We start from the raw sequence: 57,671 nt of genomic DNA, 5'->3' as shown, positions 1-57,671 counted from the left end.
GGTCGTCGAAGGTGTCGTCGTACTCGCCGTCCGCGGCGGAGCGCAGGGAGGCATAGCCGATGGGCAGCCGGGCGAAGCGGGCCGAGAGGCCGGGCAGGAAGGCGACGATGCCGATGGCGACCGGGGCGCAGACGGCGGCGGTGCCGGTGGCCGAGGCCTCCGTAAGGATCATCACGAAGGTCGCGAGGGTGCCGACGGTGGCCAGGAAGGTCGCGGCGACGAAGGGCGCGTCACCGCTCGGGGTGAGGGCGACCAGCGCGACGGACGCGATCAGCACGACGACGCAGCCGAGCAGGAACTGGAGCCGGCCGGGTCCCTGGCCCGCGTCGGGGCCGATGATCCCGGAGCCGCCGATCAGCAGCAGCGGCAGCGCGCCGAGGCCGAGGCCCACGGCGGTGGCGCGGTCCGCGTACACCCGGGCCCGTACTCCCGCGAAGGCCGTCAGCAGCAGTCCGCCCGTGCCCGCGATGATGCCGGGCAGGCTGTGCATGTCATGGCGGACCGGGTCGGCGAACCACAGGACGAAGCCCATGAGGACGAGCAGCAGCACACCGCCGACGAGGCCGGCGCCGCGCAGCAGGTCGTCGCTCCACAGATGACGGTCGCGTTTGACGGCGGAGGCGACGGCGTCCGAGACGTCGTCGAAGACCGCGGGCGGCAGGGACTCGGCGAAGGGGCGCAGGCTGAGCACTTCGCCGTCGAGCACCTGCTGGGCGGAGAGCGTACGGGCGCCTTCGAGGACGGTGCCGTCGCGCCGCACCAGGTGGTAGCCGGTGGGTGTGCCCGCCGACTGGGTCTGGCCGGTGAGCCGCAGGATCTCCGGGTAGACGTCGGCGACGGCGATGTCCTCCGGGAGGGCGACATCGATTCTGCTGTCCGGCGCCACGACGGTGACGCGGCAGAAGCCGGTCGCTGCGGTCGTACTCACGTGTCTGGTCCCCCTGATTCGCGGTTGCGCACGATGCGCGCGTCACCCTACCGGGATGCGTGGAGCAGGGCTGCAAGTAGGATCGCCGTCGCGCGGAGGGAGACCGTCGCCACGGGGGCGTCGGTACGGAATTGCCCGTCCGGCTTGAGGGATTGATGCGCCGGTGAGCCAGATTGTCGTCAAACGCCCACCACGGTCCCTTCCGCCGGAAGTGCCCACGGATGCGCTGACCTTGGAGTCCCCGCCCGAACTGCCCCGCGGGCAGCAGGAGGGCATGCTGATGCAGGTCCTGCCGGTTCTCGGCATGGGCTCGTCGGTGGTCTTCTTCTTCTCGCCGACGGCGCCGCCGATCATGCGGATCATGGGCGTGCTGATGCTGTTCTCAACGCTCGCGATGGTCATCGCGCAGGTCGTCAGGTTCCGTCGCGGTACGCAGGGGCAAATTGCCGATGTGCGGCGGGACTACCTCAAGTACCTGGCTCAGTCGCGGCGTACGGTCCGCAGGACGGCGCGTGCGCAGCGCGACGCCCAGCTGTATCTGCACCCCTCGCCCGAGCAGCTGTGGTCGGTCGTGGCCGAGGGCTCGCGGGTGTGGGAACGGCGCGTCGGTGACAAGGACTTCGGGCAGTTGCGGATCGGGCTGGGCGCGCAGCAGCTGGCGACGCCGCTGGTCGCTCCGGAGACGGCGCCGGTCGATGAGCTGGAGCCGCTGTGCGCCGGGGCGATGCAGCAGTTCCTGGCGGTGCACGGCTCGTTGGACGGGCTGCCGATGGCCGTGTCGATGCGCGCCTTCTACCACGTGACGGTCTCCGGCGAGCAGGACTCCGCGCAGTCCGCGGCGCGTGCGATGGTCGCGCAGCTGGTGACGCTGCACTCCCCCGAGGATCTGATGGTCGCGGTGGTGGCGTCACAGCGCTCGGCCGCGCGCTGGGACTGGACGAAGTGGCTGCCGCACACGCAGTTGCCGGGGCAGGTCGACGGTGCCGGTACGAAGCGGCTGTTCGGGGACGACCTCGGAGAGCTGGAGCTGCTGCTGCACAGCAGGCTGGACGGGCGGCCGCGGTTCGGCCGGGACACCCAGCCGGTGCTGGACCAGCCGCACATCGTCGTCGTACTGGACGGCGGGATGGTGCCGCCGGACTCGCTGTTCGCGGCGGCCGAAGGTTTGCAGGGCGTGACGATCGTGGAGGTCGTGTCCGGGGAGCTGGACGAGCCGCGGGGCGGTCTGTCCGTGGTCGTCCGGCCGGGCAGGCTGTGGCTGGAGTCCGGTGCGGGCCTGGCGTACGAAGGCGTCCCGGACGGGATCTCGCTGCCGGCCGCCGAGGCGCTCGCGCGGCAGCTGGCGCCGCTGCGGACGGGTGGCGGCGACGAGGACGAACCGCTGCTCGCCAACCTCGACTTCACGGATCTGCTGAATCTGGGCGACGCGGCGGCGGTCGACGTGGCCCGTACCTGGCGGCCGCGGTCGACGGCCGAGCGGCTGCGGGTGCCGATCGGTGTCGGCGAGGACGGCCAGCCGGTGATGCTGGACCTCAAGGAGGCCGCGCAGGAGGGCATGGGACCGCACGGGCTGTGTGTCGGCGCGACCGGTTCCGGAAAGTCGGAGCTGCTGCGCACCCTGGTGCTCGGGCTCGCGGTCACCCACTCCTCGGAGACGCTGAACTTCGTCCTCGCGGACTTCAAGGGCGGCGCGACCTTCGCCGGCATGTCGCAGATGCCGCACGTGGCGGCGGTCATCACCAACCTCTCGGACGACCTGACCCTGGTCGACCGCATGGGCGACGCGATCCGCGGTGAGCTCCAGCGCCGCCAGGAGCTGCTGCGCTCGGCGGGCAACTACGCCAATGTGCACGACTACGAGAAGGCGCGGGCGGCCGGCGCCGCGCTGGAGCCGCTCGCCTCGCTCGTTCTCGTGATCGACGAGTTCTCCGAACTGCTCACCGCGAAGCCCGACTTCATCGACATGTTCATCCAGATCGGCCGGATCGGCCGTTCCCTGGGTGTGCATCTGCTGCTCGCCTCGCAGCGTCTGGAGGAGGGCAAGCTGCGCGGGCTCGACACGTACCTCTCGTACCGGGTCGGTCTGCGGACGTTCTCGGCGGCGGAGTCGCGTACGGCGCTGGGGGTGCCGGACGCGTACCACCTGCCGTCGGTGCCCGGTTCCGGCTACCTCAAGTTCGGTACGGAGGAGATGACCCGCTTCAAGGCGGCGTACGTCTCGGGCACGTACCGCACGGGCGGTCCCGACCTGTCGATCGGGGCGCTGAACATCGAGCGGCGGCCCGCGCTGTTCACGGCCGTGCCGGTGCCGGTGGTGTACGCGGCGCCGGACCCGCTGGCCGGGGCCGCGCCCCGCGCCTCGGAGGACGACGCGCTCGCCGACACCGTGCTGGATGTCATCGTGCGCCGGCTCGACGGGCAGGGGGTGCCCGCGCACCAGGTGTGGCTGCCGCCGCTGGACGAGGCGCCGACGCTGGACCAGTTGCTGCCCGGTATCGCGATGACCGCGGACCGCGGGCTGAGCGCGACCGAGTACAGCCGTCCGGGCGGGCTCACCGTGCCGCTCGGCCTGATCGACAAGCCCTTCGAACAGCGCCGTGAGGTGCTCTACCGGGACTTCTCGGGCGCGGCCGGCCATATGCTCGTCGTGGGCGGCCCGCAGTCCGGCAAGTCGACGCTGATGCGGACGCTGATCTCGTCGTTCGCCCTCACCCACACCCCGCACGAAGTGCAGTTCTACGCGCTGGACTTCGGCGGTGGCGGTCTTTCCTCGCTGTCGGACCTGCCGCATGTCGGCGGTGTCGCGTCCCGGCTCGACCCCGAGCGGGTCCGGCGCGCGGTCGCGGAGGTGCTGGGGGTGCTGAACCGGCGCGAGGAGTTCTTCCGCTCGAACGGCATCGACTCGATCAGCACCTACCGGCGCAAGCGCGCGGCCGGTGAACTGCCCGGCGAGGCCTGGGGAGATGTCTTCCTGATCATCGACGGCTGGGGCGGTTTCAAGAACGACTACGACATGCTGGAGCCGGTGATCTCCGACATCGCGGCGCGCGGTCTCGGTTACGGCGTCCATGTCGTGATCACCGCCGCCCGGTACATGGAGGCGCGCGCGGCGCTCAAGGACCAGATGCTCGGCCGGCTCGAACTGCGGCTCGGTGACGTCATGGACTCCGAGTTCGACCGCAAGGTCGCCGCGAACGTCCCGCCGGGGGTGCCGGGCCGTGGCCAGGTGCCCGAGAAGCTGCACTTCATGGGCGCGCTGCCGCGTATCGACTCGGTGAGCCGGGCCGCGGATCTCTCCGACGGTACGGCGTCGTTCGTCGGGGCGGCCAGGGAGAGCTGGACGGGTCCGGCCGCTCCGACCGTACGGCTGCTGCCGCGCAAGCTGCCCGCCGAGCAGCTGCCCAAGGGGTTCGAGTACCCGCAGCACGGCATCGCGATCGGTATCGACGAGACCAACCTGGAGCCGGTGTTCATCGACTTCGAGACCGACCCGTTCTTCATGATCTTCGGCGAGAGCGAGTCGGGGAAGACGGGGCTGCTGCGCCTCATCGCCAAGCAGATCTCCGAGCGTTACACGCCGGAGCAGGCGCGGATCGTGGTCGGTGACTACCGGCGCTCGATGCTGGAGGCCGTACCGTCCTCGCATCTGCTGGAGTACGCGCCGATGGCGTCGGCCATGCAGATGCACATGGACGCCATCGGCACGGTGATGGAGAAGCGGGCGCCCAAGCCGGACATCACTCCGCAGCAGCTGCGCGACCGCAGCTGGTGGAGCGGTCCGCAACTGTTCGTGCTCATCGACGACTACGAGCTGGTCGCGACCAACTCCGCGAACCCGCTGGCCGTTCTGGTGGAGAACCTGCCGTTCGCCCGTGATGTGGGTATCCGCTTCATCGTCGCGCGCAACGCGGCCGGTGCCTCTCGTGCGATGTATGAACCGTTCATGCAGAGGATGAAGGAACTCGGTGCACAAGGTGTGATCTTGTCCGGAGATCCCGGAGAGGGTGACATTCTGGGCAACGTCCGGGCCCGCCCGATGCCCCCGGGACGAGGCACGTTCGTCTCCCGCAAGCGCGGCGCACCCCTGGTGCAGCTGGGCTGGATGCCGGACCGGTAGACGGCGTACGTACCGATGGCCACGTGGACGACCTGCACGAAGGTCCACGTGGCCGACGGCGTACGAGGGACGACATGAACGTCAGTGCCGACGACACGAACGTCAGTGCCACGGCATACACACACCCGCTGGAGTCACTGTGAACGAGGAGAAGGACGGCCGTCCGGTCCCCGCGCTCACCGAGCAACTGCGTGCGCAGGCACGGCGGGCCCCGGGAACCTGGCTCTACTCGATCGACCCCGCGTACGATCCCGCCGGTTCCATACCGCCCCAGGCAGTCATCGGAGCCTGGCAGGTCGATGAGCACGGTGAGCCCGGGGCCTTCAACCACAACCCCGACTACCGTCCCTCACCGGTGACTCTGGGCTTCCCACAGCCCACCGACCGGGCGGACGCGGCGTTGCAGCTGGCGGCCACCGGACACGGACCGGACGACGCGGTGCTCGACGCGCTGGTCGAGGGTGTGCTGTATCTCGTACCGCACGAGGGGACGGACCTCGCGGTGTACACGGACGCGGAGGGTCCGTTCGTACCGGTGCTGACCGATCCGCGGCACGCGCCGCCCACTGTCCCGCGGCTACGGCCGGTGGGCTGTGCGGATCTGCTGCGGGCTCTCCGGGCCGATATGACGGTCAAGATCAACCCGGGCAGCCGGGTCTCCGTACGTATTCCGAGTGCCGACCTCCGGGCCGCACTGGCGCGGCGCGGCTGACGAGCAGGGACGCCGCAGGAACGACAACACGCACAGCTGAACGACAACACGCACGACAACGGGGGAAACATGACCTTCAGCGAGGAGTGGGGCCGGCTGCGCGCCGAAGCCACCGAGCGGATAAGCCGGGGCGGTACACCACCCCCTGCGGGCGCGGGCCGACCGGAGCCCTCGGGCCCACCCGAGCCGGAGATGGACGCGGCAGCCGTTCAGGACGCCCGCGAGGCCGTCCTGGAGCGCCTGGCCCATTTCCGCAGTACGGCGGTGCTGGTGCCACTGGACGCCAAGGGCGGCCTGTGGACGGCCGACTTCGGCGGGATCAGCTGGATCTGCGCCTTCGCCGACGAGACCGCGCTGGCCCGGTTCGCCGAGTCCCAGGGCGATACGGAGCGGGAGTGGCCGTACCGCGCGGTGCTCGGGGCGCGGCTGCTCGACGAGGTGATACCGGCAGTCACGTTCCCCTGTGGAGTGGCGCTGAACGCCGGGAGCTCCGACGGGGCGATGTTCCCGCCGGTCAAGGGGATCGTGCCGGACACGGCGGCGGTCGACAGCGGTACGTACGGAGGCCCGGCGTACCAGGGGAATACGGGGGATGCGGTATGACGGGGCAGGATCCGGACCTCCAGGCGTCCGAGGGCGCGCTGGGGCAGATCGCCAAGGGCATCACCGGCACTCTGGCCGAGCTCAAGGAGCTCGGCATGGTCGGTGAGGCGAGCATGGGCCGGGGGTTCTCCGACCTGGCGCTGAGCGGCATGGAGACCGGACACGAGGGGCTCACGTCCACGCTCAAGAGCTTCTGCGAGCGCTGGGAGTGGGGCGTGCGCTCGCTCGTGCAGGAGGGCAACGTGTTCGCGGCGGACGTCGGCCTGTCGGCGGGTGTCTTCCACGAGCAGGAGCAGTATCTCCAGGGCAGCTTCAAGATCATGACGAACGCGGCGATGGGCAATCCGTACGCGACCGAGGACGAGATCCTGAAGAAGGACTGGGGCGAGGTGCTCTCCGACAACGCGTACACGCAGATACGCGACGCCGACTACAGCGCCGAGTCCTTCCAGGAGGCCCGCGACAACAGCGTCCAGGCGTGGAAGAACACGGCGTGGGACGTCAGTACCGCCACCATGACACCCACCTCCGGCATCGTCGACGCCGCCGGGCTGCGCGATGAAATGAACGACTCGATGCGTGAGACCTTCGGTCCGTCCCCCGAGGAGCAGGAGAAGGCCGCCGAACAACGGGGAGGCCAGGGCTGATGGGCATCGGAGATCTCGTCGACGGCGGCAAGGACCTGCTCAACAAGGGCCTGGGCAAGCTGGAAGAGGGCGTCGACGCCGGAAAGAAGGCGCTCGGCGAGGGCATCGACTGGACCACCGACCGGGTCGGTGACGGGCTGGAGTACGTCGGCGCGGACGACTGGGCGGACAGCGTCGAGGACTGGGGCGACGACGCCGCCTCGGACCTCGGCGCCTCGGTGCGCGAACAGCAGTTGGGGCAGACCGAGGAGGCCAACGAGCTCATCCACGGCAAGCCCGACAAGATCCGCGCGAGCGCGGGCCATATGAAGGACTTCTTCACCGCGCTCGACAGCGTCGGTCAGGGCATGAAGAAGCTCGACTCGGCGCACTGGAAGGGGACATCGGCCGACGCGTTCCGCGAGAAATTCGCGATGCATCCCCCCAAGTGGCTGCATGCGGCGGACGCGTGTGAATCGGCCGGCAAGGCCCTCACCACGTACGCGTCGACGGTCACCTGGGCCCAGGGGCAGGCCAAGGAGGCGATCGCCCTCTACAAGAAGGGCAAGGAGGCCTCCCAGAAGGCGGTTGACGCCTACAACAAGAAGATCGACACGTACAACGCTGACGTCAAGGCCGACCGGGACCCCGGTCCGGTACCGGAGCCGTTCAGCGACCCCGGCAAGAAGGACCGTGACGACGCCCACGACATCCTGAAAGAGGCCCGCAGGCAGCGTGACGAGGCCGCCGGCACGGCGCAGAAGGCCATCGACGCGGCGATGGCGCACGCACCGAAGGAGCCGCCGCCGCTGGACCGGGCGGGCGCCATGTATCTGGACGGCATGGGCGCGTTGTCCGTGGAGACGGCCCATGTGGTGGGCGGCGTCGTCAAAGGCGCGGCCGGCATCGTCAACTTCGCCCGCGGTCTCAATCCGCTGGACATCTACAACATCACGCATCCGGCCCAGTACGCGCAGAACGTCAACATGACACTGGCCGGACTCGTCTCGACGGCGGCGCATCCGGAGCGCATACCGGCGGCGCTGATCGACAGTTTCAAGAAGGACCCGAGCGAAGGGCTCGGCCGGCTTCTTCCGGAGCTGATCGGCACGAAGGGGCTCGGTACCGTACGGTCCGGCGTCCGGGTCGCGGCCAAGGAGGGCGCCGAGTCGGCGGTCCAGAAAGGGGTCACGAACGCGGCGAAGGACGGCGCGAAGGACTGGAGCGATATCGCGCAGACCAGCAAGGGCGTCTCGGAGAAGGCGATCCACGCGGATTCCGTCCCGGCGGGTAAGGCAAGGAAATTCCTTGAGGACCAGTTCCCGTGGCTCAAGGATCTCAACAACACCGGGAAGGCCGGATACACACAGAACTGCACGTACAACGTGGTCACCGTCGAACGTCGACTAGACGGCGTGGAAGTGTCCGCAGCGCCACGGCCTCAAGCGGGCCCGATACCCTTCGAAGAACTCGGTGTGAAGAACTCGGCATTCACACAGGTCCACAGTTATGACGACATCGTCCGCGACCTCAGCGCCCGGGGGGACGGGGCGCGAAGTGTTGTCTACATCGCTCGTGGCGACAACACCGCACATGTCTTCAACGCTGTGAAAACGGATCACGGGGTGGTGTTCCTGGACGGGCAGTCAGGATCACTCGCGAAACTCGAATCCAGCAACATAACCCAAATCGCCCATATCCCCACCCGCTAGCACGACAGGACTCAGGAATGCTCTCCCGAACCGATGCCGTCGAGGCAGCTCGCCCCTTCCTCAGGCAGGCCTTCGCCTACGAGTCGGCATACACGATCGTCCTGCAGCCGGAATTGAGTGAGGAACATCCCATCGCCTGGCTGGTCAGGTTCGACTCGCAGGAACACCTCGACACCGGCGACATCCTGCGCGCACCGATGACGCGCGTCGTGATCGTGCCGAAGGATGGCTCACCTGTGCACTTCCCGCCCACACACCTGCCTGTCGACGAGTACCTCAGGCAGCTCGTATCCGGCGAGTGGCCGCCGACCAAGGACCAGTGAACGATGTCCGACCCCCAACACCTGGCACAGCAATGGCTCGACGCCACCTACCGCGGCCTCGTCGAGCTGGCCTCGCCCGGCCCGGTCGCCCAGGACGCGCACACCTGGCTCTTCGCCTGCCGTACCCGGCCTCAGCCCGGCTACCCCCGTACGCCGATGCTCGCCGCGTCCGTCGCCGTACCGAAGAACGGCATGCCGCCGTTCCATCCAGCCGCGAACGACCCGTGGGGTGACCTGACCGCGTTCGGCCAGGCGCCGTCGCCGCGTGATCCCGCCGAGCAGTCCCGTCGGCTCAACGCGCGCGGCTGTGTGGTGACCGTGTCGGCCGCGCTGAACGGCGGTCCCGCGAGCCCGCTTCCCTGGTCGCCCGCGCACGAGGCACCGGGCTGGTGGGAACTGCTGCTGAAGCACTACTTCCCCGGCGCCGAGCAGCTGTCCTGCACGAGCTGGGACGAGGTGATCGCCGCCGCCCAGGAACCCGGGCCCGGTACCGGGGGTGTGGTGTGGGTACGGCGAGAGATCGCCGGCCAGGAGGTCAGCGGACATCTGCTGTCCGTACACAACAAGGACGGCCAGGTCGTCCTCCTGGACGGCATGACGGGTGGTCTCGCTCGGCTGGACACCGCGGGCGTAAGCTCGCTGACCTTCGCCCGGACTCGGCCTGCCGGCACAGAGCCCGCCCCCGACCCCGTACAGCAGCCCGCCGAAGACCTCCGTACGGCCGTCGAGAAGGCGCAGGCGTGGCTGCTGCGCACCTACGACGAGCCGGTGGAGCTGGTGGATCCCGACCCGGCCGACGAGATGGCACGGGGCTGGCTGTTCGCCTGCGAGACCCGGGAGTTCCGCAACGGGGGCGACTGGTCGCGGGCCATGCTCGACGCGGCGGTGGTCGTGCCCAAGGACCGGGGCGAGCCGTTCTGTCTGCCCAACTCGGCGCCCTGGGCCTGGCTCGACGCGTGGAACAGCGGCGCAGAGCCGGGCGACGGTGCGTTGTCGCTCCCGCCGCGACCCGGCGCCGCGTCCTGGCTGACGCCGACCCTGCGTGAGCTGGGGAAGCCGGTCACTGTCTCGGAACACACCGGCTGGGACACGCTGCTGGACGCACTGTCAGCGATGCCGGTCGGGGCCCGCGCACTGGTCTGGGTGCGCCGGCGGGACGCGCGCGGGCGGGAGTCGGTGGGGCTGCTCCTCACCGGATTCCGCTCGGAGCAGGGAACCGGACTGGTCGACGGCGGGGCGGATCCGATCACCGATCTCCAGGCCGTCGGCGCGCACGGTTTCCGGTTCATCCGTTATCGCTGACACGCCTTCCGGCAGGTCGGCGCCCCAGTACTCTGAGAGCCGTAGCTCGTTCGTAACACCCCCGGGAGGGACTGCGCCGATGGCTGACGCAAGCGAGAAGGAACGTCAGAAGGATGAGTTGTACGCGCTCGACATCAGCGGTGTCGAGTGGCAGGGCGCACCCGGCACGAGCCCGGACGAGGAGCGCGTCGAGATCGCCTATCTGCCGGAGGGGGCCGTCGCGATGCGGTCGTCGATCGACAAGGAAACGGTCCTGCGCTACACGAAGGCGGAGTGGGACGCGTTCGTTCTGGGCGCGCGGGACGGCGAGTTCGACCTGAAGTAGCCGCTGGGTGGTCCGACGACGAAGGGGGTGTCCGCCGTGGCGGACACCCCCTTCGGGCCGTAAGGGATGAGCTCGATCCCCGGATCAGCCCATGTTCATACGGAAGCGGGCGGCGTTGCCCTTGTCGGTGTCCTGGTAGCCGATGACCGACTCGTCGAGCAGGCGCGCGATCCGCTGGAGGTCCTGGTTCATGCCGGCCATCTCGCGGGTGAGCAGGTCCTGGCTCTCCCGGTAGGCGAGCTTGGCCTCACCGTCCCAGCTCTCGGCGACGCGGTTGACCTGCGACATCAAGGTTTCCAGTTCGGTGCTGAGCTGCGAGGCGGTCAGCCGGACGTCACCGGCCGCCTGGGTCACGGTGTCGTAGTTGACGGCAGTGGTCATGTCATGCTCCTCAAGACGGTGTTCAGCGCGAAGTGGTGGGCGGTGGCTCAGGCCATACCGAGGATGGCGCTCTGGCCGCCCGCGGAGTCATCCATCGTCCGGAAGGACTTGATGCGGTCCTGCTCCTGCTGCGTGAAACCGTCGGCACTCATCCGCATGGTCTCCTCAAGCTCGATCAGCTTGACGCGCATGTTCCGCAGACGCGTGTTGAGGCGCTCCTGGACCGCGTCGTACTCCTTGCTGGCCGCGCCCTGCCAGCCCGCCTGGATCCGGTCCACCACACCGTTGAGGGAGGTGATACGGCTCTGGAGCTCGTCGTGGAAAGTCTGGATCTTCCCGGCGAGGCCGACCTGCTCCTCGCTGGTTACATTCAGGTCCTTGTTCGACATCTTGCCCTTCTTCCTGTCGTACTGCCGGTGCGCTCCGAGGAGCGCGATGGACGGGAAGCATCTGGATGCCGCCCCCGTGTGGGACCACTCGCATGGTCCCGCTTGTCACTTTAGCCAGTTGGTACGACAGTTCCAACTGCAAAGTCAGCTGTGGAGACTTGATTCACGAGCCTCCCGCCGGGCCGCCTTGCGACGGTTGTCGCGGATGACCGTCGCCGTACCCGCGACAACCGCGACCAGTACCCCGCCGACACCCAGAGCGTAGGTGGCATAGCGCTCCGAACGCTCCTGTGGGGTCTCGGACATCGCCAGATGCGCGGGCTCGGGAGCCGGCGCCTTGGGCGGGCCCGGGTCGGGGCGCGGGGACTCGGGCGCGGTCGCGTCCTCGGTGAGGGCGCGGACCGGGTCGATCACGCCCCAACCGACGTAGTCGTCACGGCCGTTGATGCTGCGCTCGGCGGTCTGCTCGATCTGGGCGACGATCTGATGTGCTTCCCATGTCGGGTGTTTGGCGCGCAGCAGCGCGGCGACCCCGGCGACGTACGGCGCGGAGAAGCTGGTGCCGTCGTCGGAGCACTGGCCGTTGCCGGGAACGGTGGAGACCATGTCCACGCCCGGGGCCGCGACCCCCACGAACGTCCCGGCCTGGGAGAAGGGCGCGCGTTCGTTGTTGCGATCGGAGGAGGCGACGGCGAGGACGCCGTCGAAGGCAGCCGGATAGGTGTTCTTCAGCTTGCCGTCGATACCGTCGTTGCCGGCGGAGGCGATGACGACGATCTCCCGGTCGAGCGCCCGCCGCACGGCCCGGCCGAGTTCGGAGTCCGGCGCCAGGGGCTTCGTCGTGTCCTGGGAGATGTTGATGACGTTGGCGCGCTCGGCGATCGCGTGGTCGATCCCCTGGGCCATCGTCTTGTCGTTGCCGCTGTTCTTCTCGTCGTTCTGCCGGATCGGGATGATCGTGGACTCGGGCGCGATCCCCACGAATCCGGTGCCCGCGCGGGGGCGCGCCGCGATGATCCCGGCGACCTTGGTTCCGTGGCCGACCCTGTCGTCCGTGCCGTCGGCGGGCTTGCCCTTCTCCATCTTCTTGGCCAGGATCTCGGTCCCCGCGGATGTGTCGACCGCCCCCTTGAGCTGGAGGTTGGCGTTGTCCACTCCGGTGTCGATGACGGCGACACGTACGCCCTTGCCCTTGGTGTCCTGCCACAGCTCGTCGAAGAGCACGCGCTGAAGGGCCCACGGGATGCCCGCTATCTGCTTCTTCATGGGGAAGGAGCACTCGCCGCTCCCGTCGGTCACCAGGGCCGGGAGGGGCGCCCGGCGCGGCTCGTCCGCGTACGCGGCCGGGGGCAGGGCTGTGAGGCCGGCCAGAGCCGTGGCACAGGCCAGCACAGTGGTTTTACGGGTCGCGGACTTGACGCTCGGCATCATCGCGCTCCCCTACGAACCCTGGGGCTGGCGGGCGCCGTTGGTGTCGAGCCGGGGGCCCTTGGACAGGAACTCCGACCAGGCGATCGGGATCACGCGCGGAGTGACCTTCTCGTAGCCCAGCCGTATCTGTGCCTCGCTGGGCTCGGGACGGCCGTCCTGCTGCTTCTGCTGGTCGCCGGTACCGATGTCCGAACGGGCCGCGTCGCTGTCGCCGTTGGCCTGGACCGCGTACCGCAGTCCGGTGTCCGTGACCAGGAAGAGCGATCCGTCGGGGCTGGACTGGTTGCCCTGGACCTGGGTGTACAGCAGTCCGCTGCCGGGCGTGACATATGTGCTCGTACCGCCGGCGGTGATGTCCGCGGGGTAGGTCGTGCCGGCCCAGGTGGACAGGGTCGTACGGCCCTTGTCGTCGACCTTGCGCAGCACGCTGCACACCGTGTCCCGGGCGCCTTCGCCCTGGACGGCGTTGATCTGGAGCGGCTTCTCCTCGGGCCAGTCGGTCGTCCCGTTGAAGGAGTCGGTCTCGGGCGCGAACGACTGCGCGTCCACCGTGGTCGCTTCGCCCCCCATGTTCAGATCGTCGGTCTGCGGGGAGTTGATCAGCAGCCAGGCGGTGAAGTCCGACACCGGCTGGACCTTGCCCCGCAGTACGACGTAGTGCTGCGGCCCCGATCCTGTCTGGGCGCGCAGGACCATGCCGACGCGGTCCTGCTGCGGGGAGAGGCCGCCGCCGACGCCCGCGTCCTCGCCGACCTCGCCGGGGACCACCGGGAAGTCGACGGGGTTGCCGGTGTGCAGAGTGGCCAGCCAGTCGTCGGTGACGGACTGCGGCTCGGTCCTGACGAGCGCCCGGGTCAGGTTGTCGCTCGACGTGTCGGGCAGCTGGTACTTCTTGCCGTCCGCGTCGACCAGGAAACGGTCGCCCTTCTGGCCCTTGACGTACAGCATGTGGCCACCGGTCAGCCGCTGCTTCCCGTCCGTCTTGGCGAAGTCGCGGTCGGCGAGGACGAAGGCGGCCTTCTGGACGCTGCTGCCCTTGCCGCCGCCCGGCTGCTCACAGACGGCCCACCGCTTGAACGTGCCGGCGTCCTTGTCGGCGGGCAGCCGGTCGGGAGCGTACGGAATGCCGAGGATCGGGCCGCGCGGGGGCTTGCCCGCGTCCAGGATCTTGTCCGGGACCTGAATGACCTTGCTCTGCTGCGGAGTCAGCAGCAGGCGGGCGGAGGCGAGGTTCAGCACCGGGTGGAGCAGGGTCTCCTTCGCCTTGCCCTTGCCGGAGGACAGCACGACGTAGCGGGTGGTGGAGTCCTTGGCCACGATGACGTTGGTGCCCGCCTTGGCCCAGTCCTTGGGCGCGGTGGGCTTGAACATGCCCCAGGCCGCGAAGCCGGCCAGCACGAGCGCGCCGACGATCAGACTCGGAACGACCGCGCGCAACGGTCTGGGCGCCCCCTCCTCCGTGCCCGAGGGCGAGGGTTGAAGGAAAGCTGCCACCGTGCGCTTCTTCGCGAAGGTGTACGCGTTGAGCTCATCCCGCCGTGATGCCATGAGTCCCCATCGGTGAAAAAAGGCTCGGTCTCCCCCCAGGGGCAGGGCAGGGTCGTGACGACCCCCGGGCCCCGCCGACTGTCGGACCGGCCCCCTACTATGCCTGTAGGTCGGGTGCGTTTGTGGGGCGGGTAGGGTGATCCAGCTGCCAAAGCCCTGGCCGGCCAGGGTGATCGGGACAAACTGGGGGGTTCTCCATCATGGCATCCGCGACGCAGACGCGGCCCGCCGCGGCCGCGCCGTCCTCCGCTGCCTCCCGGGCTCCGGCGGCACCCGGACTCACGGCGCGCCCAGGGCACTTCGGGCCGTTCCAAATGCAACAACTCGTACTGATCGAGGTCGCCGCGGCTCTGCTGCTGGTGGCGTGGGTGATCGACCCGCTGATGCTCGTCCCGGCGGGGATCCTCGCCGCGCTGCTGGTGCTGCTGGCCGTGCTGCGCAGACACCGGCGCTCGCTGCCCGAGTGGCTCTCCAGCCTCCTCGCGCTGCGCGCACGCGTGCGCAGGGCGGCCTCGCTGACGCTTCCCGCGGGTACGGAACCGGGCCTCGCGCCCGTCGTCGAATGCGACCCGGCGCTGCGTACGTACGCGTACAGCGACCGTGACCGTCGCCCGGTCGGGATGATCGGCGACGGTACGTTCCTGACGGCGGTGCTCCAGGTCGAGTCGGACACCACGGCACTGCGTCCCGACCGCTCCACCCGGCCGCTGCCCCTCACGCTCGTACGGGACGCGCTCGATGTGGACGGCATCCGGCTGGAGTCGGCGCAGATCGTGCAGCACACCCAGCCCGCGCCCGCCCCGCATCTGCCGCAGCAGTCGGTGGCCGCGCGCAACTACGCGCCGCTCCAGGCGCAGACCGGGTCGCCCGCGCTCAGGATCACCTGGATAGCGCTCAAGCTGGATCCGGAGCTCTGTCCGGAGGCGGTGGCCGCGCGGGGCGACGGCCTGCTGGGAGCCCAGAAGTGCGTGGTGCGGGCGGCGGACCAGCTGGCGAGCCGGCTGACCGGTGCCGGTTTCCGTACGACGGTCCTGACCGAGGAAGAGCTGACGGCGGCCGTCGCGATCTCGTCCTGCGCCAACCCGATGGCGATCGCCCAGGCGGGACGGGCGGAGACACAGCACCGGCGCACCAAGGAAACCTCGCGGACCTGGCGCATCGACGACCGCAGGCACACGACGTACTGGGTGGGCCGCTGGCCGCAGTTGGGCGGCGGCGGGGCCTCGATGCCGCAGCTGATAGCGCTGCTGACGTCGATCCCGGCCCTCGCCACCACCTTCAGCCTCACTCTGGGTCGCGGCGACCGGCAGGGGGTGACGGTCAGCGGGCACGTACGGATCACGGGGCGCAGCGACGAGGAGCTGGTGACCGCCCGCCATGAACTGGAGCGCGCGGCCCGCGGGGTGAAGACCGGGCTGGTGCGCCTGGACCGCGAACAGGTGCCCGCGATGCTCGCCACTCTGCCGCTCGGGGGTACCCGCTGATGTCCGTACCGACTTCGCACGCCGCCGCGCCCGGAGCGCCGGTGCCGGGGGGCATGCCGCCGGCCACGGGCACTCCGGTGCCCTCGCGTTCGTCCGCGCCCTCGTCCTCGCCGTCCTCCTCGTCGGCGGCGCCGGTCATGAGCGGCGGCAAGCCGCGGATCGGCTTCGGGCTGCGCGGGCCACGGCGCGAACGTCATTCCCTGTCGGCGGACCAGCTGGAAGCGCTCACGCTGCCGGTCGGTGACGACGGCGTGGTGATCGGTGTCGACGCCGGCAACAAGCCCGCCGTGCTCGGCATCAACCGGCCCACTCCGTACGACATCACACTGATCGGCGGCCTGTGGACGGCCCAGGTGCTGGCGCTGCGCACGGCCGCCACGGGAGCCCGGATCGCCGTCGAGACGGGCCGGGGTCAGACCTGGACCGCCCTCGCGCAGACGGCGGGCGGCGGACAGCCGTGCGTCACCCTGCACGACGTGGGACGGGTGCCGCCGCAGGGCGCCTCGGCCGGCAGTCCGGTGGTCGTGGTGCGGGACTGCGGAATGCGGCCGCCGCGCGGGCGAGTGGTGTCGGCTCCCTGGCAGTCGGTGATGACGCTGCTGCCGTATCTCAGTCCGGTGGCACCGCGGTTGATGGAGAAGTCGGGGCTCGTCGGCATCCAGCGGGTGTCGCCCGACGAGGCCCTGCAGATCGGCCGGATCATGAATCTGCCGCAGGCCGAGACCGAGGCACTGTCCACGCTGTCCGACGGGGTCACCCTGTGGTGCACCGCGCGGGACCGGCAGTTCGTGATGACCCAGGCGACGGACGCCGAGACCGGATTGTTGGGTAGCGCACGCCGGATGGACTGACACCGGGCCGAAGGGGCCGCGCGCGCCCGGCCTGTGTGGATTTCGACAGGATCTCATAGGGAGATATGCGGATTTGACCACTCCGCACCCGCACACTCCGCCCTGCCCCGTGCACGTGGGGGGGGGCGGGATGTGTCCCACCGACAGGCTGTTGACGAACCGTCCCGCCCTGACGTACCCGCGCCGTTGGCGATTAGGGTGGGTGTGGGCGCGGAAGCACAGACCTGTGGGCAAGCTGACCGCGTCGTCAAGGGAAGAGCCGGGCGGACCGGACGTACAGATTCGGTCGCCCCCACCCACCACGGCACAAGGGTGCTCGACCACACCAGGAGGCAAAGTGAACGGCGATCGGGACGAGAACCGCGGAGGCTGGAACCGGCCGCCCGCGGACGATCAGTCCGACGCGGAGCCCGAGATGACGGGTGAGTTCACCATCGACTACACCCCGCCCGCCTGGTACACGCAGAACGCGCCGGGGGACTCGTCCGGTGGTGGTACGCCGGTGCCACCGTCCTTCACGAACGCTCCCCCACCGCCGAACGGCGCGCCTGTCGCCGTGCCGGGGCTGCCCGCGGGCAGTGGTTACGAACCGAGCTGGGCGCCTGCGCAGCCCACTCCCCCGTCCTCGACCCACGCGCCTTCGTCCGCTCAGGCCTACCCGGCCGCTCACGCGCCTCAGGCCGCGCAGACGCCTCATGCACATCAGGCGCCTCAGGCACATCAGGCCGCGCAGATGCCTCAAGCCCCTCAGGCACCTCATCCCGCTCAGGCGCCGGACGCCTATCAGGTGGCGCCGCCGGCCGTTCCGGCCCCTTCCCCCGCTCCGCCGGTCGCCGGGACCTCGGACGCCACGTCCGGAGGGCCGCGGCCGTTCGGTGGCGGCGATGTGGAGAGCGGAGCGACCATGCGGTTCTCCCCGGCCGATCTCAAGCGGGAGATCACGGAGGCCGAGGCGGCGAGGAACAACGGAACGGGGACGCCGCCGGAGACAACCGGCACCGGTGGCTCCGGCGGGACCGAGAGCGGCGACGGCGCGGAGGCGCCCGGCGCGAGCGCCCCGTCCGTGCCGCTGCCCCTGCCGACGGACGACACGGCGGTGGCCGAGCCGTCCGCGTCCGCCGAGCCCGCCCCGTCCACCGCCCCCGTCGCACCCGTCGCACCCATCTCTTCAGCCGACGGTACGGACGGGGACACCGCCACGGGCACAGGTACAGGTACAGGTACAGGAACGGGAACGGGAACGGGAACGGCTGAGGACGAGGCACCCCTCGCGCCGGAGACCGAGGCCGGTCCGGTCGCCGAGACCGGCGCTCCGGCGCGGGCCGAGGACTCCGAAGCCACCCCGGACTCGACCGCGACGGTGGAGGACGACGAAGGCGACGGCGGCGAAGCCGCTGCCGGGGCCCCGGCCGACTCCGTACCCGTACAACCGGCCCCGGACGCCGCGCCCCAGGGCTCCACGCCCCAGGACAGCGGGCCCGCCGAGGAACCCCGGGACGGCGCCCCGGCCCCCGCGCCGGCGCAGCCCTGGTCGCCTCAGCCGCCCGCGCCCCAGGGCCCTGGTACCGGCTCCGGCTCCGCGCTGCCTCCGTTGCCGCCCGCCTACCAGCCGGTCGCGCCGACGCCCGCGCCGCAGTGGCCCGTACAGGCCCAGGGGGACGCCGGACAGCCCGCTCCCCCTCAGCCCCAGCCCGGACCCCAGGCGCAGCCGCCGGCCCAGCACCAGCCGACGCCGCCGAACGCGCCGCAGGCCCCGAACACCTGGCCGCCGCAGGGCGGTTACGGCTTCCCGCAGCAGCAGGGGCCGCCGCACCAGCCGGGTCCCGCGGCGGGTCCCCTGCCGCCTGTCGCCCCCGGGCCGGACGCGTCCGCCACGCCCCCGGGTTACGGCTTCCCGCACCAGCAGCAGGGTCCCGGAGGGCAGCCGCCCGCCCCTCAGAGTGGTTACGGCTTCCCTCAGCAGGCACAGCCCGGTCCGTACACACCCGCGCCGCAGCCGCCCGTCCAGCAAGGCGGTTACGGCTTCCCTCAGCAGCACGGGCTCCAGAACCACCAGGCACAGCAGGGCCAACACGGCCCCAACGCGCCCGCCCCGCTGCCTCCTCAGGCGCCCCACCAGCCCGGTCCCGCCTCCCCCGGTCTCCCCGCGCAGCAAAGCACGCAGGGGCACCAGGGCCCGCAAGCGCATCAGGGGCATCAGCCCCCGCAGGCTCCCCACGCGCCGCAGTCCCCGCAGCAGCCGGGGCCCGCGGGCCCGCCCACGGATCCCCGCACCGGTGCCGCCTGGCCCTCCGCCGTCTCGCACGACCAGCGCGAGCGTTCCGTTCCGGGCGCCCCGCTCGGTTACACGGCCGCCGTGGAGCTGTCCTCCGACCGTCTGCTGCGCAACAAGCAGAAGGCCAAGAGCAGCCGCGAGCCGAAGGGCGGCGCGCGCTTCAAGATCGGCGGAAAGGCCGCGGAGGCCGAGCGCCTGCGCAAGCTCGAACTGATCCGTACGCCGGTGCTCTCCTGCTACCGGATCGCGGTCATCAGCCTCAAGGGCGGTGTCGGCAAGACCACGACGACCACCGCGCTGGGGTCGACCCTGGCCACCGAGCGGCAGGACAAGATCCTCGCGATCGACGCCAACCCGGACGCCGGTACGCTCGGCCGCCGCGTGCGGCGCGAGACCGGGGCGACCATCCGGGACCTGGTCCAGGCGATCCCGTATCTGCACAGCTACATGGACATCCGCCGGTTCACCTCGCAGGCGCCGTCCGGGCTGGAGATCATCGCCAACGATGTGGACCCGGCCGTCTCCACCGCGTTCAACGACGAGGACTACCGGCGGGCGATCGAGGTCCTGGGCAAGCAGTACCCGGTCATCCTCACGGACTCGGGTACCGGCCTGCTCTACAGCGCGATGCGCGGAGTGCTGGACCTCGCCGACCAGCTGATCATCATCTCGACGCCCTCCGTGGACGGCGCGAGCAGTGCGTCGACCACGCTGGACTGGCTGTCCGCGCACGGATACGCCGATCTGGTGCAGCGGTCCCTCACGGTCATTTCCGGGGTCCGCGAGACCGGCAAGATGATCAAGGTGGACGACATCGTGCACCACTTCGAGACCCGCTGCCGCGGAGTGGTCGTCGTACCGTTCGACGAACATCTCGCGGCCGGTGCCGAGGTGGACCTCGACATGATGCGTCCCAAGACGCGCGAGGCGTATTTCAACCTGTCAGCGCTGGTGGCCGAGGACTTCGTACGGGCCCAGCAGGCACAGGGGCTGTGGACCGCGGACGGCCAGCAGCAGCCGCCGCACCTCGCGCCGCCGATGCCCGGCCCGGGCCAGCAGCCGGCGCAGGGTCAGCCGCCGTACGGACAACCGCCGTACGGCCAGCCGGGGCAGGGACAGCCGTACCCGCCCCAGCAGCCCGGACATCCCCAGCAGTACCCGCAGCCCGGACAACCGCAGCAGCCCGGTCCGTACCCCTACCCGCCGCAGCAGGCCGGGCCGGGGTCGCACCCCGGACTGCAGCAGGGCTGGCAGCAGTCGCCGCCGTCCCAGGCGCAGTCCCCCGCGAGCCCGGCCGGCCCGCCTCCGGGACAGACCGGCCAGAGCGCGTACCCGCCGTACGGTCAGCAGCCACCGCCGGGGGCGCAGCCGGAGCAGCCCGATTCGCAAGGTTCTGTCCCACCACCCGGATGGCCGCGGCAGCAGCCCCCACCAGCACCGCCAGCGCCTCAGCAGTAGGGCATCAGAGGTAGAGACCAATGAGGGGCCGCACCGTCTTCACGGTGCGGCCCCTCAGCGCATTCCCGCAGACCACAAGCGGTTTGACAACCGTTGACTCGCCCGGCGCGCGCTGATAAACCTTCGCTTCACCAGTTCGTGAATCAGTGTCAACCTGGCTTCTCCGTGCGAGTGATAACACGAGGTCACCGTCCCATGGTCGAAAGAGTCTTCCCGCGCACTCCGAGCCCCCGCCGGCAGGCCGTCCGGCAACGCCCCCGCCTCCGACTGCTCCTGGCCTCCGGTGCCGCCTCCGCCGCGCTCGTGGCCGGAACCGTGATCCCGCTCGATCCGCTGCTCCCCGCCCCTCAGCAGGCCCAGGCCGCCGTCGGTAAGGCCGCCGACGGCAAGAAGGTCCTCACCGTCGCGGTCAGCCAGAGCATCGACTCCCTCAGCCCGTTCCTGGCGCAGTCATTGGTCAGTACCAGCGTCCACCGGCTGGCGTACGAATACCTGACCAATTACGACCCCAAGGACGCGCACGCGGTCCCCGGGTTCGCCACCGCGTGGAAACCGTCCGAGGACAAGCTCACCTGGACCTTCACCATCCGCGACGACTCCACCTGGTCGGACGGCCGGAAGGCGACCGCCGAGGACGCGGCCTGGACCTTCAACAAGATGCTGACGGACCCGAACGCGGCCACCGCCAACGGCAGCTTCACCGCCAACTTCAAGAAGGCCACCGCGCCCGACCCGCAGACACTGGTCGTCGAGCTGAAGAAGCCTCAGGCCACCATGACCGCCCTCGATGTGCCGATCGTGCCCAAACACATCTGGGAGAAGGTCGGCGACTTCTCCAAGTTCAACAACGACAAGAAGTTCCCGATCGTCGGCAACGGACCGTTCGTCATCACGGACTTCAAGGTCGACCAGTACGTCAAGCTCAAGCCGAACAAGAGCTTCTGGCGGGGGGCGCCCAAGTTCGACGAGCTGGTCCTCAAGTACTACAAGGACGGGGACGCGGCCGTCGCGGCGCTCCAGAAGGGCGAGGTGTCCTTCGCCTCGAACCTCACCCCGGCCCAGGCCGCCGCGCTGAAGAGCGCCCCCGACATCAAGGTCAACGACGCGCCGGGCCGACGCTTCTACGCCCTCGCCACCAATCCGGGTGCCCGGTCGAAGGACGGCAAGAAGTTCGGCAACGGCCATGCCGCGCTGAAGGACCCCGCGGTGCGCAAGGCCCTCTTCCAGGCCGTCGACCGGAAGACCGTCGTCGACAAGGTCTTCCAGGGCCACGCCGTCGAGGGCCAGGGCTACATCCCGCCGCGGTTCGGCTCGTACTTCTGGCAGCCCTCGGACACCCAGCGGATCGCGTACGACCCGACCGCCGCGGCCCGGACGCTCGACCGGGCCGGTTACCGGAAGAACGGCGGCGGTAAACGCCTCGGCAAGGACGGCAAGCCGCTCGGCTTCCGGATCCTCTGCCACGCCACCGACCCGAACGACAAGGCCGTCGGGAAATACCTCCAGGAATGGTGGGGCAAGCTCGGTATCGGGCTGAAGGTCGAGTGCCTCGACAATGTCTCCGACCCCTGGCTCGCGGGCGACTACGACCTGGCCTTCGACGGCTGGTCCGTCAACCCCGACCCCGACTATGTCCTCTCCATTCATACGTGCGATTCGCTGCCCGCGACGCCCAAGGACAGCGGCGCCACCGACAACTTCATCTGTGACAAGAAGTACGACGACCTGTACGCGAAGCAGTCGCAGGAGTACGACACCGGCAAGCGCGCGGCACTCGTCAAACAGATGGAGTCCCGGCTCTACGACACCGGATACATGAATGTCATGGCCTATCCGAACGCGGTCGAGGCGTACCGTACCGACCAGATCAAGTCGATCACGACGATGCCCGAGGCCGCCGGCAACCTCTGGGGCCAGGACGGCTACTGGAGCTGGTGGTCCGCGGTGCCGGCCGAGAGCGACGGCAGCTCCGACAGTTCCTCCTCGACCGGTGTGGTGATCGGGATCGGGGCCGCCGTCGTGGTCGTCGCCGGGATCGGCCTCTTCGTCATGATGCGGCGCCGTTCCACCGCGGAAGACCGTGAATAACCCATGAGCACCGCAGACACCTCCGGTGTGGTGCGGGACGCCGTCGACGGCCCGGCGAAATCCGGGCCGTCCGGCGCCACCACCCGAACCGGATCCGGTAACAGAACCGCCTATCTGGTCTATGTGGCGGGCAAGTTGGGCGGCGCGGCCGTCTCGCTGTTCGCCGTTCTCGTCACCAGCTTCTTCCTCTTCCGGATCATCCCCGGTGACCCGGTCAAGGCCATGACGCATGGCGCACCGACGTCCGCCGAGCAACTGGCCACGCTGCGCAGGCAGTTCGGGCTCGACCTGCCGCTGTGGCAGCAGTTCACCGACTACTGCGGCAAGGCGCTGACCGGTGATCTCGGCACCTCGTACCAGTTCCACGCGCCGGTCGGTGAGCTGATCGCCCAGAAGGTGCCCGCGACGCTGCTGCTCACGGGCGCCGCCGTGGTGATCTACTCGGCGCTCGGCCTCTGGCTCGGCACCCGCTCCGCCTGGCACAACGGCGGGCTCGGCGACCGGCTCAGCACCGGTGTGGCGCTGACGCTCTGGTCGGTGCCCGCCTTCTGGCTCGGGCTGCTGCTGATCATCGTCTTCTCGGTGGGCATCGGCCCGGTCCCCGGCATGTTCCCCACCGGCGGGATGGAGTCCGGCGATTCGTCGGGCTTCGGCTACGTCATCGATGTGGCGCACCACATGGTGCTGCCGGTGCTGACCCTGGTCGCGGTGGGATACGCGCAGACGCTGCTCGTCATGCGGTCCTCACTGCTGGACGAGATGGGCAGCGACTATCTGACGACGGCGCGGGCCAAGGGGCTGCGGGACGACCTCGTACGCCGTCGGCACGCCGTGCCCAACGCGCTGCTGCCCACCGTCACCATGGTCTTCATCAACCTGGGCCATGTGGCGGGCGGTTCGATCCTGGTCGAGACGGTGTTCTCCTGGCCGGGGCTCGGCGGGCTGTTCTACCAGGGGCTGAGCGTGCCCGATCTGCCCCTGGTCCAGGGGCTGTTCCTGGTCTTCGCCGGCACGATGATCGTGATGAACCTGCTGGCCGACCTGATCTATCCGCTGCTCGACCCCCGGGTGGGCCGATGACCTTCGCGAAGACACCGGAATCCCCGCCCGAGAGGCCTGAGGGGTCTGAGGGGCCTGAGGGACCCCTGCCCGAAGAGCCACTGCCCGAGAAGCCGCCGCCGTCCGCGTCCTCGTACGCCTGGGCCCGCCGACGCGGCTCGGTGACCCGCTTCTGGACGAACTACCGCGCGCACCGCGCGGGGCTCTTCGGCCTCGCCGGACTCGCTCTCGTCGCGCTGACGGCCGTCTTCGCGCCGCTGCTCGTCGGCGGCGACGTACAGAGCGTGACCAACGCACCGGGCAAGGCCCTTCAGGCGCCCAGCGGCGCGTTCCCGCTCGGTACGGACCAGTTCGGGCGGTCGCTGCTGGGACTGCTGGTCTGGGGCTCCCGGATCTCACTGACCGTCGGACTGCTGGCCGCCGCGCTGTCGGTGGCCATCGGCACGCTGGTCGGCATCATCGCCGGGCACTACGGCGGCTGGTTCGCCACGGTGGTCATGCGGATCACCGACTGGTTCCTGGTGATGCCGACGCTCGTGCTGGCGATCGTGCTCGCGACGGTCATGTCCCGTTCCATCTGGACGGTGATCCTGGCGATCGGCGTCACCAGCTGGCCGACCACGGCACGGCTGGTCCGCGCGCAGACCATCGCCGTCGAGTCCCGCCCGTACATCGAACGCGCACGGGCGCTCGGCGGCGGCCACCGCCACATCATGAGCCGCCACGTGCTGCCCAATGTGATGCCGCTGGTCCTCGCCCAGACGACGCTCGGCATCTCCAGCGCGATCCTGACGGAAGCGACGCTCGCCTTCCTCGGCCTCGGTGATCCGACCATCGTCTCCTGGGGCGGCATGCTCCAGGACGCGCGTGAGGCGGGCGCGGTCTCCTCCGGGCACTGGTGGTACCTCGCACCGCCCGGCCTCGCGATCGCGTTCGTCGCGCTCGCCTTCACACTCTGCGGCCGTGCGATCGAGGCCGTGCTCAACCCGAAGCTGGGGGTGTCCCGTTGAGCCCGCAACCGACCAGCCTGCTGGAGATCAAGGACCTGCGCGTGACGTACGGCTCCGGGGCGTCCGCCGTCCCCGCCGTACGGGGAGTCAGTCTGGCCGTCGAGTCCGGCCGCAAGCTGGGCATCGCCGGCGAGTCGGGCTGCGGCAAGTCCACACTGGCGCTGGCGCTGCTCCGGCTGCTGCCGTCCTCCGCGAAGCTGACCGGCGAGATCCTGCTCGACGGTGAGGACGTCCTCACCATGAAGTGGGGCCGGCTGCGCGCCGTACGGTGGGCGGGAGCCTCGATCGTCTTCCAGGGCGCGATGCACTCGCTCAACGCGGTGCACCGGATCGGGGACCAGATCGCCGAACCGGTCCTGCTCCACCGGCGCACCACCCCCGCCGCCGCCCGCGAACGGGCCGTGGAGCTCCTCGAACAGGTCGGTCTCCCGGCCGCACGCGCCGACGCCTACCCGCATGAGCTCTCCGGCGGACAGCGCCAACGCGTGATGATCGCGATGGCCCTCGCCTGCGATCCCCGCCTCATCGTCGCGGACGAGCCGACCACCGCGCTCGATGTGATGATCCAGGCGCAGATCCTGCGGCTCATCGAGCGGCTGGTCGCCGATCAGGGCATCAGCCTCCTGATGATCAGCCACGACCTGGCCGTGCTCTCCGACACCTGCGACCGGCTGGCCGTGATGTACGCCGGCCGGATCGTCGAGGAGGGCCCGGCGCGGGAGGTCTACGACGCGGCGGAACATCCGTACGGCCAGGCGCTCTCCGCGGCCTTCCCGCGCATCGGCGACCTCGCCTCGCGCCGCGCCCCACGCGGCCTGCCCGGCGACCCGCCGGACCCCTCCGCACTGCCGCCCGGCTGTACGTTCCACCCCCGCTGCCCGATCGCACTGGACGACTGCTCGCGGGAGGACCAGGAACTACGGGACGCGGGACCCGGCCGTCGCGCGGCCTGCGTACGGGTCGGCCCGACGGTCCTGACGCAGCCGTCGGCGGCGTCCCCGGCCGCGGAGCCGCAGCTGTGACGGCCGCGCGTCATCTCCCCGCCACGGCCGTCGGCCGGCCACGCCCCAGGAGCCACCCATGACGACCACTCCCCCGGCCCCCCTGCTGTCGGCCGCCGAACTCAACGTCACCTTCCCCGGCCGGCGCGGCGCCCCACCCGCCCGTGCCGTCGACGGCGTCGATCTCGACATCGCCGCCGGGGAGATCGTCGCCCTGGTCGGCGAGTCCGGCTGCGGCAAGACCACACTGGCACGGGCGCTGCTCGGACTCGTACCGCCCACGACCGGACGCGTCACCTTCGCCGGTGAACCCCTGGAATACGGCTCCCGCGCCCTCAAGGCGTACCGCAAACGCGTCCAGTTGGTGCTCCAGGACCCCAGCGGCTCCCTCAACCCGCGCCACACCGTGTACGACGCGGTGGCCGAGGGGCTACGGATCCACGGCTACCCGGGCAACGAGCGCGAGGCCGTCGCGGAAGCCCTGTCCCGCGCCGGGCTGCGACCGCCGGAGCGGTTCTTCCTGCGCTACCCGCACGAACTCTCCGGCGGCCAGCGCCAGCGCGTCGTCATCGCGGGCGCGCTCGTCCTCGAACCCGAACTCATCGTCGCCGACGAGCCGGTGGCCTCCCTGGACGCCTCTGTACGGGGAGAGATCCTGGCGCTGTTGCTGTCCCTGCGGGACGAACTCGGCCTGTCCGCACTGGTGGTGACGCACGATCTGGGACTCGCGTGGAACATCGCGGACCGGGTGGCGGTGATGTATCTCGGCCGGATCGTGGAGACGGGCCCGGTCGAGGACGTCCTGACGTCTCCTCAGCATCCGTACACCCAGGCGCTGTTGTCCGTCCTCCCGGAATCCGCCGAGCCCCCGGTCGTCCTCACCGGCGAACCCCCGGACCCGGCTCGCATCCCGAGCGGCTGCCGCTTCCACGCGCGATGCCAGGTGCTGGCGTCGGGGGAGGCGGAGCGGGCGGGGGTCGCGGAACGGTGCCGTACGGGGGAACTGCCGGTGCTGGGGGGTGGGGCGGGGGCGGCGGTGGCGTGCCACGTCGCATCGTCGCGGGCGGGGGCCTGAACGATGCGGTGTCGCCGTCCGGCGGGGGTGCGGGGCGGTGTGTGGTGGGTGCGGGGCCCGGGGCCTCCGGAGGCGCATGTCCGGACTGCATGATTTACGCCGCGTGCGGGTGTGTTTTGCGGGTGCGGGTCCGTAAGCGGCACAAATCACGCTCTACGTCCGGACACGTCACCTCCTACGACCCCGACCCCCTCCCGCCAGTTCCCCGCCTGCCGCCCGGTGGGGCATCCCCGTCCGCCGCCTGCCCGGTGACGCGTGTGAGTGAGGGTGCCGCCCGCCTCCCCCACCCACCCCGGCGCGCGAGGGGAGTTGGTGACGGGCGGTGAAGGGGGTCGCGCAGGGGTCGTGTCCGGAACGTAAAGCGTGATTTGTGGCGCATACCGGCCAGTCAGCCAAAGAACAAACCCGCACGCGCCGTAAATCGTGCAGTGCAGGACATGACCCCGGAGCGGCACCCGGCAACAACCCGCAACGAACCACGCACCGCCACCGCAACGCACCCGGACCACGACCCGCCGGACGGCACACCGCGGCGCCCGGCAACAACCCGCACCCGAAATACCGGCCCCAGCCAACAACGCACCCCCAAGAGGCGCGCTACACGTCGTACGAGTCCGTCAGAGCCCGCGACCTCTTCACGTCGTCCCCGATCGCTTCCAGCAGTCCCTCGATCGAGTCGAACTTCCGCTGCCCCCGCACATACGCCAGGAAATCGACCGTCACATGGAGCCCGTACAGATCCAGCCCGACCCGGTCGATCGCATACGCCTCCACCGTCCGCTCGACCCCTTCGAACTGCGGGTTCGTGCCGACCGAGATCGCCGACGGCATCCGTTCACCGTCGGCCGTCAGCCAGCCCGCGTACACCCCGTCCGCCGGGATCGCGGTGTGCGGCAGGGTCTCCACGTTGGCTGTGGGGAAGCCGAGTTCGCGTCCTCGTTGCGCGCCGCGTACCACCACGCCCTCGACGCGGTGCGGGCGGCCGAGGATCTCCGCCGCGCCCGCGACGTCGCCCTCGGCGACCAGTCTGCGGGTGAGGGTGGACGAGAAGGGCTCGCCGCCGCCCGCCTCGCCGGTCACGTACAGGTCGACGACCTCGACCTCGTAGTCGTAGGTGGCTCCCAGGTCGGTGAGGACCGCGACATTCCCCGCGGCCTTGTGGCCGAAGCGGAAGTTGGGGCCTTCGATGACCGCGCGGGCGTGCAACTTGTCGACCAGGACCTTCACGATGAAGTCGGCGGGCGACAGTTTCGAGAAGTCGAGGGTGAACGGCAGGATCAGCAGCGCGTCCACGCCCAGGTCCGCCATCAGTTCGGCGCGCCGGTGGTGCGGGGCGAGCAGGGGCGGATGGCTGCCGGGGCGTACGACCTCGCTGGGGTGCGGGTCGAAGGTGACGACGACGGACGGCACGCCCAGTTCCCGCGCCCGGTCCACCGCGCGGCCGATGATCAGCTGGTGTCCGCGGTGCACCCCGTCGTAGGAGCCGATGGTGACGACGCTGCGCCCCCAGTCCTGGGGGATGTCCTCCAAGCCACGCCAGCGCTGCACTGTGACCGCTCCTCGCCCGAAAAATCTGTCCGAATTACTCATATGGTCATCGCCGATGACGCAGCTCTAAGACTGCCATGCCCGGCGCTCGCGCTTCGCATCGGCCACCGGGGTCCCGCGTCTCGGTCCGAGGAGGATCGCCGCCGAACGCGCCCCTCTGTACCCCCGTTGTGCGTTCCATGCGCCGTGCCGAAGGGGTGAATGAGCGGGGTGGGGTGGACAGACCTTCTCGGAGGGGGACGTGGAGCGGGCCGACGAACCGGCCCGCTCCACGTTGGGGTCGTACGTGCTCAGCCGAAGACCGCGAGGCTCTTGGCCTTGCCGTGCTGTTCCTCGACCAGCGCCAGGAAGCGCCCGTCGGGGCCGAACGCGGCGACCGGCCCGGTCTCGTACGCCGGCATGTCCAGCCGTACGCCGTTGAGCAGCAGCTTGCCGCGGCGTTCGTCCACGTCCCAGCGCGCGAAGGCCGCGGCGGCCGCGTCGGCGACCGGCATGACGGTCAGCTCCTGCTGGAGCTGGTCGAGCGTCCGTGCCGCGTCCAGCGCGTACGGGCCCACCCGGGTCCTGCGCAGCGCGGTGAGGTGGCCGCCGACTCCGAGACCGGCGCCCAGGTCACGGGCGAGGGCGCGGATGTACGTGCCGGAGGAGCAGACGACGGAGACGACCAGGTCGAGTACGGGGGTGCCGTCCTCGGCCACGGCCTCGCGGACGTCGTACAGCCGGAAGGACGAGACGGTCACCGGCCGGGCCGGGATCTCGAACTCCTCGCCGCCGCGCACGCGCGCGTACGACCGCTTGCCGTCGATCTTGATGGCGCTGACCTTCGACGGCACCTGCATGATCGCACCGGTCAGGGCGGCGATCCCGGCGTCGACGGCCTCGCGCTTGACGGCGGAGGCGTCGGTGCTGGAGGTGATCTCACCCTCGGCGTCGTCGGTGACGGTGTCCTGTCCCAGCCGGATCGTGCCGAGGTACTCCTTCTCGGTCAGCGCGAGGTGCCCGAGGAGTTTCGTGGCCCGCTCCACGCCGAGAACGAGGACGCCCGTGGCCATGGGGTCCAGCGTGCCCGCGTGGCCGACGCGCCGGGTCTTGGCGATTCCGCGCATCTTGGCGACTACGTCGTGCGAAGTGAAGCCCGACGGCTTGTCGACGATGACAAGCCCGTCGGGCGTCTTGTTCTGCTGAGTCATTCCGCGGCGGCGCCGTCCGTGTGGTCATCGTCGGCGTCTTCGTCCTTGCGGTACGGGTCGGCCCCGGCCGCGTAGGTCTTGCCGGTCGACACCTCCCGTACCTCCGCGTCCTTGGCACGCGCCTTGTCGAGGAGGTCCTCGATGGTACGGGCGTTGTCCGGCAGGGCGTCGGGGACGAATGCCAGCGTCGGCGTGAAGCGGACGCCGGTCTGGCGGCCCACCTCGGAGCGCAGGACGCCCTTGGCGCTCTCCAGAGCCGCCGCGGAGGCCGCGCGCTCCTCGTCGTCGCCGTAGACCGTGTAGAAGACCGTGGCCTCCCGCAGGTCGCCGGTGACGCGGGCGTCCGTGATGGTCACGAAGCCCAGTCGCGGGTCCTTGATACGCCGGTCCAGGGTCTCCGCGACCACGACCTGGATGCGATCGGCCAGCTTGCGGGCCCGCGCGTTGTCGGTCACCGGTCCGTCACTCTTCCTTCTGGGTTTTCTTGTCTTACAGGTCAGTCTTCGTCGCCGTGCAGCCGCCGTCTCACCGACAGCAGCTCGACCTCGGGCCGGCCGGCGACCAGGCGTTCGCACCGGTCCAGCACGTCCGTCAGATGGCCCCAGTCACCGGAGACCACCGCCAAGCCGATCTCGGCCCTGCGATGGAGGTCCTGGTCGCCGGTCTCCGCCGCGCTCACCGCGAATTTTCGCTGGAGCTCGGCGACGATCGGCCGGACGACGGAGCGTTTCTCCTTCAACGACCGTACGTCGCCGAGGAGCAGATCGAAGGACAGAGTCCCCACATACATGCGGATCCGGATGTCCCGCCGGTACGGGTTCAGACGCCTGCCAGCGCTTGGCAGGGGCGAGAAGAACCGTACACGCAGCGACCGGGGCCGATCGACGGAATATGTCCCGTCGACCGGCCCCGGACCGCCAGGGTCTGATCCGCGAAGCTCCGCCGATCAGACCCTTGTCGCGCGTCAGCCGCGCGGCTTCTCGCGCATCTCGTACGTCGCGATGACGTCGTCGATCTTGATGTCGTTGAAGTTTCCGAGGTTGATACCGCCCTCGAAGCCTTCGCGGATCTCGGTGACGTCGTCCTTGAAGCGGCGCAGACCCTGGATGTTGAGGTCCTCCGCGATGACCTTGCCATCGCGGACGAGCCGGGCCTTCGTGTTCCGCTTGACCTCGCCGGAGCGGATGAGAACACCCGCGATGTTGCCCAGCTTGGACGAGCGGAAGATCTCGCGGATCTCCGCCGTACCGAGCTCGACCTCTTCGTACTCCGGCTTGAGCATGCCCTTGAGGGCGGACTCGATCTCCTCGATCGCCTGGTAGATGACCGAGTAGTAGCGGACGTCCACACCTTCGCGGTCGGCCATCTGCGCGGCACGCCCCGCGGCGCGCACGTTGAAGCCGATCACGATGGCGTCGGAGCCCATCGCCAGGTCGATGTCCGACTCGGTGACCGCACCCACACCGCGGTGCAGGACACGGATGTCGACCTCTTCGCCGACGTCGAGCTGGAGCAGCGAGGACTCGAGGGCCTCCACCGAACCGGACGCGTCGCCCTTGATGATGAGGTTGAGTTCCTGCACCAGACCGGCCTTGAGGGCCTCGTCCAGGTTCTCCAGGGAGAACCGGACGCCCCTGCGGGCGAAGGCCGCGTTCCGCTCACGAGCGGCACGCTTCTCGGCGATCTGCCGGGCCGTACGGTCCTCGTCGACCACCAGGAAGTTGTCACCGGCACCGGGGACATTGGTGAGACCCAGGACCAGGACGGGCGTCGCCGGGGAGGCTTCCTCGACGTTGTTGCCGTTGTCGTCGAGCATCGCCCGGACACGGCCGTACGCGTCACCGGCGACCATCGTGTCACCGACGCGCAGCGTGCCGCGCTGGACGAGCACGGTGGCGACGGCGCCGCGACCACGGTCGAGGTGCGCCTCGATGGCGATACCCTGCGCGTCCTGCTCCGGGTTGGCCCGGAGGTCGAGCGAGGCGTCCGCGGTGAGGACCACGGCCTCCAGCAGGCTGTCGATGTTCTCGCCCTGCTTGGCGGAGATGTCGACGAACATCGTGTCGCCGCCGTACTCCTCGGCCACCAGACCGAACTCGGTGAGCTGACCGCGCACCTTGGTCGGGTCGGCGCCCTCGACGTCGATCTTGTTGACCGCGACCACGATCGGCACGTCGGCCGCCTTGGCGTGGTTCAGCGCCTCGATCGTCTGGGGCATCACACCGTCGTTGGCCGCGACCACCAGGATCGCGATGTCGGTGGACTTGGCACCACGGGCACGCATGGCGGTGAACGCCTCGTGACCCGGGGTGTCGATGAAGGTGATCTTGCGCTCTTCACCGTTGACGTCCGTGGCGACCTGGTACGCACCGATGTGCTGCGTGATCCCGCCGGCCTCGCCCGCGATGACGTTCGTCTTGCGGATCGCGTCCAGCAGCCTGGTCTTACCGTGGTCGACGTGACCCATGACGGTCACGACCGGCGGACGGGACACGAGGAGTTCCTCGCCGCCCTCGTCCTCGCCGAACTCGATGTCGAAGGACTCGAGCAGCTCGCGGTCCTCCTCCTCGGGGCTGACGATCTCCAGCACGTAGTTCATCTCGGTGGCGAGGACCTGAAGGGTCTCGTCGGAGACGGACTGGGTGGCGGTGACCATCTCGCCGAGGTTCATCATCACGGCGACGAGCGACGCCGGGTTGGCGCTGATCTTCTCCGCGAAGTCGGTGAGGGACGCACCGCGCGACAGGCGGACGCTCTGTCCGTTGCCGCGAGGCAGCATCACGCCGCCGACCGACGGGGCCTGCATGGCCTCGTACTCCTGGCGCCTCTGCCTCTTCGACTTACGGCCACGACGGGCGGGCCCGCCGGGACGGCCGAACGCGCCCTGTGTGCCACCACGGCCGCCGGGACCACCCGGACGTCCGCCGAAGCCGGGACGGCCACCGCCGCCACCGAAGCCGCCGCCACCGGGACGACCCGGAGCACCGCCGCCACCACCGGGACGACCGGCGAAACCGCCGCCGCCACCGCCACCGGGACGACCGCCGCCGCCACCGCCGCCACCGGGACGACCGCCGCCACCGGGACCACGGCCACCGCCGGGGCCACCACCGGGACGCGGACCGGCAGCGGGACGCTGCGGCATCATGCCCGGGTTCGGACGGTTACCACCGGGGCCCGCACCGGCGCCGGGACCCGCGGGACGCGGAGCCTGCGGACGCGGCATGCCGCCGGGGGTGGGACGGCCGGACTGCGCACCGGCGCCGCCCTGCGGACGGGGACCGCCCTGGCCGGAGCCCTGCGGACGCGGGCCGCCGGGGGCACCGGCGCCGCCGGGACGCGGGGCGCCGCCGGGACGGGGCGCCTGCGGGCGCGCCATGCCGGTGGAGCCACCGGAGGTGAAGGGGTTGTTGCCCGGACGCGGACCCGCGGGGCGGGCACCACCGGGACGCGGGGCCTGGCCGGGGCGCGCACCGCCGGAGCGGCCGCCCTGACGCTGGTCACCCTGGCGCTGGTCACCCTGTCCGCCACCCTGGCGCTGGTCGTTCTGACCGCCGCCCTGGCGCTGGTCGCCCTGACCGCCCGGACGGGCGGAGGGACGCGGGCCGGGGGTCGCACCGGGCCGCGGGGCGGCCGGAGCCGACGGGGGCGCGGTGAACTCCGGGGCGGCCGGAGCGGCGGGCGCCGGCTTCGGCGGGGCCGCCGCGGCGGGCCGCGGCGCGGCCGGGGCCGGACGCGGGCCGGGGGTCGGCGCACTGGCGGAGGGGCTGCTCTTGGGGGCCTCGGCGGGGGCCGGCTTGGGGGCCGGGACACCGGGCTTGGGGGCAGCGGGACGTGCCACCTGCGCCGGAGAGGGCGCGGCGGGCTTTGCGGGGGTCGCCTTGCGGGGCGCCCCGGGCTTGGCAGCGGACTTGCCGGCGTTACCGGCGGGTCCCTGCAAAGCGTCAGTCAACTTGCGCACGACCGGCGCCTCGATTGTCGAGGACGCCGAACGGACGAATTCACCGAGTTCTTGGAGCTTGGCCATGACGACCTTGCTCTCGACGCCGAACTCCTTGGCGAGTTCGTATACCCGGACCTTAGCCACTTCGCTCCTTTTAGGTCCGGGTTACCGCCGGACCGTCGCTACTTCATGGGCGTACTCATCGCGTACTCATCGAGTGCTCATCGCAATCTCGACCTACTTCCAACTCGCGAGGTACCTGAACCGCACGGGGTTCCGTGCCGTACTTCTTCTTGCGCTGCCGCCTGCTCGAGATACCGGCGCAATTCCGCGCTGTCGAGCGGTCCCTGAACCCGGAAGGCCCGGGGGAACGCCCGGCGGCGGACCGCCAGATCGAGACAGTTCAAGGCGGGGTGCAGATACGCACCCCGGCCGGGCAGCGTACCGCGTTGATCGGGAACACACTGTTCTTCGATCACCACGATGCGCAGCAGATCGTTCTTGGCCGCTCGCTCCCGACAGCCCACGCAGGTTCGCTCAGGGCAGACGCGGTCACTTGTCCGGCCAGACGCAATCAAGTCTACCTCCCCGCACCGACCTCACTCCCCTGGGGCAAGGTTCGAACACACGCTGTATCAAAAGATCACGTCAGCGTGCGGCAGGAACCTCGCCGCAGTGCGAACGAGATCCCCGCCGTGGGTCATTCCCGGTGCTGTCGCCTTATGTCAGCCGCGGTCGCGGTCCCTGCGGTCACGGTCCCCGCTGTCGCGATTCCCGCCGTCGCGGTCCCGGTCGTCCCGGCCGCCGCGGTCGCCGTCGTCGTCCGCCTGCTCCGTGTCCGGGCGGATGTCGATGCGCCAGCCGGTGAGGCGGGCGGCGAGCCGGGCGTTCTGCCCTTCCTTGCCGATCGCCAGCGACAGCTGGTAGTCCGGCACGGTCACCCGCGCGGAGCGGGCACCCAGGTCCACGACCTCGACCTTGCTGACCCGGGCCGGTGACAGCGCGTTCGCCACCATCTCGGCCGGGTCGTCTGACCAGTCCACGATGTCGATCTTCTCACCGAGCAGCTCGGCCATGACATTGCGCACACGGCCACCCATCGGGCCGATGCACGCGCCCTTGGCGTTGAGGCCCGACCGTGTCGACCGTACGGCGATCTTGGTGCGGTGGCCGGCCTCGCGGGCGATCGCCGAGATCTCGACGGAACCGTCCGCGATCTCCGGAACCTCCAGCGCGAAGAGCTTCTTCACCAGGTTCGGGTGGGTACGGGACAGGGTCACCGAAGGACCGCGCACGCCCTTGGCCACCCGGACCACGTACGTACGCAGCCGCAGACCGTGGGTGTACTCCTCGCCCGGCACCTGCTCCTGGACCGGGAGGATGGCCTCCAGCTTGTCGTCCAGCTTGACCAGCACGTTCTTGGGGTCCTTGCCCTGCTGGACCAGACCGGCGACGACATCGCCCTCACGGCGCGCGTACTCGCCGAAGGTCACGTCGTTCTCGGCGTCCCGCAGGCGCTGCTGGATGACCTGACGGGCGGTGGTCGCGGCGATCCGGCCGAAGTCCGACGGGGTGTCGTCGAATTCCTTGGGCTCCTGCCCCTCCTCCAGATCGGCCGGGTCCTCCTTGGCCCAGACCGTGACATGACCGGTGTCCCGGCTCAGCACGACACGGGCGCGCCGGTGGCTGCCGTCCGTGCGGTGGTAGGCGATGAGGAGTGCCGATTCGATCGCTTCGACCAGCAGATCGAAGGGAATCTCCTTCTCTTGTGCCAAGCCCTTCAGGAGCTTCACATCGATGTCCACGGCTACGCCTCCTCTTCCTTCTTGTCCTTGCGGTTGAACTCGATCTCGACGCGCGCCTTGGCGATCGCGGCGAACTCGACCCGGCGGGCGGTGGGCTTGCGCCCCTTCACGCCCGGCACTTCGAGATCGAGGCCTTCGTCGTCCACGGTGAGGATGCGGGCCACCAGCTCGTCACCCTCGTGCAGTTGGATCCGGGCCAGCCGGCCGACGGCGCGCAGGTAGTGGCGGCGCTCGGTCAGCGGGCGCTCCGCCCCCGGGGAGGTCACTTCGAGCTGGTATTCGTCCTCGCCCATCGCGTCCGTCTCGTCGAGCTTCTCGGAGATGGTGCGGCTCAGCTCGGCACACGCGTCGAGGTCCACGCCCTCGTCGGAATCCACCACGACTCGCAGCACGCGACGCCTGCCTGCCCGGGACACCTCGACCTCTTCCAGATCCAGGTCCTTCGCGCTGACGAGCGGTTCCAGCAGTCCGCGCAGCCTTTCGCTCTGGGTGGTGCTCATCCGGGTGACTCCTCGGCCGCGTGTGCTGTTGTGGGATCGTCGTGTGTCAGATCAAAGGGTATCCGGTCCGAAGGGGTGTTGCCGCCCACCTGCGGGTGACCCGCGGGTACGCTCGCCTGCGATGATCATCTCTACGGCCGAGGAGAGACACGTGGGGCACACGGGGACGACACGCAGGCGTGTGCTCACGGCCGCGAGTGCCACGGCCGCCGGTCTGTTGACCGCCTGTTCCTCCGACTCCGCCGACGGGCCGGGCTCGGAGGCCGCTGCCCGGGCGGAGAGCGCGCTGCGGATCCGTTCCGCGGGAACCAGCCGGAAGTTACTGGCTCAGTACGACGCGGTGCTGGAGCGGCACCCCGGGCAGAAGACCCGACTCGCCCCGCTACGGGCGGCCGTGGCGCGGCAGATGGCGGCGCTCGCCCCCAGAACACGTAAGTCCACGAACCCGTCCTCCGCCGCACCGTCCGCCTCCGTCACGGCCGCGGCCCCCGGCTCACCGGCGGTCGCCGCCGATCCGGCCCAGGCGCTCAAGGCGCTGGCCGCCGCGGAGCGCCGTACCGCCGACGCCCACACCGCCGCCCTCATGGAGGCGCCGCCGGAACTGGCCCGGCTGCTGGCCTCCGTCGCGGCGGCGAGCGCCGCCCACGCCTACCTGCTGACGGAAGGACCCCGCTCGTGAGCACCGATGCGCTGGACGCCGCGCAGGCGGCGCTCGCCGCTGAGCATGCCGTCGTGTACGGGTACGGAGTCGTCGGCGGCCGGGTCGGCGCCGCCCGCCGTGGCGAGGCCGGCACCGCGTACGACGCGCACCGCGCCCGCCGCGACGCGCTGGTGCGGACCGTGCGCGACCTGGGCGGGAAACCGGCCGCCGCGAAGGCCGCGTACGGCCTGCCGTTCGCGGTACCGGACTCCGCCGCGGCCGTACGGCTCGCCGCCGACCTGGAGGACCGGGTCGCCGCCGTCTACGCGGATCTCGTACGGGCTTCGGAAGGCAGCCTGCGCCGGGAGGCGGCGGGTGCGCTGCGCGAGGCGGCGGTACGCGCCGTGCGCTGGCGCGGGACCGGCGTAGCCTTTCCTGGGCTTGCCGAGCGCGGGTGAGCTCATGAGCCGGGAAAGGGAATCACTCACGTATGGCTTTCGAACCGCCGCAGCGTCTGATGCGCACGCTCGGCGAGAAGTACGGGGACACCGCGGCCGCTGAGTGGCTGGGACAGCTGCCCGTCCACGCCGAGGAAGCGGTCGCCCGGCGGCAGCTGGAGGTCGAGCGGGTGGTCGTGCCGGGCGGCCGGAGCAGTCTGGTGGTGCTCGTACGGCGGCCCGACGGCTCCCCCGCCACGCTCAAGATCGCCCCGCCGTTCGCCGCCCCCGGCCCGGAGCGGGCGGCACTGGCTCACTGGAAGGGCTGGGGCGCGGCGGAGGTCCTCGACACCGGCGACGACGCGATGCTGCTGGAGCGTCTGCATCCCGAGATGTCGTTGCGTTCCCTGCCCGAGGCGAAGGCCCTGCTCGAAGCGGCGGGTACGGCACGCCGGCTGTGGGTCGACCCGCCGGTGGGCCACGGCTTCGAGACGGTGACCGAACGAACCGCCCGGCAGGCCGGGGCCCTGCGGGCGACGGCGGCCGACGAGAGCCTCGCGCCCCTCGTCTCCGCCGCGCTCACCGCGCGCGACGAACTCTGCGCGTCGTCCTCCGAATCGCTGCTCCTGCACGGGGCCTTCCGCCAGGGCAAGGTGCTCGCGGGCGACCGCGCGCCTTGGCTGGCGGTCGGCCCGGAACCACTGGTCGGAGAGCGCGCCTACGACCTGGCCCGGCTGGTCCGCGACCGGGTGGAGGACTTGGTGGCCGCGGACTCGGGCGCCTCGTCGGCCCGCCGCCGCGTCAACAAACTCGCCGACTCGCTGGACCTGGACCGCGAACGCCTGCACGGCTGGACCCTCTTCCGCGCGGTGGAGTCGGGCGCCCGCGCTCTGGCGGCGGGCCGCCGCCAGAGCGCGGAACTGCTGCTGGAGTTCGCGAGCTGGCTGTAGGGCGGCCACACTCCCTGTGGCGAACGTGAGCCCCGCGCACACCGTGCGCGGGGCTCGTACCGTCAACCACTGCCGTCAACCGCGGCCGTCAATCGCGACGGTCAACCGCGGGTCGTCAGGCTGTCAGGCGCGCGAGCGCCTCCGCGACCGTCAGTTCCTCGCGCTCCCCCGTACGGCGGTTCTTCAGCTCCACGACCCCTTCGGCGGACCGGCGGCCGGCCACCAGGATGTGCGGGACGCCGAGCAGCTCGGCGTCGGTGAACTTCACGCCCGGGGAGACCCCGGCGCGCTCGTCGACCAGCACGCGCAGACCGGCCGCCGAGAGCTGCTCGGAGACGTCCAGCGCCAGTTCCGTCTGGAGCGCCTTGCCCGCCGCGACGACATGGACGTCGGCCGGGGCGATCTCCTGGGGCCAGCACAGCCCCTGCTCGTCGGCGGTCTGCTCGGCCAGGGCGGCCACGGCGCGCGAGACGCCGATGCCGTACGAGCCCATGGTCACGCGGACCGGCTTGCCCTGCTGCCCGAGGACGTCCAGCTGGAAGGTGTCGGCGTACTTGCGGCCGAGCTGGAAGATGTGGCCGATCTCGATCGCGCGGTCGAGCTTGAGGCCGGCGCCGCACGCGGGGCACGGGTCGCCCTCTTCGACGACGACCACGTCCAGGTAGTCGTCGACCTCGAAGTCCCGCCCGCACACCACGTTGCGCGCGTGGGTGTCGGGCTTGTTGGCGCCGGTGACCCAGGCCGTGCCGGCCGCCACGCGCGGGTCCGCGATGTAGCGGATCTTGAGGCCCTGGGGGCCGACGTAGCCCCGTACGAGATCGGGGCGCTCCTCGAAGTCCTCGGCCGTCACCAGCTCCACCACGGCGGGCGCGAGGTGCTCGCCGAGCTTGCCGAGGTCCACCTCGCGGTCGCCCGGGACGCCGACCGCGGTGATCTCGCCGTCGACCTTGACGAGCAGGTTCTTCAGGGTCGCGGAGGCCGGCACCCCGAGGTGCGCGGCGAGCGTCTCGATGGTCGGGGTGTCGGGGGTGTCCAGCTCCTCGACGGGGCCGTGCCCGGTGGTGTCGGCCGCCGGGGCGGCGAAGGTGACCGCCTCCGTGTTGGCCGCGTAGTCGCAGTTCGGGCAGTCCACGAAGGTGTCCTCGCCCGCCGCGGCGGGTGCCAGGAACTCCTCCGACGCCGAGCCGCCCATCGCACCGGAGACCGCGGAGACGATCCGGAAGTCGAGGCCGAGACGGGCGAAGATCTTCTGGTACGCGGCGCGGTGCAGCGCGTACGACTCGGCCAGGCCCTCGTCCGTGGTGTCGAAGGAGTACGAGTCCTTCATCTGGAACTCGCGGCCGCGCAGCACGCCGGAGCGCGGCCTGGCCTCGTCGCGGTACTTCGTCTGGATCTGGTAGAGCATCACCGGCAGGTCCTTGTAGGACGTGCACTGGTCCTTGACGACCTGGGTGAAGATCTCCTCGTGCGTCGGGCCCAGCAGGTAGTCGGCGCCCTTGCGGTCCTTGAGGCGGAACAGCAGGTCGCCGTACTCCTCCCAGCGGCCGCTGGCCTCGTACGGCTCCCGGGGCAGCAGCGCGGGCAGCAGTACTTCCTGTCCGCCGATGGCGTCCATCTCCTCGCGGACGACGCGCGAGATGTTGTCGAGCACCTTCTTGCCCAGCGGGAGCCAGCTCCAGATGCCGGCGGACGTACGGCGGACATAGCCCGCGCGGACGAGCAGCTGGTGGCTGAGGGTCTCGGCGTCCGCCGGGCTCTCGCGCAATGTCTTGACCATCAAACGGGACATGCGCTGGACCTGGGACATGGGGAGCACTCCTGCGTTCTCTCGGCTGATGCCTGGAGGTTAGCCGGGGTGTACGGGCAGGCGGAAATCAGTAACGCCGTCCCACCGGCTCAGCGGGCCCTGCGCAGCGGCAGCGGGGCGCCCATCACGGCGTACGGCTTGGGCGCGCTCGGGAACTGGACCCGGCGGGCGAGGTCCTCGTACCCGAGGGCGCGGTACAGCCGCCGGGCCGGGCTCTCGATGTCGATCGCGGACAGGATCGACCGCGGCTGTTCGACGGCGTCCGTGATCGCGGTGATCAGGGTGCGGCCGATACCGCGCGCCTGGTACGCGGGGTGGACGTGCAGTTCGGTGATCACGAAGGATCCGTCGAGCCAGTCGTCGGTGCCGGTGCCGCGCAGATACGGCTCGACGACGGTGGACCACCAGTGGGAGCGGTCGTTCGGCATGCCGTACACGAAGGCGACGAGCCGTCCTTCGCCGGTGGTGGCGCCGAGCGCGCGGCAGCCCGCGTACATGCCGTGCCGGAGCACGATGTGGCGGCGTACCTCCATCTCGTCGTCGCTGAGCCCGAAGGCGAGGGCCTGCACGGCGAGTGCCTCGTCGACGCGTGCGGGGAGGTCGAGCGGCCCTACGTGTACGTCGGGGGTCCGGGGGGTGTCTCCGGGGATGCTCAGCATGGCCGAACCCTACTTTCAGAAGAGCACGCTCATGAAGGCGCCCACTTCACGGAAGCCGACGCGGCGGTACGCGGCCCTCGCCGGGGTGTTGTAGTCGTTCACGTACAGGCTCACCACGGGCGCGACATCGGCGAGCGCGTACCGTACGACCGCCGCCATGCCCGCTTCGGACAGGCCCCGGCCGCGGTGTGCGGGATCGACCCAGACGCCCTGGATCTGGCAGGCCTGCGGGGTGGCCGCGCCGATCTCGGCCTTGAACAGCACCCGGCCGTCCTCGATACGGGCGAACGACCGTCCCGCGCCGACCAGTTCGGCCACGCGCGCCTGGTAGAGCAGCCCGCCGTCGCCCGCGAGCGGCGAGACGCCGACCTCCTCGGTGAACATCGCCACGCAGGCGGGCATGATCGTTTCGAGTTCGTCCTTGCGGATCCGGCGGACGAAGGGGTCGGGGGCGACAGTGGCGGGGAGTTTCTCGGTGACCATCAGCGGCTGGTTGCCGCGGACCTCACGGGCGGGACCCCAGCTGGGTTCCAGCAGCTGCCACAGGTACGCCGTGGGCTCGGCCGGGCCGACGATCGAGGAGCAGCGGCGGCCGGTCCTGCGGGCACGGTCGGCGAAGGCGCGCACGGCCTCGGGGGTGGCGCAGATGGGGACGAGGTTGGCGCCGGAGTAGCAGAGCGAGCGCAGCCGCCCGTCCGCGTACCAGCCCCACATCTCGCCGCCGAGGCGCCAGGGGTCGAGCCCGGCGACCTGTACACGGGCCGCCACGAAGGCATTGGCGACGGGGTCGCTCTCCAGGACTGCGAGCGCGGCGCCGAGTTCGCCGGGTTCGAGGACCCGAGTGGTGGTCTGCGTCAACACGAGGGTGCCTCACCATACGGTCTGCTGATTCTCCGCACTGTACCTGTCAGTTCCGCGCCGTGCCCCACACAGCAGCGGGTCCCCCGGCCGACGGCCGGGGGACCCGTTCACGGATACGCGGCCCAGCGATCTCCTGGAGAGCCCGGAAGGACTCAGGAGATCGGAAGGGCTCGGGAGAGCGCGCGCTGCCGAGTCAGCTGATGGAGACCTGCGGCTCGCCCGAGGCGATGCCGTCCTTCTCCATCTGCTCGGCGATCTTCATGGCCTCGTCGATGAGCGTCTCGACGATCTTCGACTCCGGGACGGTCTTGATGACCTCGCCCTTCACGAAGATCTGCCCCTTGCCGTTGCCCGAGGCCACGCCGAGGTCGGCCTCGCGGGCCTCGCCCGGTCCGTTCACGACACAGCCCATGACGGCGACCCGCAGCGGGACCTCCATGCCTTCGAGGCCCGCCGTCACCTCGTCGGCCAGCTTGTAGACGTCCACCTGAGCGCGGCCGCAGGACGGGCAGGAGACGATCTCCAGCCGGCGCGGCTTCAGGTTGAGCGACTCCAGGATCTGGAGGCCGACCTTGACCTCCTCGACCGGCGGGGCGGACAGCGAGACCCGGATGGTGTCGCCGATGCCTTCGCTGAGCAGCGCGCCGAAGGCGACCGCGGACTTGATGGTGCCCTGGAACGCCGGACCGGCCTCGGTGACGCCGAGGTGCAGCGGGTAGTCGCTCTGCGCCGCCAGCTGGCGGTACGCGTTGACCATGACCACCGGGTCGTTGTGCTTCACCGAGATCTTGATGTCCCGGAAGCCGTGCTCCTCGAACAGCGACGCCTCCCACAGCGCCGACTCCACGAGCGCCTCGGGGGTGGCCTTGCCGTACTTCGCCAGCAGCCGCGCGTCCAGCGACCCCGCGTTCACCCCGATCCGGATGGGGGTGCCGGTCGCCAGAGCCGCCTTGGCGATCTCCTTCACCTTGTCGTCGAACTGCTTGATGTTGCCCGGGTTCACCCGCACCGCCGCGCAGCCCGCGTCGATCGCCGCGAACACGTACTTCGGCTGGAAGTGGATATCCGCGATCACCGGGATCTGCGACTTGCGCGCGATGGTCGCCAGCGCGTCCGCGTCATCCTGCGTCGGGCACGCGACCCGTACGATCTGGCAGCCCGACGCGGTCAGTTCCGCGATCTGCTGGAGTGTCGCGCCGATGTCCGACGTACGCGTCGTGGTCATCGACTGCACCGATACCGGCGCGTCCCCACCGACCGCCACGGTCCCGACCTGGATCTGCCGGCTGACCCTCCGGTCGGCGAGCTTCGTCGGAACGGATGGCATTCCGAGAGAAATCGCAGTCATCTGCAGTGCAACCCCAAGGTATGGATCAAGGTCCCGAGATCGGCGGGCTTCAGCACCCGAGATTACGCCACGACGCGCGGACCGAGCACATCCCCACCTCAAGTCCATCCAAAAGTCAGCGGCCGGACACTTTTCATGTCCGGCCGCCGACAGAGGTCGAATCAACCGAATCAACTGAATCGGTCGAACCAGCGGATTCAGCACAATCGGCAGACTCGGCGGAATCGGCCGAGCCCGCGGAATCAGCTGATCTTGACGGGGTTGAACACGTCGGCGACCAGGACGAGCAGGGTGAAGCAGATGAAGATCCCCGCGACGACATACGCGACCGGCATCAGCTTCGCCACATCGAAGGGGCCCGGATCGGGCCGCTTGAACAGACGTGCCAGCGAGCGCCGCAGGGACTCCCACAGGGCTCCCGCGACATGCCCGCCGTCAAGGGGCAGCAGCGGCAGCATGTTGAAGAGGAACAGGGAGAGGTTGAAGCCCGCGAGCAGGAACAGCATCATCGCGATCTGGTTCTGCGCCGGGATGTCCAGCGTCATCACCTCGCCGCCGATACGGGCCGCGCCGACCACGCCGACCGGGGAGTCGTCCTTGCGCGGACCGTCCCCTATGGCCGCGCTCCAGAGGTCGGGGATCTTGGAGGGGAGGGCGATGATCGACTCGACACCGTCCCCGATCATGGTGCCCATCCGGTCAACGGACTGCGGGAAGGACAGCGGGACGATCTCCGTGGAGGCGGCGAAGCCGAGGTAGCCGGCGGGGACGTACTTGTCCGGGACGACCTCTCCCTTGGAGTCCTTCTGCGCCACCATGTTCTTGGCGAGTTCGGCGTGCAGGACCTTCTGCGTGCCGTCGCGGTCGACGGTGAGGGTGGCCGGGCCGATCGTCTCGCGGATGAGGCCGGAGAGCGTGCTCCAGTCCTCCACGCGCTTGCCGTTGAAGGCGACGATCTTGTCGCCGGCCTTGAGTCCGGCCGCCTGGGCGGGCGAGACGGGGTCGCCCTTCTCGCACTTCTCACGCTTCTCGCTCTGCGAGATCACACACTTCTGTACGCCGGCGACCTGGGTGGTCTGGGTCTGGAAACCGAAGCTCATCGCCACACCGATGAAGATCACGGCGGCGAGGACGAGATTCATGAACGGGCCCGCGAACATCACGATCACGCGCTTCCACGGCTTGCGCGTGTAGAAGAGCCGTTCCTCGTCGCCCGGTTCCAGTTCCTCGAAGGCGGCGGAACGCGCGTCCTCTATCATCCCGCGCCACGGCGAGGTGGACCGCACCTCGATCCGGCCGTCGGGTCCCGGCGGGAACATCCCGATCATGCGGATGTAGCCGCCGAACGGGATGGCCTTGATCCCGTACTCCGTATCGCCCCTCTTCCGTGACCAGAGGGTCGGCCCGAAACCGACCATGTACTGGGGCACGCGGATACCGAAGAACTTGGCCGTGGAGAGATGGCCCAGTTCGTGCCACGCGATGGAGAAGAGCAGCCCGGCGACAAACACAAGGATGCCGAGGACCGTCAACAGAATCGTCATGCGCGAGCCTCCGCTGGCTGTTCTTCGCCGAATTTCTCTGCCGTTTCACGGGCCCGGGCTCGGGCCCAGGTCTCCGCTTCGAGGACGTCCGCCACGGTGAGCGAGGTTCCCGTACGAGGCCGGCCGTCCGCCGCGCCGAGCGCCGCGTCGTGTTCCGCGACGACCTCGGTGACCGTATCCATGATGCCGTTGAACGGCAGCCGGCCCGCCAGGAACGCGTCCACGCACTCCTCGTTCGCGGCATTGAACACCGCGGGGGCCGTACCGCCGAGCGCTCCGACGTGCCGGGCGAGGCCCACGGACGGGAACGCCTCCTCGTCGAGCGGGAAGAACTCCCAGGCCGAGGCCTTGGTCCAGTCGAAGGCGGGGGCGGCGTCCGGCACCCGCTGCGGCCAGCCGAGACCGATGGCGATGGGCCCGCGCATGTCGGGCGGGGTCGCCTGGGCCAGTGTCGAACCGTCGCTGAATTCCACCATCGAGTGGACATACGACTGAGGGTGTACGACTACCTCAATGCGTTCGAAGGGAATGTCGTACAGCAGATGCGCCTCGATCACTTCGAGCCCCTTGTTGACGAGGGTCGCGGAGTTGATCGTGATCACCGGGCCCATGGCCCAGGTGGGGTGCGCGAGCGCCTCCCGCGGGGTGACACCGGCCAGTTCGGCCTTCGTACGCCCCCGGAACGGTCCGCCGGAGGCGGTCACCACCAGCTTGCGCACATCGGCGCGGGTGCCGGAGGCCAGCGCCTGGAAGAGCGCCGCGTGTTCGGAGTCGACGGGGATGATCTGGCCGGGCTCGGCCACGGCCTTGACCAGCGGGCCGCCGACGATCAGCGACTCCTTGTTGGCGAGCGCGAGCGTCCGGCCCGCGGTGAGGGCGGCGAGTGTGGGGGCGAGGCCGATGGAACCGGTGATGCCGTTGAGCACGGTGTGACAGTCGGAGGCCGCGAGTTCGGTGGCGGCGTCGGGACCGGCGAGGATCTCGGGGAGCGGCTCGCCCGTCCCGTACCGCTCCCGCAACGCCTCCCGGAGCGCGGGCACGGTGTCCTCGCGCGCGACCGCGACGGTACGGACCCGCAGCCGCCGCGCCTGCTCGGCGAGGAGCTCCACGCGGCCGCCGGCGGCGGAGAGGGCGGTGACACGGAAGCGGTCGGGGTTGCGCAGGGCCAGGTCGATGGCCTGCGTGCCGATGGACCCGGTGGAGCCGAGGACGACGATGTCCCGGCGGCCGTCGATGGGATCGAAGGCGATATGCGGATCGGCGAGAGGGGCTGGGCTGTCGCTCATGCCCCCATTCTTGCCTCATTCGCGAGCGCGGAGGACAGCGCGCCCCTGTGCGTGCGACTGTGCGCGCCCCTGTGCGGGGGTTCGCACGCCCCTGCGCGGGGGTTTACGCATCCCTGCGCGGGGGTTCACGGAGGATCGAGCGGGGTCCGGCCGGGTCCCGGGGGCCTGATCCTGGGGGCCTGATCCTGGGGCCGCTCCCGCCGATCCGCCGACCGTCGGCGAAGGAGACGGCGGTGAGCCGCGCCGTGGCGACGGCGCTCTGTCTCACCCACCCCTGCCGACTCATTGACACACCCCCCTCCCGGCCCGATTCTGAGAGCGCTCTCAGAACCCCCCACGTTCAGGAGGAATGCGTGCCTGCCATAAGAAAGTTACTGGCGCCCCTGGCCGCCGCGGTGATCTTCGCAACCGGGTTCACGGCCGCCGTCCCCGCGGCCGCCGCCCCCGCCGGTGACGGCGCTCCGGCCCCCGCCCGGGCCGCGGTTCCCGACACCATTCCGCTGACCATCTCGAACTCGTCCGGCCGCACGGACCCGGTGTACATCTACAACATCGGGACCCAGCTCTCGACCGGCAGGCAGGGGTGGGCCGACGCGAACGGCACGTTCCACGCCTGGCCCGCCGGGGGCAATCCGCCGACCCCCGCGCCCGACGCGTCGATCGCCGGGCCCGCGAACGGGCAGTCGATCACGGTCAGGATGCCGAAGTTCTCCGGCCGGGTCTATTTCTCGTACGGGCAGAAGCTGGTCTTCAAACTCACCACCGGCGGTCTCGTCCAGCCCGCCGTGCAGAACCCGAGCGACCCGAACCGCGACATCCTCTTCAACTGGACCGAGTACACGCTCAACGACGCCGGGCTGTGGATCAACAGCACCCAGGTCGACATGTTCTCGGCTCCGTACGCCGTCGGCGTCAAGCTCCCCAATGGCAGCACCAAGACCACCGGCCACCTCAAGCCAGGCGGCTACAACGGCTTCTTCAACTCCCTCAGGGGGCAGTCGGGCGGCTGGGGCAATCTGATCCAGACCCGCTCCGACGGCACGATCCTGCGCGCTCTCGCCCCGGGTCACGGCATCGCGTCCGGCGCCCTGCCGGCCGGTGTCATGAACGACTACATCAACCGCGTGTGGAGCAAGTACGCGAGCTCGACACTGACGGTGACACCGTTCGGGGACCAGCCGGGCACCAAGTACTTCGGCCGTGTCTCCGGCAACGTCATGAACTTCACCAACAGCGCGGGCGCGGTCGTCACCTCGTTCCAGAAGCCCGACGCCGACAGCGTCTTCGGCTGCTACAAGCTGCTGGACGCGCCCAACGACCTGGTGCGCGGGCCGATTTCGCGCACCCTGTGCGCCGGGTACAACCGTTCCACGCTGCTGGTGAACCCCAACCAGCCCGACACCAGTGCGGGGAGCTTCTACCAGGACGCCGTCACCAACCAGTACGCCCGGAAGATCCACGAGCAGATGGCCGACGGCAAGGCGTACGCCTTCGCCTTCGATGATGTCGGCAACTACGAGTCGCTGGTGAACGACGGCAACCCGCAGCAGGCGTTCATCACACTCGACCCGTTCAGCTGACGGGGCTGAGACACAGCCCGGACTGTCCTTCGGCCCAGTGGTCCACCGACAGCAGATAGTCGGTGGGCCCGCACGAATCCCCGCCGGAGACACGGTATTGGGCCCGGCCGGAGTCGCAGCCCACCGCTTCGATGTTCTGGCCGGGCTCCTCCGGGTGCCCCTCCACACAGTCGCCGACCGAGACACGGACGGGCTCGTCGTCCCCGGCCAGCAGGCCGATCACCAGGAGGGTGGGAAAGGCGAGCAGCACCAGCGCGATCGGCGTCAGGATCAGCAGGACCGGCAGTCTGCGCAGCAGCCGCTTCCCGGGATCGAGCGGCGGGCGCCACCCTCCGTACGGAGGAGGCAGTTGACGGAACCGGGAGCGTGCCCCCAGGACATTGGACAGCACGACGACGGGGGTGATGAAGAAGGAAAAGATCCCCCACCAGCCGGCCAGCAGCGTGTCCGAGGTCATCCGGCGGTAGGTGGCGAGTCCGCAGGTGCGGCAGAAGGAACCGCCGCGCTTGAGGAAGCGCATCACGATGATCATGCCCTCGTGGCCGCGCACCGTCGCCTGCGCGGCGGGCTGTGCACCGCACACGTCACAGACGAAGGCGGCCGGATGCTGTCCCCGCGGGGGCTGTTGGTACTGCGGCTGCCCCGGTGGAAAGCCCGGGAAGTGAGGGCTGCTCGCGTGAGGCGGGTACGGGCCCGGCGGAGGCGGCGTCGCCATGATGATCTCTCCCCTGTACGTACGACCGTCGCACTTTAGCCCGACCGGCAATTGGGGGGCGACGTCGCGGGGGTGGGCACGCAAGACGGCCGGGCCCCGTCCACCGTACGGACGCGGCCCGGCCGTCAACTACCGGTCCGGCAGCTCACCGGACCGGGCGGTGCACGTTCTCCCGCGCGGACGGCCCCGGTGTCGCGTCCGCGATCCAGGGGCCCTCGCCGCTCGGGTCGACGACCCCCTCCTCCAGCCACTCGTACGCACCGGCCAGAACGCCCTTCACCACCTTGTGGTCCAGGTCGTCCGTGTTGGACCACAGCCGGTTGAAAAGCTCCTCGACCCGGATACGGGCCTGCCGGCAGAAGACATCGGCCAGTTGGTACGCCTCACGGCCGTGCTCCCCGGTCGTACGGAGCAGTTCGGCCCGTACGCAGGCCGCGCTCATCGCGAACAGCTCGGCGCCGATGTCCACGATCCGCCCCAGGAAGCCCTGTTTGGTCTCCATCCGGCCCTGCCAGCGCGACATCGCGTAGAAGGTGGAGCGGGCGAGCTTGCGCGCGTTCCGTTCGACGTACCGCAGATGCGGTGACAGGTCCGGGTGCCCTGCGTGGTGGAACTCGCCGTACGAACGCGGCAGTTGGCCCGGACCCGCGACCAGCTTCGGCAGCCAGCGCGCGTAGAACTTGCCCGCCTGCGCACCCGCCTTCGCCTTGTCCGAGAAGGACTTGTCCGGATCGATGATGTCTCCGGCCACCGCGAGGTGCGCGTCGACCGCCTCGCGGGCGATCAGCAGATGCATGATCTCGGTCGAGCCCTCGAAGATGCGGTTGATGCGCATGTCGCGCAGCATCTGCTCGGCGGGTACGGCTCGTTCGCCGCGGGCCGCCAGGGAATCCGCGGTCTCGAAGCCGCGGCCGCCGCGGATCTGGACCAGCTCGTCGGCCATCAGCCAGCCCATCTCCGAGCCGTACAGCTTGGCCAGGGCCGCTTCGATGCGGATGTCGTTGCGGTCCTCGTCGGACATCTGGGAGGACAGGTCGACCACCGCCTCCAGCGCGAACGTGGTGGCGGCGATGAACGAGATCTTCGCGCCCACGGCCTCGTGGTGGGCGACGGGCTTGCCCCACTGCTCGCGCGCCGACGACCACTCACGGGCGATCTTCAGACACCACTTGCCCGAGCCCACGCACATCGCGGGCAGGGAGAGACGGCCGGTGTTGAGGGTGGTGAGGGCGATCTTGAGACCCGCGCCCTCGGGCCCGATACGGTTCGCGGCGGGGACGCGGACCTGGTGGAAGCGGGTCACGCCGTTCTCCAGACCGCGCAGGCCCATGAAGGCGTTGCGGTTCTCGACCGTGATGCCCGGGGAGTCGGCCTCGACGACGAACGCCGTGATGCCGCCCTTGCTCCCCTCCGACTTCGGGACGCGGGCCATCACCACCAACAGGTCGGCGACGACGCCGTTGGTCGTCCACAGCTTCACGCCGTCGAGGACGTACGCGTCGCCGTCCGGCACGGCCGTCGTGGCCAGCCTGGCGGGGTCGGACCCCACGTCCGGCTCGGTGAGCAGGAACGCGGAGATGTCGGTACGGGCCAGGCGCGGCAGAAACGCGTCCTTCTGCTCCTGGGTGCCGAAGATCTTGAGCGGCTGGGGTACGCCGATCGACTGATGGGCGGAGAGCAGCGCGCCGATGGCGGGATTGGCCGAGCCGACGAGCGCCAGGGCCTTGTTGTAGTACACCTGGGTGAGACCGAGCCCGCCGTACTTGGTGTCGATCTTCATACCGAGCGCGCCCAGTTCCTTGAGGCCGTTGATCACCTCGTCGGGGATCCGGGCCTCGCGCTCGATCAGGGCGCCGTCGATCCTCGTCTCGCAGAAGACGCGCAGCTCGGCCAGGAACTCCTCGCCACGCCTGACGTCGTCGGCCGCGGGCAGCGGGTGCGGATGGATGAGGTCGAGACGGAAGCGGCCGAGGAACATCTCCTTGGCGAAGCTCGGCTTGCGCCAGCCCTGCTCCCGGGCGGCCTCGGCGACCTGGCGCGCTTCGCGCTCGGTGACTTTGGGCGTGCCGTGCGGTTCCTGCGGTACGGATGCTTCGGAAGGTACGGATGGGGCGGACATGAGGAACTCACCTCGCCGCGGAGTCGGGACCAGCGGTGGTTTTACCGGCTGGTGCTACTCGTCCGTATCTACCCGATTCCTGCCGCCCGCACCAGTCGTAGGGCGGACTGTTCCGGTACGGACAGCGGGTCCGTTTCCGTACGAGTGAGGGCCGGAGCCCGCGCGGCGGCGGGCTCCGGCCCTCGTACTTCGTCTGGCTTCGTCCGTGGTTTGTCTGCGCCCCGTTTCCGCTTCGCCGAGCGGGGTGCGTGCCTACAGGTCGATGCCCGTGAACACCAGGACCCGCTCGTAGGTGTAGTCGTCCATCGCGAAGCGCACGCCCTCGCGGCCGACGCCGGACTGCTTGACGCCGCCGTACGGCATCTGGTCGGCGCGGTACGAGGGGACGTCACCGACGATCACGCCACCGACCTCCAGGGCGCGGTGGGCACGGAAGGCCGCCTTCAGGTCGTGCGTGAACACACCTGCCTGGAGGCCGTACTTGGAATCGTTGACGGCCTCGAACGCCTCGGTCTCGCCCTCGGCCCTGCGGACCGTGAGGACCGGGCCGAAGACCTCCTCGCGGGCGATCGTGACCTCGGCGGGAACCTCGGCGAGGACGGTGGGCGCATAGGTCGCGCCGTCCCGCTTGCCACCCGTGAGCAGCTGGGCGCCACCCCGCACCGCCTCGTCCACCCACGACTCGACGCGCACGGCGGCGTCCTCGTTGACGAGAGGGCCCACATCGGTCGCGTCATCGGCGGGATCGCCGGTGGCCTGGGCCTCGACGGCGGCGACGATCTTGGGGACGAGGCGTTCGTACACCGACGCGTCCGCGATCACGCGCTGCACGGAGATGCAGGACTGGCCACCCTGGTAGTTCGAGAAGGTGGCGATCCGGGTCGCCGCCCAGTCCAGGTCCTTCTCGCTCGCGTAGTCCGCGAGGACGACGGCCGCGCCGTTGCCGCCGAGTTCGAGGGTGCAGTGCTTGCGCGGGACGGAGTCCATGATCGCGTAGCCGACCTTGTCGGAGCCGGTGAAGGAGATCACCGGCAGCCGCTCGTCCTGTACGAGGGCGGGCATCCGGTCGTTCGACACGGGCAGAACGGACCAGGCGCCGGCCGGCAGCTCGGTCTCGGCCAGCAGCTCACCGATGACGAGGCCGGAGAGCGGGGTCGCCGGGGCGGGCTTGAGGATGATCGGGGCGCCCACGGCGATGGCGGGTGCGATCTTGTGGGCACAGAGGTTCAGCGGGAAGTTGAACGGCGCGATGCCGAGGACGACGCCACGGGGGAAGCGGCGGGTCAGGGCGAGCCGGCCGGTGCCACCGGCGTCGGTGTCGAGACGCTGGGCGTCACCACCGTTGAAACGGCGGGCCTCCTCGGCGGCGAAACGGAACACGGAGACGGCGCGGCCGACTTCGCCGCGGGCCCACTTGAGCGGCTTGCCGTTCTCGGCGGAGATCAGCCGAGCGATCTCCTCGGTGCGCTCGACGAGCCTGCGCGAGACGTGGTCGAGGGCGGCGGCCCGTACGTGCGCGGGCGTCGCGGCGAACTCGTCGACCACGGCGTGGGCGGCGGCGACGGCCTCTTCCACCTGGTCGTCGGTCGGCACGGAGACGGTGCCGACGAGCCGGCCGTCCCAGGGTGAGGTGACGTCGAGGGTGTCCTCGCCGGTGGCCTGGCGGCCGGCGAGCCAGAAAGCGTGGGTGGAAGTCATGACGAGTCCGGGCCCTTCCGTGCAGATGGGGGTGTCTGGTCGGTGTCTGGTCCCACGGTAGGCGGGTGGGGGCGGGGGATTGTTTGTCCGGGGTGGAGTGGTGAGGCCGGGGGCGTGCGCCGCTTTGTCGTACGAGGTGCGCCTTCCGTCAGGGCGCGGGGTGCGGGTGGGGTTCGTGGTGGGTGCGGGGCCCAGGGCCTCCGGAGGCGCATGTCCGGACTGCATGATTTACGCCGCGTGCGGGCGTGCTTTTCGGGTGCGGGTTCACGAGCGGCACAAATCACGCTCTACGTCCGGACACGTCACCTCCTGCGACCCCGACCCCCTCCCGCCGGATCCCCGCCTGCGGCCCGGTGGGACACCTCATCCGCCCGCCTGCCCGGCGGGGGTGGTCTGTGGCAGGCGGTGAAGGGGGCCGCGCAGGGGTCGTGTCCGGAACGTAAAGCGTGATTTGTGGCGCACAACAACCAGGACGCCGGGATCCGGTCCGCACGCGCCGTAAATCATGCAGTGCAGGACATGACCCCGGAGCGGCACCCGGCAACAACCCGCACCCGAAAACCGGTCCGCACCACAACGGCCCACGCCCACGCCCCCGCCGGACGGCGCACCGCACCCCACCCCGCCTACCCCATTGGCGGCGGTGTCGTCGTCTTCAAGGCCAGCCACAGTTCCATCCGTACGTCCGGGTCATCCAGCGAGCGGCCCAGGATCTCCTCCACCCTGCGCATGCGGTAGCGCAGCGTGTGGCGGTGGACTCCCAGGTCTGCCGCCGCCGCGTCCCACTGGCCGTGCCGGGACAGCCATGCCCGCAGCGAGGCGACCAGGTCGCCCCGGCCCTTCGCGTCGTGTTCGCGCAGCGCGCGGAGCATGCCGTCCGCGAAGGCGCGCACCGCGTCGTCCGCGAGGAGCGGGAGGATCGAGCCCGCCGCCAGTTCCTCGTGCTCGACCAGTGCCCGGCCGCGCCGCCGCGCCACCGAGAGCGCTTGTTCGGCCTGTTTGTACGCGCCCACCGTGGCGATCGGGCCGGTCGGCGCGGAGAGTCCGATGACCGCTCCGATCTCTTCCGCGTCCAGCGCCGCGTATCCACCGGCCTCCCGTGCCACCGCCCCGCCGTCCGCCGCGAGCACCGTGAGCCGCCCCTCGCCGTCGGGGACCACCAGCACCGCCTCTCCGGCCCGCGCGGCTGCGGCCTCCACCGCCTCGGCGAGCACGTGGAGCGGGTGGTCGGCCGCGGCCCCCGGCCTGGCGTCGGATCCGGCCCCCGGATCCGGTGCGGATCTCGACGACTCGGCCGACTCCGCGATCAGCAGCCGGAACGGCGCGTCCAGCAGACCGCCGTACAGATCGCCCGCCACAGCGCGCGCGTGGTCCGGCTGCCCGGACAGGAGCATGCGCAGTACCGCCGCGCCGAGCCGCTGTTCCGCCTCCTGAAGGGCACGTGACCGTTCCGTCGTCAGTGTCAGCAGGGCGACCGCCGAGTGGACCGCGTACCGCTCTGCTGTGCCCAGGGCCGACTCCGTGCCGACGGCCAGCGCTCCCCGTACCCGTCTGCCGGTGCCCAGGGACTGGAGCTCCACCCGGTCGTGCGAGTCCCCGTCGCCTTCGTCGTCCGCGCCCGCGACCACCGCGCTCGCCGGTGCCGTCCGCTCCCGAAGCCGCTCCACGTCGGCCGTCAGCCGGGCCGCCCGCCGCGCCGCCCACTCGGGCGCGACGGCCACGACGGCGCCGGACGCGTCGTACAGTGCCGCCCAGCCGTCCACATGCGCGGCGAGCCTGGCCAGCAGTTCGGCGGGGCCGTCCGTGAGCGCCGCGCGGGTCAGTTCCCGCTGGGCTTCGAACCCGGCGGTCACCGCGCGGTACTGGTCGGCCGCGATCGCGGCCGATACGGCCTTGCTGATCGCCAGGAACGGTGTGCGCCGGGGCACTCCCAGCAGCGGCAGACCGGCCTCCCGTGCCGCCTCGACGAGCGCCTCGGGGATGTCGCCGTAGTTCACGCCGACGGCGAAGCCGAGACCGACGACCCCGGCGCCCACCAGCCGCCGTACGTAGCGGCTCATCGACTCGGGGTCCTCGGCGTCCAGCGTCGTCGCCGTGATCAGGAGCAGCTCGCCGCCCTCCATGTACGGCACGGGGTCGACCAGCTCGCTGGCATGGACCCAGCGCACCGGAGTCTGGAGCCGGTCCTCCCCCGCGCGCACGGTGAGTTGGAGCGCCGAATGCTGGATGAGCGAGGCGAGGGTGGGCGGCATGGTGGAACCGTAGGGCCTTCGGGAGCGCAGGGGCAGGGCCGTGGACAGTGCCGTGGCCCAGTACGCCGTCCCGTATGAACGACATCCCTTAATTCTGCCAGGTTGTACGAAAAAAGGTACGCGGAGCCGCCCTCGGGCAGCTCAGCCCTCGCCGGCTCATGGCACGGCGGCGGGCCGGCTCCCGGCCCGGCCGCCGGACCGTTCAGTTCCGCAGGTCCACCAGCAGCGGCGGTGCGTGCTCGCCGTCCACCGTCCGCAGTGACAGCACCGCGTGTCCCGCCGGTACCGAATGTGCCAGCTCGGAGGCCGACCAACGCTCGCGCTCGACCTTCCGTACCGTCACCGCGTCCGTCGTCACGGCCTTGCCGGTGACCAGTTTCCGGAAGGCGTGGATGGCCCGGGTGAGTGGCTGGTCGGCGAAGACCGTGCGCTGGGTGACGTCCCGGGTCTCCACCCACTCCGTGCCCCACGCCTCCGCGAAACGCTTACCGTCCCAGGTGGTGATCCCGGAGAAGGCCATCCGGCAGCCGACGGCCCCGAGCAGGGCCGTATGCAGCGCCTCCGGTACGTCATCGAGCGTACGCAACGTGAGCACCGCGCCCGCGTTCACCGAACGCAGCCGTTGCACACCGCGCAGCGTCTCCTCGGTGAGCGTGCGGGTCGCGTCGTCCAGGACGAGGCAGGCGAAGAGCGAACGGTCGGCCCGTACCGCCGCGTTCGCCGTGAACTGGGCGAGGACGAGCCGGGCCAGCAGCCGCGAGGCCTCCGCGTGCCCGCGCTCGGGCAGGTCGATACGGACCCGCAGCGGATGTTCCAGGGAGCGCAGGGAGAACGGCCGGGTGCGGCCGCTGGTGTCGAAGAAACCGGTGAACGCGGGCCGGTCGAGCAGCGCGACCCGGTCGGCGAGCGCCCGCCCCGGGTCTCCGGCCGCGCCCGACTGCCGTTCGCGCGCGTCGAGTTCACGCCGCATGGAGTGGTGCCCGTCGGTGTCGAGCGCCTCCCGCAGAGCGGCCAGCGCGGTGGGCTCACCGTCGAGCAGCTCGCGCAGCTCCGGTATGGCGGGCAGTCGGCCGTGCGCGGCACGGAACGGGCCGAGCAGTTGGGCGAGCGCGGTGGTGGCCCGGCGGCTGTCGGTGTCCGTGAGGTCGCCGACAAGGCCCTCGGCGAGTACGGCGGCGGCCTCGTCCGGGTCGTTCGTGCCCCCGTACAGATCGAGGTCGTACACCGATTCCGGATGGCCGATCCCGACGACGACGTCATAGGCGTCGTCGGGGCCCAGCTGGGTGCCGCTGGCGCAGACGGCGATGACGGCGGCCTGCCCCGCGAGCGCCTGGAGCGAGAGCGACTCGACGACCGGCCGGACGAGGGCGCGCGTCTTGCCCGCTCCGGGCGGGCCGACAGCCAGCAGCGAGGTCCCCAGCAGGACGGGATCCAGCGCGAGACCGGTGCCCCGACGGGCATACGGGGTGCGCTCCCCGTCGTGGACCGTGCCGAGCCGGACCTGCCGGACGAACAGGTCGTGCCGGGCCGCGCGGACGGGCAGGTCGCGTTTGTTCGACGGGTGGACGCAGGCGGCGGCGCCGTTGCCCCGTACGGCCTCGGCGAACGCGGTCAGCCGCGAGGGATCGGCCCGTACGGAGTGCCAGGCGCGGCGGATCCTGGCGTAGTCGACATCGTTCATCCGGCCGTCCCGTACCTCGGACGCGAGCCGCGCGGCGACATCGCCCTGCCCCGCCGCCCGCAGCTCGGGCCACTCGGCGGGGTCGTCCTCGGGCTCCGGGGGCGGGGGGAGCGTCTCCTTCGGCAGGCTTCCGGGGCCACGTCCCACCACGCGCCCGGCCAGCTCGGGCCACCGGCCGAGCCGTCCGAAGACGACCGCCATGATGCCGATCACCAACGCGGAGTAGACGTGATCGGCCATGACACCGGTCTCCGTCCCGGGCCAGGAGTCGGGCGTGAGCACTATGAGAGGCCAGACCCAGAAGCTGCCGAGATAGCCGTTCCACAGCAGCGACCAGAGCAGCAGGCCCGCCAGGAACGAGATCAGGGCGCCTGTGATCAGCTGCCGCGTCGGCGTACGCTCCGGTTCTTCCGGGGGCCGTGGCCGGTGCCCGTAGGCCCAGGTCCCCGGCGCGTCCGCGATCCGGGGCACGTGCAGCCATTCGCGGAGCGTGGGCCCGGTGGAGGGCGCGTGCTCCGGCGCGGGAGGAGGGCCGGGCGCCGGTACGGAAGCCGCGGGCGCCTCGAAAGGCGCCGAGGACGGCATGGGAGGCGGTGGCCCTGCCGGGCGCGGCACAGGCGTGGCGCGTGCGTCCCGTGCGTCCTGCGTGCCGTCGGTGTCCATGAATCCCTGCCCCCTGCGCAGTCCGTCCGCCTTGTTGTACCCGCCTAATGTATTGCGCGGGCAATACATCAGCGGGTGGCCCAACCGTCCCGCGCACGCGGGGGTGTTGCTGCCTCCGCACCGGCGTCTGCCGGCCCCGGACTGCGCGAGGCGCTTCCGGCGCCATGTCCACCACGGACAACGACACGCCCCCACCACTCCCCAACGGCGCATGCTCGCTCCCCTTCCGCGCCCCTAGCCTGCGGAGAAAGACCTCGAAACACCCCCAGGAGCCCCTCATGACCGCTATCCCGCAGGAGCGCCGCATCGTCACCGCCATTCCCGGCCCCAAGTCGCGGGAGCTGCAGACCCGCCGTACCGCCACGGTCGCCGGTGGTGTGGGGTCCGTGCTGCCCGTCTTCGCCGCCCGCGCCGACGGCGGGGTCATCGAGGACGTGGACGGCAACCGCCTCATCGACTTCGGGTCCGGGATCGCCGTGACCTCGGTCGGCGCCAGCGCCGAGGCCGTGGTACGCCGTGCCTCCGCCCAGCTCGCCGACTTCACCCACACCTGTTTCATGGTCACGCCGTACGAGGGGTACGTCGAGGTCTGTGAGCGGCTCGCCGAGCTGACCCCGGGCGACCACGCCAAGAAGTCCGCCCTGTTCAACTCGGGCGCCGAGGCCGTCGAGAACGCCGTGAAGATCGCGCGTGCGTACACCAAGCGCCAGGCGGTCGTCGTGTTCGACCACGGCTATCACGGCCGTACGAACCTCACGATGGCGCTGACCTCGAAGAACATGCCGTACAAGAACGGCTTCGGACCGTTCGCCCCGGAGGTCTACCGCGTGCCGGTCGCCTACGGCTACCGCTGGCCGACCGGCCCCGAGAACTGCGGCCCCGAGGCGTCCGCCCAGGCCATCGACCAGATCAGCAAGCAGGTCGGCGCCGAGAACGTCGCCGCGATCATCATCGAGCCGGTGCTCGGCGAGGGCGGCTTCATCGAGCCGGCGAAGGGCTTCCTGCCCGCGCTGGCGAAGTTCGCGAACGACAACGGGATCGTGTTCGTGGCGGACGAGATCCAGTCCGGCTTCTGCCGCACCGGCCAGTGGTTCGCGTGCGAGGACGAGGGTGTCGTCCCGGACCTGATCACCACGGCCAAGGGCATCGCGGGCGGCCTGCCGCTCGCCGCCGTCACCGGCCGCGCCGAGATCATGGACGCCGCGCACGCGGGCGGGCTCGGCGGTACCTACGGCGGCAACCCGGTGGCCTGCGCCGCCGCGCTCGGCTCCATCGAGACGATGAAGGAGCTGGATCTCGCCTCGAAGGCCCGTCGCATCGAGACGGTCATGAAGGGCCGGCTCTCGGCGCTTCAGGAGAAGTACGACATCATCGGCGACATCCGCGGCCGCGGCGCGATGATCGCGGTCGAGCTGGTGAAGGACCGGGACAGCAAGGAGCCCAACCCCGCGGCGACCGCCGCGCTCGCCAAGGCGTGCCACGCGGAGGGCCTGCTGGTCCTCACCTGCGGTACGTACGGCAATGTGCTGCGCTTCCTGCCGCCGCTGGTGATCGGCGAGGACCTGCTGAACGAGGGCCTGGACATCATCGAGCAGGCACTCGCGGGCATCTGAGCCGGCGGCGGGGGCGCCCCCCCCCCCCGGGGGCCCCCCCCCCCCGGCCCGGGGGGGCCCCCCCCCCCCCGCCCCCCACCCCCCCCCCCCCCGGCCCCCCCCCCCCCCCCCCCCCAAACCCCCCCCCCCCCCCC

Annotated in this window: 45 protein-coding genes (1 of these 45 running past the window's edge); 21 read left to right on the top strand and 24 right to left on the bottom strand. The window is 70.6% G+C overall.

The annotated features are described in order from the left end of the window. Nucleotides 1-928, bottom strand: the 5' portion of a protein-coding gene (eccD, locus tag ACIQD6_RS34995) for a type VII secretion integral membrane protein EccD (protein ID WP_401890765.1). It extends 551 nt beyond the left edge of the window; 928 of the gene's 1,479 nt are visible here — the first part of the coding sequence; its start codon is at nucleotides 926-928; its stop codon lies beyond the left edge, outside the window. A 163-nt stretch (nucleotides 929-1,091) separates the two neighbouring features. On the opposite strand from eccD, the gene eccCa reads away from it, so the two are divergent. The 8 genes from eccCa (at nucleotide 1,092) to ACIQD6_RS34955 (ending at nucleotide 10,648) form a co-directional block, all read left to right on the top strand. Next, on the top strand, nucleotides 1,092-5,045 hold the full coding sequence (gene eccCa / locus ACIQD6_RS34990) for a type VII secretion protein EccCa (RefSeq protein WP_401890763.1): 3,954 nt from the start codon (nucleotides 1,092-1,094) through the stop codon (nucleotides 5,043-5,045). A gap of 139 nt (nucleotides 5,046-5,184) precedes the next feature. Then, nucleotides 5,185-5,757, top strand: coding sequence for a type VII secretion system-associated protein (locus ACIQD6_RS34985; RefSeq protein ID WP_401890760.1), 573 nt, complete (start codon nucleotides 5,185-5,187; stop codon nucleotides 5,755-5,757). Between the two features lie 69 nt (nucleotides 5,758-5,826). Further along, complete coding sequence (locus tag ACIQD6_RS34980; protein ID WP_401890758.1) at nucleotides 5,827-6,360, top strand: hypothetical protein; 534 nt, start codon at nucleotides 5,827-5,829, stop codon at nucleotides 6,358-6,360. After that, nucleotides 6,357-7,007, top strand: coding sequence for a hypothetical protein (locus tag ACIQD6_RS34975; protein ID WP_401890756.1), 651 nt, complete (start codon nucleotides 6,357-6,359; stop codon nucleotides 7,005-7,007). Before ACIQD6_RS34980 ends, ACIQD6_RS34975 begins: the two co-directional genes overlap by 4 nt. Next, nucleotides 7,007-8,698: a putative T7SS-secreted protein gene (locus ACIQD6_RS34970; protein WP_401890753.1), complete on the top strand. Its 1,692-nt coding sequence runs from the start codon at nucleotides 7,007-7,009 to the stop codon at nucleotides 8,696-8,698. The genes ACIQD6_RS34975 and ACIQD6_RS34970 overlap by 1 nt, the downstream gene beginning before the upstream one ends. Nucleotides 8,699-8,715: 17 nt before the next feature. Continuing rightward, on the top strand, nucleotides 8,716-9,021 hold the full coding sequence (locus ACIQD6_RS34965) for a YrhB domain-containing protein (RefSeq protein ID WP_401890750.1): 306 nt from the start codon (nucleotides 8,716-8,718) through the stop codon (nucleotides 9,019-9,021). A 3-nt stretch (nucleotides 9,022-9,024) separates the two neighbouring features. Then, a complete protein-coding gene (locus ACIQD6_RS34960) occupies nucleotides 9,025-10,323 on the top strand; it encodes a YrhB domain-containing protein (protein ID WP_401890748.1) in 1,299 nt (432 codons plus the stop codon). Between the two features lie 79 nt (nucleotides 10,324-10,402). Next, on the top strand, nucleotides 10,403-10,648 hold the full coding sequence (locus ACIQD6_RS34955) for a DUF397 domain-containing protein (RefSeq protein ID WP_401890745.1): 246 nt from the start codon (nucleotides 10,403-10,405) through the stop codon (nucleotides 10,646-10,648). A gap of 84 nt (nucleotides 10,649-10,732) precedes the next feature. Here the strand turns inward: ACIQD6_RS34955 and ACIQD6_RS34950 are convergent, their stop codons facing one another. The 4 genes from ACIQD6_RS34950 to eccB form a co-directional block, all read right to left on the bottom strand. Further along, the gene (locus ACIQD6_RS34950; RefSeq protein WP_401890742.1) at nucleotides 10,733-11,029 is read right to left on the bottom strand and encodes a WXG100 family type VII secretion target; all 297 of its coding nucleotides are present in this window, start codon (nucleotides 11,027-11,029) and stop codon (nucleotides 10,733-10,735) included. A gap of 47 nt (nucleotides 11,030-11,076) precedes the next feature. Then, nucleotides 11,077-11,418 (bottom strand): WXG100 family type VII secretion target, encoded by a 342-nt coding sequence (locus ACIQD6_RS34945; protein WP_401890740.1) that lies wholly within the window; start codon nucleotides 11,416-11,418, stop codon nucleotides 11,077-11,079. 144 nt (nucleotides 11,419-11,562) lie between these two features. Then, nucleotides 11,563-12,849: a type VII secretion-associated serine protease mycosin gene (mycP, locus tag ACIQD6_RS34940; RefSeq protein ID WP_401890737.1), complete on the bottom strand. Its 1,287-nt coding sequence runs from the start codon at nucleotides 12,847-12,849 to the stop codon at nucleotides 11,563-11,565. A 9-nt stretch (nucleotides 12,850-12,858) separates the two neighbouring features. Next, entirely contained in the window at nucleotides 12,859-14,397 is a 1,539-nt protein-coding gene (gene eccB / locus ACIQD6_RS34935; protein WP_401890734.1) for a type VII secretion protein EccB, read from the bottom strand. A gap of 200 nt (nucleotides 14,398-14,597) precedes the next feature. Here eccB and eccE point away from each other — a divergent pair, with 200 nt between their 5' ends. The 8 genes from eccE to ACIQD6_RS34895 all read left to right on the top strand — a co-directional run bounded on the left by eccE (nucleotide 14,598) and on the right by ACIQD6_RS34895 (nucleotide 26,698). Then, on the top strand, nucleotides 14,598-15,881 hold the full coding sequence (gene eccE / locus ACIQD6_RS34930) for a type VII secretion protein EccE (RefSeq protein ID WP_401890731.1): 1,284 nt from the start codon (nucleotides 14,598-14,600) through the stop codon (nucleotides 15,879-15,881). Nucleotides 15,882-16,018: 137 nt separating this feature from the next. Beyond that, on the top strand, nucleotides 16,019-16,732 hold the full coding sequence (locus ACIQD6_RS34925) for a hypothetical protein (protein WP_401890796.1): 714 nt from the start codon (nucleotides 16,019-16,021) through the stop codon (nucleotides 16,730-16,732). Between the two features lie 337 nt (nucleotides 16,733-17,069). Beyond that, nucleotides 17,070-20,465, top strand: a complete 3,396-nt coding sequence (locus tag ACIQD6_RS34920) for an SCO5717 family growth-regulating ATPase (protein WP_401890729.1) — start codon at nucleotides 17,070-17,072, stop codon at nucleotides 20,463-20,465. Between the two features lie 195 nt (nucleotides 20,466-20,660). Beyond that, on the top strand, nucleotides 20,661-22,553 hold the full coding sequence (locus tag ACIQD6_RS34915) for an ABC transporter substrate-binding protein (RefSeq protein ID WP_401890727.1): 1,893 nt from the start codon (nucleotides 20,661-20,663) through the stop codon (nucleotides 22,551-22,553). A 3-nt stretch (nucleotides 22,554-22,556) separates the two neighbouring features. Beyond that, on the top strand, nucleotides 22,557-23,633 hold the full coding sequence (locus tag ACIQD6_RS34910) for an ABC transporter permease (protein ID WP_401890724.1): 1,077 nt from the start codon (nucleotides 22,557-22,559) through the stop codon (nucleotides 23,631-23,633). Beyond that, nucleotides 23,630-24,622 (top strand): ABC transporter permease, encoded by a 993-nt coding sequence (locus tag ACIQD6_RS34905; protein ID WP_401890721.1) that lies wholly within the window; start codon nucleotides 23,630-23,632, stop codon nucleotides 24,620-24,622. The genes ACIQD6_RS34910 and ACIQD6_RS34905 overlap by 4 nt, the downstream gene beginning before the upstream one ends. Continuing rightward, a complete protein-coding gene (locus ACIQD6_RS34900) occupies nucleotides 24,619-25,644 on the top strand; it encodes an ABC transporter ATP-binding protein (protein WP_401890719.1) in 1,026 nt (341 codons plus the stop codon). Before ACIQD6_RS34905 ends, ACIQD6_RS34900 begins: the two co-directional genes overlap by 4 nt. A gap of 58 nt (nucleotides 25,645-25,702) precedes the next feature. Then, complete coding sequence (locus tag ACIQD6_RS34895; protein WP_401890716.1) at nucleotides 25,703-26,698, top strand: ABC transporter ATP-binding protein; 996 nt, start codon at nucleotides 25,703-25,705, stop codon at nucleotides 26,696-26,698. A gap of 597 nt (nucleotides 26,699-27,295) precedes the next feature. Here ACIQD6_RS34895 and ACIQD6_RS34890 read toward each other — a convergent pair. From ACIQD6_RS34890 to rimP, 8 genes are all read right to left on the bottom strand, one after another. Beyond that, nucleotides 27,296-28,246, bottom strand: coding sequence for a bifunctional riboflavin kinase/FAD synthetase (locus ACIQD6_RS34890; protein WP_401890714.1), 951 nt, complete (start codon nucleotides 28,244-28,246; stop codon nucleotides 27,296-27,298). A 290-nt stretch (nucleotides 28,247-28,536) separates the two neighbouring features. Continuing rightward, nucleotides 28,537-29,436 (bottom strand): tRNA pseudouridine(55) synthase TruB, encoded by a 900-nt coding sequence (gene truB / locus ACIQD6_RS34885; RefSeq protein WP_401890712.1) that lies wholly within the window; start codon nucleotides 29,434-29,436, stop codon nucleotides 28,537-28,539. Further along, nucleotides 29,433-29,891, bottom strand: coding sequence for a 30S ribosome-binding factor RbfA (gene rbfA / locus ACIQD6_RS34880; protein ID WP_401890709.1), 459 nt, complete (start codon nucleotides 29,889-29,891; stop codon nucleotides 29,433-29,435). The genes truB and rbfA overlap by 4 nt, the downstream gene beginning before the upstream one ends. A gap of 41 nt (nucleotides 29,892-29,932) precedes the next feature. Beyond that, nucleotides 29,933-30,226: a DUF503 domain-containing protein gene (locus tag ACIQD6_RS34875; protein ID WP_401890707.1), complete on the bottom strand. Its 294-nt coding sequence runs from the start codon at nucleotides 30,224-30,226 to the stop codon at nucleotides 29,933-29,935. Between the two features lie 174 nt (nucleotides 30,227-30,400). Next, the gene (infB, locus tag ACIQD6_RS34870; protein ID WP_401890704.1) at nucleotides 30,401-33,523 is read right to left on the bottom strand and encodes a translation initiation factor IF-2; all 3,123 of its coding nucleotides are present in this window, start codon (nucleotides 33,521-33,523) and stop codon (nucleotides 30,401-30,403) included. A 77-nt stretch (nucleotides 33,524-33,600) separates the two neighbouring features. Further along, on the bottom strand, nucleotides 33,601-33,954 hold the full coding sequence (locus ACIQD6_RS34865) for a YlxR family protein (protein WP_401890793.1): 354 nt from the start codon (nucleotides 33,952-33,954) through the stop codon (nucleotides 33,601-33,603). 150 nt (nucleotides 33,955-34,104) lie between these two features. After that, entirely contained in the window at nucleotides 34,105-35,184 is a 1,080-nt protein-coding gene (nusA, locus tag ACIQD6_RS34860) for a transcription termination factor NusA (RefSeq protein ID WP_401890701.1), read from the bottom strand. Between the two features lie 2 nt (nucleotides 35,185-35,186). Continuing rightward, on the bottom strand, nucleotides 35,187-35,684 hold the full coding sequence (gene rimP / locus ACIQD6_RS34855) for a ribosome maturation factor RimP (RefSeq protein ID WP_401890699.1): 498 nt from the start codon (nucleotides 35,682-35,684) through the stop codon (nucleotides 35,187-35,189). A gap of 121 nt (nucleotides 35,685-35,805) precedes the next feature. On the opposite strand from rimP, the gene ACIQD6_RS34850 reads away from it, so the two are divergent. The 3 genes from ACIQD6_RS34850 to ACIQD6_RS34840 are packed head-to-tail and all read left to right on the top strand — an operon-like array spanning nucleotide 35,806 to nucleotide 37,711. After that, on the top strand, nucleotides 35,806-36,363 hold the full coding sequence (locus ACIQD6_RS34850) for a hypothetical protein (RefSeq protein WP_401890696.1): 558 nt from the start codon (nucleotides 35,806-35,808) through the stop codon (nucleotides 36,361-36,363). Continuing rightward, nucleotides 36,360-36,782, top strand: coding sequence for a ferritin-like domain-containing protein (locus ACIQD6_RS34845; RefSeq protein WP_401890694.1), 423 nt, complete (start codon nucleotides 36,360-36,362; stop codon nucleotides 36,780-36,782). The genes ACIQD6_RS34850 and ACIQD6_RS34845 overlap by 4 nt, the downstream gene beginning before the upstream one ends. 32 nt (nucleotides 36,783-36,814) lie before the next feature. Then, a complete protein-coding gene (locus tag ACIQD6_RS34840) occupies nucleotides 36,815-37,711 on the top strand; it encodes an aminoglycoside phosphotransferase family protein (protein WP_401890691.1) in 897 nt (298 codons plus the stop codon). Nucleotides 37,712-37,826: 115 nt separating this feature from the next. Here ACIQD6_RS34840 and ACIQD6_RS34835 read toward each other — a convergent pair whose 3' ends face one another. From ACIQD6_RS34835 to dxr, 6 genes are all read right to left on the bottom strand, one after another. Then, a complete protein-coding gene (locus ACIQD6_RS34835; protein ID WP_401890689.1) occupies nucleotides 37,827-39,518 on the bottom strand; it encodes a proline--tRNA ligase in 1,692 nt (563 codons plus the stop codon). Between the two features lie 89 nt (nucleotides 39,519-39,607). Continuing rightward, a complete protein-coding gene (locus ACIQD6_RS34830) occupies nucleotides 39,608-40,177 on the bottom strand; it encodes a GNAT family N-acetyltransferase (RefSeq protein WP_401890686.1) in 570 nt (189 codons plus the stop codon). 15 nt (nucleotides 40,178-40,192) lie between these two features. After that, nucleotides 40,193-41,038, bottom strand: coding sequence for a GNAT family N-acetyltransferase (locus ACIQD6_RS34825; protein ID WP_401890685.1), 846 nt, complete (start codon nucleotides 41,036-41,038; stop codon nucleotides 40,193-40,195). Nucleotides 41,039-41,231: 193 nt separating this feature from the next. Further along, on the bottom strand, nucleotides 41,232-42,386 hold the full coding sequence (gene ispG, locus ACIQD6_RS34820) for a flavodoxin-dependent (E)-4-hydroxy-3-methylbut-2-enyl-diphosphate synthase (protein ID WP_401890682.1): 1,155 nt from the start codon (nucleotides 42,384-42,386) through the stop codon (nucleotides 41,232-41,234). 242 nt (nucleotides 42,387-42,628) lie between these two features. Next, on the bottom strand, nucleotides 42,629-43,930 hold the full coding sequence (locus tag ACIQD6_RS34815; RefSeq protein ID WP_401890680.1) for a M50 family metallopeptidase: 1,302 nt from the start codon (nucleotides 43,928-43,930) through the stop codon (nucleotides 42,629-42,631). Then, nucleotides 43,927-45,216 (bottom strand): 1-deoxy-D-xylulose-5-phosphate reductoisomerase, encoded by a 1,290-nt coding sequence (gene dxr / locus ACIQD6_RS34810; RefSeq protein WP_401890677.1) that lies wholly within the window; start codon nucleotides 45,214-45,216, stop codon nucleotides 43,927-43,929. Before dxr ends, ACIQD6_RS34815 begins: the two co-directional genes overlap by 4 nt. Nucleotides 45,217-45,569: 353 nt before the next feature. Here dxr and ACIQD6_RS34805 point away from each other — a divergent pair, with 353 nt between their 5' ends. Continuing rightward, nucleotides 45,570-46,796, top strand: coding sequence for a glycoside hydrolase family 64 protein (locus ACIQD6_RS34805; protein ID WP_401890675.1), 1,227 nt, complete (start codon nucleotides 45,570-45,572; stop codon nucleotides 46,794-46,796). Here ACIQD6_RS34805 and ACIQD6_RS34800 read toward each other — a convergent pair. The 5 genes from ACIQD6_RS34800 to ACIQD6_RS34780 form a co-directional block, all read right to left on the bottom strand. Beyond that, the gene (locus ACIQD6_RS34800) at nucleotides 46,789-47,379 is read right to left on the bottom strand and encodes a hypothetical protein (RefSeq protein ID WP_401890673.1); all 591 of its coding nucleotides are present in this window, start codon (nucleotides 47,377-47,379) and stop codon (nucleotides 46,789-46,791) included. The two genes, ACIQD6_RS34805 and ACIQD6_RS34800, sit on opposite strands and share 8 nt — an antisense overlap. Before the next feature lie 277 nt (nucleotides 47,380-47,656). Further along, nucleotides 47,657-49,630 (bottom strand): acyl-CoA dehydrogenase family protein, encoded by a 1,974-nt coding sequence (locus ACIQD6_RS34795; protein ID WP_401890670.1) that lies wholly within the window; start codon nucleotides 49,628-49,630, stop codon nucleotides 47,657-47,659. A gap of 252 nt (nucleotides 49,631-49,882) precedes the next feature. Next, nucleotides 49,883-51,328, bottom strand: coding sequence for an aldehyde dehydrogenase family protein (locus tag ACIQD6_RS34790; RefSeq protein ID WP_401890667.1), 1,446 nt, complete (start codon nucleotides 51,326-51,328; stop codon nucleotides 49,883-49,885). Between the two features lie 626 nt (nucleotides 51,329-51,954). Then, nucleotides 51,955-53,580, bottom strand: coding sequence for a PucR family transcriptional regulator (locus tag ACIQD6_RS34785; RefSeq protein WP_401890665.1), 1,626 nt, complete (start codon nucleotides 53,578-53,580; stop codon nucleotides 51,955-51,957). Between the two features lie 202 nt (nucleotides 53,581-53,782). After that, nucleotides 53,783-55,924 carry an ATP-binding protein gene (locus ACIQD6_RS34780; RefSeq protein ID WP_401890663.1) on the bottom strand — a complete coding sequence of 714 codons (2,142 nt, stop codon included), beginning with the start codon at nucleotides 55,922-55,924 and terminating at the stop codon, nucleotides 53,783-53,785. Nucleotides 55,925-56,202: 278 nt separating this feature from the next. On the opposite strand from ACIQD6_RS34780, the gene gabT reads away from it, so the two are divergent. Then, nucleotides 56,203-57,537, top strand: coding sequence for a 4-aminobutyrate--2-oxoglutarate transaminase (gene gabT / locus ACIQD6_RS34775; protein WP_401890660.1), 1,335 nt, complete (start codon nucleotides 56,203-56,205; stop codon nucleotides 57,535-57,537). Nucleotides 57,538-57,671: the final 134 nt, after the last annotated feature.

This window comes from Streptomyces sp. NPDC088400 (assembly GCF_044753355.1).
Lineage (GTDB): Bacteria > Actinomycetota > Actinomycetes > Streptomycetales > Streptomycetaceae > Streptomyces.
The sequence above is the reverse complement of the archived record's forward strand: the minus strand, read 5'-3'. Positions and strand labels throughout refer to the sequence as shown.

Bases quoted from the DNA above. Each gene is read 5' to 3' on its own strand.
- ACIQD6_RS34925 (WP_401890796.1), top strand. From the start codon at position 16,019: ATGAGCGGCGGCAAGCCGCGGATCGGCTTCGGGCTGCGCGGGCCACGG.
- dxr (WP_401890677.1), bottom strand. From the start codon at position 45,216: ATGAGCGACAGCCCAGCCCCTCTCGCCGATCCGCATATCGCCTTCGAT.
- ACIQD6_RS34950 (WP_401890742.1), bottom strand. From the start codon at position 11,029: ATGACCACTGCCGTCAACTACGACACCGTGACCCAGGCGGCCGGTGAC.
- ACIQD6_RS34785 (WP_401890665.1), bottom strand. From the start codon at position 53,580: ATGCCGCCCACCCTCGCCTCGCTCATCCAGCATTCGGCGCTCCAACTC.
- eccB (WP_401890734.1), bottom strand. From the start codon at position 14,397: ATGGCATCACGGCGGGATGAGCTCAACGCGTACACCTTCGCGAAGAAG.
- rimP (WP_401890699.1), bottom strand. From the start codon at position 35,684: ATGAGCACCACCCAGAGCGAAAGGCTGCGCGGACTGCTGGAACCGCTC.
- ACIQD6_RS34945 (WP_401890740.1), bottom strand. From the start codon at position 11,418: ATGTCGAACAAGGACCTGAATGTAACCAGCGAGGAGCAGGTCGGCCTC.
- ACIQD6_RS34795 (WP_401890670.1), bottom strand. From the start codon at position 49,630: ATGTCCGCCCCATCCGTACCTTCCGAAGCATCCGTACCGCAGGAACCG.
- ACIQD6_RS34830 (WP_401890686.1), bottom strand. From the start codon at position 40,177: ATGCTGAGCATCCCCGGAGACACCCCCCGGACCCCCGACGTACACGTA.
- mycP (WP_401890737.1), bottom strand. From the start codon at position 12,849: ATGATGCCGAGCGTCAAGTCCGCGACCCGTAAAACCACTGTGCTGGCC.
- ACIQD6_RS34915 (WP_401890727.1), top strand. From the start codon at position 20,661: ATGGTCGAAAGAGTCTTCCCGCGCACTCCGAGCCCCCGCCGGCAGGCC.
- ACIQD6_RS34965 (WP_401890750.1), top strand. From the start codon at position 8,716: ATGCTCTCCCGAACCGATGCCGTCGAGGCAGCTCGCCCCTTCCTCAGG.
- ACIQD6_RS34910 (WP_401890724.1), top strand. From the start codon at position 22,557: ATGAGCACCGCAGACACCTCCGGTGTGGTGCGGGACGCCGTCGACGGC.
- ACIQD6_RS34895 (WP_401890716.1), top strand. From the start codon at position 25,703: ATGACGACCACTCCCCCGGCCCCCCTGCTGTCGGCCGCCGAACTCAAC.
- ACIQD6_RS34975 (WP_401890756.1), top strand. From the start codon at position 6,357: ATGACGGGGCAGGATCCGGACCTCCAGGCGTCCGAGGGCGCGCTGGGG.
- ACIQD6_RS34835 (WP_401890689.1), bottom strand. From the start codon at position 39,518: ATGTCCCAGGTCCAGCGCATGTCCCGTTTGATGGTCAAGACATTGCGC.
- ACIQD6_RS34955 (WP_401890745.1), top strand. From the start codon at position 10,403: ATGGCTGACGCAAGCGAGAAGGAACGTCAGAAGGATGAGTTGTACGCG.
- ACIQD6_RS34850 (WP_401890696.1), top strand. From the start codon at position 35,806: ATGATCATCTCTACGGCCGAGGAGAGACACGTGGGGCACACGGGGACG.
- ACIQD6_RS34875 (WP_401890707.1), bottom strand. From the start codon at position 30,226: ATGTATGTGGGGACTCTGTCCTTCGATCTGCTCCTCGGCGACGTACGG.
- ACIQD6_RS34970 (WP_401890753.1), top strand. From the start codon at position 7,007: ATGGGCATCGGAGATCTCGTCGACGGCGGCAAGGACCTGCTCAACAAG.
- ACIQD6_RS34780 (WP_401890663.1), bottom strand. From the start codon at position 55,924: ATGGACACCGACGGCACGCAGGACGCACGGGACGCACGCGCCACGCCT.
- ispG (WP_401890682.1), bottom strand. From the start codon at position 42,386: ATGACTGCGATTTCTCTCGGAATGCCATCCGTTCCGACGAAGCTCGCC.
- ACIQD6_RS34905 (WP_401890721.1), top strand. From the start codon at position 23,630: ATGACCTTCGCGAAGACACCGGAATCCCCGCCCGAGAGGCCTGAGGGG.
- eccE (WP_401890731.1), top strand. From the start codon at position 14,598: ATGGCATCCGCGACGCAGACGCGGCCCGCCGCGGCCGCGCCGTCCTCC.
- ACIQD6_RS34815 (WP_401890680.1), bottom strand. From the start codon at position 43,930: ATGACGATTCTGTTGACGGTCCTCGGCATCCTTGTGTTTGTCGCCGGG.
- truB (WP_401890712.1), bottom strand. From the start codon at position 29,436: ATGACTCAGCAGAACAAGACGCCCGACGGGCTTGTCATCGTCGACAAG.
- ACIQD6_RS34960 (WP_401890748.1), top strand. From the start codon at position 9,025: ATGTCCGACCCCCAACACCTGGCACAGCAATGGCTCGACGCCACCTAC.
- gabT (WP_401890660.1), top strand. From the start codon at position 56,203: ATGACCGCTATCCCGCAGGAGCGCCGCATCGTCACCGCCATTCCCGGC.
- ACIQD6_RS34790 (WP_401890667.1), bottom strand. From the start codon at position 51,328: ATGACTTCCACCCACGCTTTCTGGCTCGCCGGCCGCCAGGCCACCGGC.
- ACIQD6_RS34980 (WP_401890758.1), top strand. From the start codon at position 5,827: ATGACCTTCAGCGAGGAGTGGGGCCGGCTGCGCGCCGAAGCCACCGAG.
- ACIQD6_RS34840 (WP_401890691.1), top strand. From the start codon at position 36,815: ATGGCTTTCGAACCGCCGCAGCGTCTGATGCGCACGCTCGGCGAGAAG.